The following is a 57,457-nucleotide window of genomic DNA, read 5'->3' on the forward strand; positions in this document are numbered from 1 at the left end:
CCGCATTTCTCACCAGGGGGCATGATCATGGCGCAGGAATTTTCCCTTCAGCGCGTGCTCGCGACCGAAGAGCGTAGCGGTTTCTACGGTCGAGGGAGCCTGTGCGCGCTGAAGGGAAAAGGACAAGCCAGGGCATGCCCAGCGCCGTCTGTTACCCGCAACCCCTTACATGGAGCCAATCAACGTACTGAAGATATACTGCTTTTCATCATGCCACCAGCGACCTGGTGAGATATGCGGGCGATACCCGCCAACCCGGAGGGAGAACGCCTACGGAACCTTGATGGTGGCCTTTCCCAGGCCCAGGTTGCCGGCGGCATCGTAAACGCGCAGAGACACCACGTGCTCGCCCTTCTCGAAGGCCTGGGTGGTGACCCGGAACTCTTCCGTCCTGGAATCGATGATGCCGTCGGTCGAGTAAACGGATTTCCACTCGCCGCCATCGGTGGAGACATCGGCCCTGCGAAGACCGGAAACACCGTCCTCTACCCGGAAACGCACCACCGCCACGCCATCCCGTACCGTCCTGGACAGGATCTCAACCGCCGGAGGCGAGTTGTCGATAATGAAGGGCGCGCTGACCAATTCTCCGGACCTGGCTATGGGGGCAGGGTTGGAGGGTGAGTCGCTGGCCACTATCCTGAGTCGATAGGAGCCGTCGGGAAGCGCTCCCGATTGGAGCGTGTAGTCTCGGCGGGGGTGGTCCCGCACCAGCGGCTTCCAGTTCGACTCGCCGTCGCCCCGATAATGAATGGTGTATGCCAACTTGTCGCCGTTGGGATCCGAGGCATTCCAGGTGAAGGACCGGGCCCCCCTTTGGAAGGCCCGCCGCGGCCGGATGGAAGCGGCGATGGGTTCGGGAATGGCCTTGGCCGCGCCCGAAATGTCGGCAGCCTCCCGGTCGGAGGGAGAGACCGGGCGTGGATTGGATGACAGAGCCTCGCTCTTCAGGAACGCCACTCCTTGAGGCAGAATCCGGATGGACTTGACTTCCGGAGCCAGATTCTGCTGGAGATAGGGAATGACGACTCGACTCAGCTCGGGGGAAGCCTGGTTGGCAGTCTCCAACACCGCCCTGTACTGAATGTAGCGGGCCGGGGGGCTCTCAACCTTCTCCCCGGAAGCTTGCGTATAGGGCCTGGACCAGTCGCTCCAGGTTCGATCGGGTCGCCGGGTATTGCCGCTGCGAGTGAAGAGCTTCAGACCGGCGCCCTTGGGAACCTCGGCCTGCCAACTCACACTACCCCACCGCGAAACCACCGTCGAGTCCTGTACCTCCGACTCGAAACTGCCCTGAGAATTGAGCCGGTTCCTGAGGCGATAGATCTTGGCAAGATTGCTGGTGCAGGCCACCAGGCCGTCTCCGGCGGGGATCAGGCGGGTGGTCTGTTCTTCGGTGGTCTCGATCAAAAGGGTCAGCTCTCTCTTGGGGGACAGGGAGTAAATTTTCCCCTTGTCCCCACTGGAGAAAAGGACGTTCCCTCCCTTGTCGAGATACAACCCGTAAGCCGTCTCGGTGTTGGAAGACCACAGCGTCTCCACCGAACGGTCCTTCCCGATCCGGTGCAATCGACTCTTCAGCTTGCCCCGGCCGGTGGCGGGAGCACTCGCAACCACTGGAGCGGGAGTGGAGGTGGGGACGGTTTCGCCCTTGGATATATCGGAAAGCGACAGTGCCACGGTGACGGTCGGCGCGGCCGTGACGGACTTGGCCGGCACCGCCACAGCCGTCGCCCCGGTCTCGGTACCGCCGTTGACCGCAATCAGAAAGACCTCCCCCTCGGCGTTGACCTGAATGTCGTGCACCTCGTTCATCCCGGTGTCGTACAGCACGAAGGCCTTGCCGTCGGGTGCGATGCGGTAGACATAGCCTCTGGGATCGCTGCCCGCCAGCAGGTGATTCTCAGGGTCGACCGCCAGGCAGATCACGTTGGTCTGGCCGGTGTCGTACAGTTCCCGGGCTTCTCCCTCCGGGCTGACCTTGAACACCCTTCCCTTGCTTCCGGTGGCCACGTAGAGGGCGCCGTCCCGGCCGAAAGCCAGGTCCCAGATAAAACGGTCGTCCGGATCGAAAAAGACCGAGGCTTCCCCTTCGGACGATATCTTGTAGACCTTGCCATTGGGAGAGGTGGCCGCGTAGACGTTTTGCCGGGCGTCCAGCGCCAGCGCCAGAACGTCCAGCTCGGCGGAGTCGAAAAAGAGCGAAGACTTGCCCGATTCGTCAATCCTGAAGACCTTCCCGTCGTGCCCGGTTGCCACGTAGAGATGGCGGCTGCCGTCATAGACAGCCGACCAGATGAGGGCTTGATCCGAATCCAGCACCGAGTCGAATTGGCGGGCCAGCGCCAGCGTTCCGTCCTGGCGCAGCGAGAGTCCTCGCAGAGTGCCCTTGGAAAAGTCGCCGAAGGAAGAGGTCGTCCAGAACCGGGGATCGACGGCCAGGGCCGGCAAGCAGAGCAGCGGCAGAAGGCCAAGGCAGACTGTCCGCAATATCGTTTTCATTCAGACTCCATTTCGAATCTGACGGGCCCCCACCGATTGGCATCAGGCGCGGACCGGAGAGAACGTGTCCTCAATGGACCACCTTGAGCGTCAGGGTGCGACGGCCCTGGACCACGAAGGGCATGGACGGCAACTCGTATTCATACAGGTTCGAGGCACCCATCACCGTCAGGCTGCTGCTGGCGCTTCTGGCCGAGACCAACACCTGTCGAAACGAGGGCGGAAGGCTGGAAAATTCTTCACCATGCAGCAGGACCGCGGGTTCCGGCCGCTGTAATCGGACGTAGACCCGATCGTTCTTGCGCAGATTGTTGATGGCCCGGATCAGGTGGTCCAGGTCACGGGGGACGAACCTCCTGCCCACCATCTGGTTTTCGGCCGTGGTCATGGTTGAGCCGTCGGCAACCGTGACCAGCAGCATTCCCTCCGAAATATCCTCGGGTACCGGAATTGGAAATTTCTCCTCATGTTCTTCGCCGTTGGGCTTGCGAAACACCGCCGACAGCATGGCGGTTTCTCCGGGTTTGACCGATTCCCGGTTGGGCCAGACCCGCTCCAGGCGCCCGGTCCTCTTTTCATCGCTGGAGGTGATGTCGACGGAAATCTCCTCGATGTCGACTCCCTCAAAGCCACTTCCCAGGATATAGCCGAGTGGCCGTCCCACCGCCATGGAGGCAAACAGCTGGGAGTTGGTGTCTCCGGAAAAGAGATTTTCAACCCGCACATCGGGACGGTCCTTGAGACGGATTCTGCCCTGAACCTTCAGCGTTGATTCTCCCAGCGCCCGTTCCTGGGAAACAATGGTGCTGAAAACGGTGAAGTTGGTCAGAAAAGGCGTCAGGAGACGGTCGTTGACCAGCTCGAACCGGAAGGTACGGGAGGAGTTTCGGCTCGAGGTGAGGTTGATGACCAGCGGAATCAGCTTGGGAGTCTGGCCGATGGTCCCAAACAGACCCTGGGACCGGTCCTGGGTGATCGACCCGACCAGATCGGTTGGCACCGCGATCTTGAAGGAGCTGTTCAGGTTGGGAAGGAGCGAAACCACCTGGGCCTTGGAGACCGGAAGATCGACGGGACCCAATGAAAACCAGGGATGCCCGAAGGCATAGATCTTGTCCCCCTCGCGGTGAGTCACCGTCCCGGAGGCGCTGGCTCCGAATCCCATATCTCCTCTCATCAACTGGACGGCGATCGACGAACCCGGGACAACATCGGACCCGTCAGCCAACTCCCCGCCGACCTCTCCTGAAACCGCCCCCCCACCCTGCAACACCCTCATCCCGTAGGGCGCCAGAGCGCCTCCCAGAACAGCGGCCGCTTCGGCCGCCACTCCCGACAGAACCAGGGGCGTGTCGATATAGCGAAACAAGTGGCCGGCCAGAGGCTTCAAGGGAGATGCGCCCGCCAGCGCTTCCGAGACGGCAAAAACGGGAGCGGTCCCGGAATGGGGAGCAGACAGGATCCCGGGGCCTCGTATCCCAAGCGTACGGTGAGGAGCGATCGAGGAGACCTCGATCACAATGGGGTCGCCCCGAACCGGCTCATCCGACTGCTCGAAGGTGTCGACCAGCTGCTCGATGGGAGTGACGCCTGCCACTGCTTCCTTGGAGAAGGGGAAGGAGAAGGACACGGCCCCGATCAGCCGGCCGTCGACGTAGACCGGGCTCCCGCTCATGCCGCCCATCACTCCGGTCTTTTCCAGGGGGCCCCCGGAAAGGCGGGCCAGAATGGCGTGCTGGCGGGGGCTGATGTTCTTGAGAACTCCCAGAACTTCCGCCTCGAATTCTTCAACCTCGGTCCCCCGAAAGACGGTTTTCCCGATACCCTTCATGCCCGGCTTGACCTCATCCAGGGGCATGAAGTTGCGGTCTTGGCCCTCAGGCCCCGCATGCAGGGCGAGGGTGAGCAGGAGCGGCAGGGCCACGCCCGCTACGCAGCGCCTCCAAGTCCATCCGGATCGGACGGCACGCTCGAACCGTTGGAAACGGAAAGATTTCATGGAACCGTTGCGTCTTTCGTTTCGGAGCACAATTGAAACCGTGAGGCCGAAGGGGATGTCTCCGACCCCACCCCAGGCGCGGAATTATAGCAGAACCCTATCGAGCGGGCGGCCGCAACCGGACGGCGAGACCGGTCCTCAGGGCGTTCCCCTACAACAGGTTCCGGCAACCGAACCGGCCCGAGTTCACCTGTGACCCCGATCATTCGGGGTGAAACTTCCTCACGGTTGTGGTAACTAAAGCCAAGCTAATTCAAGCAAAGGCGGGAGGCAATGGGACAGCAGTCGGGCCAATCCGAAACCGTCGCAACCCCGATTCCCTTCACGGGGTATGTCCTGGCAGGTGGCCAAAGCACCCGAATGGGCCGGGACAAGGCTTTGCTTGAATTTGGAGGACGGCCTCTGATCCAGTCCGCAGTGAGTCTCCTGAAGGCATTGACCAAGCGAGTCGTGATCCTCGGTCCTGCAGAGAAATACGGCTTTCTGGGCTTACCCGTTTTCCCCGACCTGGTGCCCTCGCGCGGACCTCTCAGCGCCATCTACACCGGCCTGGAGCGTTCGGGAACGGCCGTCAACCTCTTTCTGGCCTGTGACATGCCCTTGATGGAAGAAACCTTCCTGAAGCTGCTGCTGGAACGGGCTCCCCTGGCCGACGCCGTCCTGATGCGCCTGGACGACGGCAGCCTGGAACCCCTGTGCGCCGTCTACAATCGCTCCAGTCTTCCGACGGTCAAAGCCAACTACGGGAGACAGAGATTCAAGCTTTCCGACCTGTTCCCCGGTTTGAGGACCCACTACCTTGCCGAGGCCGATTTGCGGGATTCGGGATTGGATCGCAGGATCTTCACGAACCTCAACCATCCCGCGGACCTGGTACAGTGGGGGCTGCTTCAGTCAAGTGCAAAAGTGAAACGGTGAACAGCGGTGTCGCGCAGGGAAAGGGGGTTACTTTATCTGATCCAGCAATTCTGCTTTGCTGATTTCGAGATGGCTGGCAATTTCCGTCAGGATGGCATTGGGTGTTCCAATGCGGAGGTTCTTGTGTCGTGGAATCGTAATGTGATGAGTACCCTTAGCTGTAGTTCGCGTCAACCGCTGGTGGCTTCCCGTCTGGCGAGTCTGCTTATAACCGAACCGACTGAGCTTGCGGGCAAGGTAGTCGCCGCTCAGGTCCCTGGACAACTTCATACGGCAATAACTTCATCACGCACGAAATGGAGCACGATGAGCTTGGGACATTCGCCCTTCTCAAAGTGGCACTCGGTCGCATCGCGTACAGCGGAGCGTAGCTCTTCCAGAGTGTCGGCCTCAGTGAAAATAGGGGCAGACAGTGCTCTGGCTTCGTAACCGCCTTCCGGAGATTCCCGAACGGAAAAAATGATTTCCTCAGCCATTTCGCACTCTTCAGTCGATTCGACCTGATGCTACCAAACTTTCCGGTTTGAAGCAGACTTCAGCCTTTGCTCTTATTGTGGGACAACCGCTTACTTCCCCTATGATCCGCAGTTGTACTGGCTGCCACGCCCAATAATTTTCCAACGGAAGAGCGACAAATCCCTCCGGTTGCCCGTCATATTGGGTGATCTCAAGGTACTTTCCGAGTGTGAAAAGCTCGGCTTCGACCACTTGCTCCACCGTCATTCCTGTAGCCCTCACTCCGCCTTATGCCGGATCCTGAGAATGCTGCGGGATTGGTATTCCCTGCGCCCTTCTACCTGGTTTCGGGCGAAGAATCCCTTGGACTCAAAGTCGGGCGAGCTCACAAAGAAAGCTTCCCCTCCCCTCGGATAGTGCACGTCGCCTTCGGAATAGACGATCCGGGCCGGGCTGTTCAGGTAGAAGCCCAGCCCGTAGGCCACATTGCGCGAGATCCCGTAGACGAACAGGGGTTGATCCCGGAATCCCTCCTCTTCCTGAAGGTAGGTCGCCAGTTGGCGGGAGGACTCGGCGGCATCCACCTGAGGGAAGACTCCCCCTGTGACCAGAATCACAGCCAGGGCAACCGCCGCCAGGTAACAGGACACCGAGGCCGTTCGCTGGCGGCGCCAGTAGAACAGCAGGGCAAGCAAGCCCGTGCCCGCCAGCAGCCCGGAGGCGGCGCTCGCCAGCGACTCCACCGGCAGGTTCAGCCGGGTGGCGTAGAAGGGCAATGCCAGGCCCGTCACAACCAGGCACAGGGGCTGATAGAAAAAGAAGTCCTTGAACCAGGGGGGGCGGGCGTCTCCCGGGTCGGGCTTCAGCCAGAGCCGGACCTGGTGGCCGATGAGCAGGGCGATGGCGGGAGCCGCCGGCAACAGGTACCCCGGCAACTTGGATCGGGAGAGGGAAAAGACCACCAGGGGTGTGAGCAGCCACAGCCACAGGAAGAGATCCTGGGCCGCGGCAAGCGAGCGCCAGCGGTCCCCGCGTCGAAAAAGGCCCCGGGCCGACGGAATCAGTTGCAGACTCCAGGGGAAAACCCCGATCAGGGCAACCGCCGGAAAGAACCAGAACGGCTGGGGGTGCTCATAGCGGTCGGTAAAGAAACGTTCCAAATTGTGACGGATCAGGAATTCCTCCACGAATCCCCAGCCATTGGCCAGGGTGCACAATCCGTACCAGGGCAGGACCACCGCCAGCAGGACCAGGACTCCGGTAACCGGCCTGAACCTGGCCGCCAGCTCCATTCGACCGGTGACCCCCAGAAAAACAGCCAGGCTGACCAGGGGCAGAACCAGGCCGGCCGGTCCCTTGGCCAGAGTCGCCAGTCCCAGGAACGCGTAGAAGACCAGCAGCAACCCCCGCTGCGAACCGGAAGCGGACGGTTCCCGCCAGAGCCCCTTTCCGCCAAACAACAGGAAGAACAAGGCAGTCCAGGCTACCGCCATGGCTGCCGAGAACACCATGTCCGTGGAGGCTGCCCGAGCCAGGGAGAAATAGAGAATCGAAGCGGCCAGGATGAGACAGGAGAACAGGCCCTCCAGGGAGCCCTCCCGCTGCCTGCCCACCAGGTAAACGCAAAACACGCCCAGCACGGCAGCCAGCGCCGATGGCAGCCGGGCGCCGAACTCGTTGACTCCGAAGAGCCAATAGGTTGCCGACGTCGCCCAGTAATAGAGAACCGGCTTTTCCAGCCAGGGGTCTCCGAAGTAGCGAGGGGTCACAAAGTCGCCCGAGACCAGCATTTCTCGGGCGACCTGAGCGTAGCGCGGCTCATCCGGACCCACCAGCCCCAGACCGCCCAGACTCAGAAAGAACTGGACCCAGACGAACCCGAGAATCAAAAGCAGGTGGCTGGGTTGAATTCTTCGGAACACGTTTACTGGAAAGAAGTTATGACGGCCAGGTGCCAGGTTAGTAGTAGTCTGAGCAGGACATGTAGTAGCCGCACTTGGGGCACCGCAGCTTGCAGTGGTCGGGCTGCAACTCCAAACCGCACTGAGGACAGAACTGGCTGGGATCCTTTTGCCGGTTGGGTAGCGCCGGCAGACGTTCCCGGGAAGTACCCTTTTGCGGAAGGTGTGGGGGATAGGAATCCAAAGAAGTGATTGCCGGCTTCCGGGATTCTGAGACCGAACGCCAGACCTGCAGCCGGAGGCCTGGCGATTGCTGACCGTCCGCACCCGAGCCTATTGCAGGTGCGGATCGATCATCTTTTCAAATTCCGACTTGGGCATGGCGCCAAGCAAGTTGCCAACCACCTGCCCATCCTTGAGAAGCAGGATCGTGGGGATGCTGCGAATGCCGTACTTGGAGGCGACCACCGGGTTATGGTCGGTATTGACCTTTCCCACCTTCACTTTCCCGGCGTAGGCGCCAGCCAGCTCCTCAATGATGGGACCCACCATCCGGCAGGGGCCACACCAGGGAGCCCAGAAATCCACCAGCACGGGCTGATCGGCCTGCAGGGCCTCCGCGTCAAAATTGGCATCGGTAAATTCCACTACGTTTTCACTCATCGTTTCGCCTGCTCCTTCCTGAGATAGTTGCGTCAACGCACCCTAGTCTTGCCCCCGTCCCCGGCGCTTGTCAAGATTTTAATGGGGCCTGCAGCCCCACCTGACTCCCCCCGCCATTGGGCCGGGCGCGGCGGCGCGATTTCTCCGCCGTCAGGGCCTGAATGACCCGGGAAGCGGCGGCGGTCAGAGGATAGCGACCGGCCTGGCTAAGCCAGATCCAGCGTGCGCCCGGGATCGAAAGAGTCGGTGGCAGCGGAGGGTTCAGCCGGGCCTCAAACACCGTCAGAGTAATTCTCCGATTGGTGACGGCGTGCTTGATGGTGGTCAATGCGGGACCCAACCGAACCTTCAAGTCGAGTTCACCCTGTATCTGTCTCACCAGGGAGCCGGCGAAGTCGGATCGACCGAATTCTCCCCCGGGGAACTCCCATAGATCCTGGAGCAACCGCGAGCCGCATCGCCTGCGTATCAGGAATCGACCCCGATGCCGGATCACCGCCGCGGCCTGACGGCTCAAAATCATTTCCGACCGCCTGCCTTTTTCCGGCAGCCGTTCCTGCATGCCCGATTTCAAGGCTTCGCAATGGGAGGACCACGGGCACAGCAGGCAGCGTGGGTTGCGGGGCAGACAAACCGTCGCCCCCAACTCCATCAGGGCCTGGTTGAAATCCCCTGGCCTGCAGGCGGAAAGCAATTGCTGTCCGGCGGCAGCCAGCACTTTCTGCAGCGGCGACTTTGCGGGGTCACCCCTCAGACAGAACAGTCGGCTCAGCACCCGAACCACGTTGCCATCCAGGGCCGCCAGCGGCTGGTCGAAAGCAATGCTGAGGATGGCGGCAGCCGTGTAGCGCCCGATTCCGGGCAGCCCCAAGGCCTCCCGATAGCTCCCGGGAAACTGCCCTCCATGCTCCCTCACCAGGATCCGGGCGGCCTTTTGAAGATTCCTGGCGCGGGAGTAGTAACCCAGCCCAGCCCAGTTTCGCAGCAGATCCTGGGGGTCGGCGCCGGCCAGATCCTCGAGTGTGGGGAAAGCCTTCATGAACCGCAAGAAATAGGGCACGACGGTTTGAACCTGGGTCTGCTGGAGCATCACTTCAGAGACCCAGACGGGGTAGAAGTCGCGTGATTCACGCCAGGGAAGTTGGCGCCGGTGCTGCTGATACCAAGCGAGCAGCCCGGTCTGCAGGCGATGGATTTCGGCAGGAGGGAGATGGACCGCTTCGGCCGCGGCCGGCTTCGACATACCAGCAGGATCTTCCATCGTTTCCCGGCTGTCAAGGCCTTCAACCACAAACCTGTCGGCCGGGATCGATTCAGGGCCGTGTCGCGCTGTCCCCAACGTAGGGGCGCCTGGCTGTTCCGGTTCCCACGGAAACGAAGTCAGCAAAACCGGCCAGCCCGGCAAGGTTCTTTGGCGGCAGAAGCAAACCTGATGTGGTATAGTGTCTTCTGCTGGCCGTGACTGGTGTTTATCGACTCTGGCTGTCACCGGCGTGGCCGCACCTTTCTCCCTCTTTGGATTGAATCGTTTCCACGGGTTGGGTGAGCCGAATCACCCCATCCGGAAAGGGAGAAAGTGGATGCCAGCCTCGTACAAACCTGAAACCAGCGCAATTCATCGGGCCCTGATCGACAGCGGCGCGGACCCCAAGCTGATTCATCCCGCCATCGAGGAGATACGTCATTTGAGCGGGCAGAATGTCACGACTGCCATCGGAGCTCAACTCACCGAACTTCGGTCCGACGTGCAAGCTCAGATCACCGAACTTCGGTCTGAGTTGCAAGCTCCGATCACCGAACTTCGGTCTGAAATGCAAGCTCAGATCAACGGGCTGCAAGCTCAAATCAACGGGCTCCGGGCGGAGATGAAGGCTCAAATCAACGGGCTCCGGGCGGAGGTGAACACCCTGAACAAGGTGATCTGGCCGCTCATCAGCTTGCTGTTCATTCCCATGCTGGCCCTGGCTTACAAGATACTCACGCAGTGAGCCGAGAGGATTGGGGCCGGGAGAAGAGGTTCCCTTCGATAGCAGCCGGCGTCCACATGCCGGCAGCACCTTCCACGGTTCCCTGACGGTCCAATCCTTCCAACCCTGACACGACATTTCCATGGACAGGCACCTGGAAAGTTGCTAGATAGATAGGCCATGGGTGCCTCCATTGCCGAAATCGCCCGTTATCTCCAATGTCCCTTCCACGGGGACGGCTCCCTGCAAATCCAGCGGATCTCCAACTGGGATGAAGCCGACCGGACCTCACTGATCTACTGCGAGGGCTCGTCCAGGGCTGCCGGCCTGCCCGATCAACTGACGGCCGGCTGCATCATCACCACCGCGGACATCCGGAGGTCGGACTGGAACACTATCGTTTCCGAACGCCCCAAGCTGGACTTTTCCAATGCGGCCCGCCTGCTTCATCCCCGCCCGGCCGGACGGGGATTGCGGGATCCCTCCGCAGTAGTATCCCCCGAGGCCGTCGTTGGACAGCAGGTGGACCTGGGACCTCACGTGGTGGTGGGGGCCGGGGCCCGGGTGGGCGACCGGTGCATACTGCACGCGGGCGTGGTGGTGGGAGAACGTTGCCGAATCGGCAGCGACACCATAATCCATCCCCGGGTGGTTCTCTATCCCGGCACGGAGCTGGGTTGCCGGGTGACACTGCACGCCGGTGTGGTGTTGGGGTCCGACGGATTCGGCTACGTGTTCGACGGAGCCTCCCATATCAAGTTTCCGCAAGCTGGTGGGATTGTGATCGAGGACGACGTGGAAATCGGAGCCAATACCACCGTGGATCGCGGCTCGCTGGGCATGACCCGCATCGGCCGGGGAAGCAAGATCGACAACCTGGTCCAGATCGCCCATAACACCCAGATCGGTTCGGCGGTGATCATTGCCTCTCAGACGGGCATATCCGGCAGCGCCGTCATCGAAGACCAGGTGGTCATCGCCGGCCAAGCCGGGTTCGGTGAGCACATTCGGGTCAAAAAGGGCGCCGTCATCGGCGGACAGGCGGGGGTTCTGCCCGGGAAGATTCTGCCGGGCAACCAGGTCTATTGGGGAACGCCCGCCCGTCCCCTGAGGGAGTTCAAGCGTATTCTGGCTCTCCTTCCCCGTCTTCCCCAGATGCGTTCGGAGCTGGAGCGATTGAAGAAACGCCTCGATCAGCTCCTGCGGGAAAACGAGAATTCCGGCAAGTGACGCCCCTCCGCGCCAGTGAGGAGATCCGTCCACCGGATCGAGGCAAATTCATGGACGCTGTCCGGTTCTCGCAACTCGTGGATGAGGTCCTCGCGAGCTTGCCCCAATTTTTCAAGTCCCGTCTGGACAATCTTGCAGTCATCGTCCAGGACTACCCCGAGCCAGATTTGCAGCGGCAATTCCCCGGACGTCTTCTGGGACTGTTTCGCGGCGTTCCGAAGACCCGCCAATCCATCTTTGCCGGCGCCTCTTTTCCCCAGCAGGTCTATCTCTACCAGAAAAACATCGAAGCGGTCAGCTACGGCGAAGCCGACCTGCGGCGGCAGATCGAGAAGACCCTGAAACACGAAATCGGCCACTATTTCGGGCTTTCCGAGGAAGATCTGAGGGCGCTCGGCTACTGAGCGACACATTCCCGCGGCCGCTGGCAGCGAACGACATGCCATTTCAGTCCTGGTTCCACCTGGAGAGAATCCCTGAGCCGGAAGTCATGGACGACCGGGATGGAGTCGAGGCTTACACGGCTTCGGCCGCTCAAGCCTATCTGGAACGGATTGACCGGACCTTCGTCGACCACGCAATGAGGCTGGGGGTTGCCGCGGGCAGTGCCCTGGATATCGGCACGGGACCGGGGCTCATCCCCATTATGCTGGCCGCGAGAAGCCCCGGGCTGCGCCTCACCGGCGTGGACCTTTCCGAACCCATGCTGCAGAAGGCACGCAATGCCGCCGTGGAAGCCAGAGTGGCCGACCGGCTCGACTTCCGGCTGGGCGACGCCAAGTCATTGCCCTTTTCCGAGGGGAGCTTCGACCTGGTCCTCTGCAATTCCCTGCTTCACCACCTGCCCGACCCCCTGGCGCTATTCAATGAAATCTCCCGGGTGGCCAAACCCGGGTGCGCCATCCTGCTGCGAGATCTGAGAAGACCGTCCCGCCTCGAATTCCTCCTCCATGCCGGTTGGTTCGGGCGCCACTATTCAGGGGTGATGAGGCAGCTCTACCGGGATTCCCTACGCGCCGCCTACACCCGAACCGAACTTGAAGATCTGCTGCACCGCTCAAGGTTGGCCGGCGCAAGGGTGTTCCGGTCGGGCCGAACCCACATCGGTTTCGAGCGAGCCGCCTCGACTTGACCGCCAGCCTTCACCCAATGGACCCCTCACCGGATCAGCCTTCGCCATTCGGCTCGGCTTCTCCGACTCCCCCTCAAAGGGGAAGTGATAATTGAGGCCAGCACACGGCTCCTTGCCCAATTCCCTGGCACGATGTAAACCATGTTTACGGTTTATCGTGCAGACCATGAATGGATTGCACAGGGCCAGGGAAGATCGATTCCATTGGTGTGTGTTGCCTGGAGGCATTCACGAATCCGGCAGCCAACGGCGAAAGTGCCGGAGCCAGTTGGCGTGGAAGATGTTGTCCAGGTCGGCTTCGGAATATCCACGTTCCAGCAGAATGGGCTCCAGCTTTTGCAGATCGGCGATGGTGTGAAAATCGGAAGGCATGTGGTTGAGTCCTCCCACGTCGCTTCCGATGGCGGAGTGGAGACTGTTTCCCGCCAACTGGCAGACATGGTCGATGTGGTCGGCAACAGCCGCCAGGGTGACATTCTCCGGCGAAGACTTGCCGTGAACCCAACCGGGAACCAGCATCCAGGCGTCCAGAACCGAGCCGATCACCGCAGAACGGTCCAACAGCAGGCGGATCTGCCGATCGGAAAGCTGCCGGTCCCCGGGCACCAGAGCCCGGCAATTGTTGTGGCTGGCGATCACCGGTCCGGGGAAATGGTCCAGGGCGTTGTAGAAACTCTCCTCCGCCAGGTGGGAAACGTCCAGGGTCATTCCGACTTCGGCCAGTCGGGACAGTAGTTGCCGGCCTCGCGGGGTGAGGGGCCCCTCGACGCCGGTGCCCGCCGCGTACTGGCCGTAGCCGAAGTGTGTAAGCGAGACGCTGCGCAGGCCCTCCTCCCACCACGCCTCCAACTGATCCGGTCCCAGGATGGGATCGGCACATTCCATGGAGACAATGATCCCCACCGGAAGGTCGGCATTCGGGTCCCGCTCCCATCGCTCCCACTGCCGGTCCAGATCCTTCTCAGTGCGTATCAGTGCGGCCTGTCCCGTCTCTTCCAGCACCCGGTAGTAGGCCAACTGGCCCTGGGCGTTGGCGTAGGCCATGGCCTGGGTGCCGAAGTCCAGATCGAGGCGGCTGACCGGCTGGGTCTTGCGATTTACGCGGGCCGCCAGGGATGACTGGCAAACCGCTATCCTTCCCCGTCTCATATCCGGCAGGCTGACGGCGCCCCGGCCCCGTTCCAACGCATCGTTCATTCCCCGCTCGCGCCGGTTGCTGACCGCCGCGGGCTCGGTCATGTCCCGGTTGTGGGCCAAGGCGAACAGGGCCAGATCCAGGTGCCCGTCAAAGATCGATCTCACTGGGGAACTCCTCTCCAGGATCCGGAGCTCAACCATTGCAATGCGTGTGGATCCGCCGATCGGGCATGCGACCGGTGGGTCCCCGGCTCATGTCGGCAAGGGAGCGGCCGGATATTGGTACGATAGGCTGCGTCGACGGCAGCCCGGGTGATTCAGGGGAATAGTGTGGGATTCGAGTGAGGACAATCCGGCGACCGAGCGCCCGGCCAAGGGGCTACTCGGCCTTTCGCGATTCCTGCTGGAGTTCCTCGGGAAAGCTTTCGCCGAGCGCCTGTCCGGTCGCCTGGGAATCCGAGGCGTTCTCCAGGTATTCCTGAATGTCAGTCCTGGCTTCCTCGTCGCTGACTGCTTTGGCGCTGAGTGAAATCCGGCGGTTGTCGAGGTCCATGCCCAGCATCTTCACCACGATTTCTTCCCCGGGCTGGTAGTTGGACACGGAGGCCCGCCCGGGTGTTTCGGGAAGCTCGGAAACGTGCACCAGGCCTTCAACTCCCTCGGCCACTTCCACAAACAATCCGAAGTCGGCCGTACGGGTCACAATGCCCTGGAGAACAGCATCCACGTCAGTGCTGCGGGCAAAAGCCTCCCAGGGATGCTCGGTTACCTGCTTCAGGCTCATGGACATCTTCCGATTTGAAGGGTCCAGCTTGGTCACCACGGCGTCGATGACGTCGTTGACCTTCAGAACCTGGTCGGCGTGGGACAACCGGCGGGTCCAGGAAATCTCGGAGATCGGCAGCAACCCCTGGATCCCCGTTTCGAGCTCGACGAATGCGCCAAAGTGCTCCAGTTTCTTCACGGTTCCGGTAATGATGGTGCCTTCCGGGAAGAGTGCAGCAGCATCGCGCCAGGGGTCGTCCTCGGGTTTGCGGAAGCCCAGCGAGATCCGGCACCTCTCCTGATCGTATTTGAGAACCGCTACTTCGATGTGGTCTCCGACCTTGAAGAGTTGGGAAGGATGCTTGATTCGCCTCCAGGACATCTCGGAGATATGAAGCAGCCCTTCGACGCCGCCGATGTCCACGAAGGCTCCGTAATCCAGGATTCTTCGAATGATGCCCGGCAGACGCTGGCCGACGGCCAGGGTAGCCAGGGTCTCCTTCCGCTTCTTGGCCCTGGCTTCGTTGAGCAGTGCCCGCCGCGACAGGATCAGCTTGCCGTTGGGCAGGTCATGCTGCATGACCTTGAGGGTCAGCGTCTGTCCCAGGTAGGGCTTGAGATCCTCGACATAGGACTCGTCGACCTGGGATGCCGGAATAAAGCCGCGCATCCCCACGTCCGCCAACAATCCACCCTTGACGACCTCCACAACCCTGCCTTCCAGGTTCTTGCCGCTGTCGATGGATTCCTGCAAGGCCGCCAGTTGCTTGGCCCTCAGCGCCTTTCTGTAGGAAACCCTGAGCTGGATGTCGGAATCGGCCGAACCCTCCAGCATGACGGATATGGAATCGCCCATTCCGAACAGCAATTTCCCATCGGGTCCCTTGATCTCATCCTTCATCAGGGTGGCTTCGGACCGGCCGCCCGCGTCCACCAGTAGTTCGTTGTCGTAGATCCCTACGATCTTGCCTTCGACCACCTGTCCCGGTTTCAGCGGCGGGCGGGATTGTTCGTATTTGGCAAGCAGCGTGGCGAAATCTTCCTCTTCTTCCTCGTCCACGACTTCGCTACCGGCATCCACTTGATCTTTGTCTTCCATTAATCAAACTCCGACAGATTGAAAATTTGGATGGGGATTATAGCAAATGCGCGGTGCATTACCAGCGCAATCGGATCAGGAACATCCCCTACGGCGAGGGCTTACCGGATTCCCCAATCAGAACCCTTGCATTGAGATCGCTGATAGCGGCGAGGGATACAGGAACGAGGTGGGACCAGGGTGAGGATTGGGGGAGCAGGTCTTGACAGGCTTTTCGGACACACCCCCCCGGAAGGATTCAACGACTACCCCGCCACATGCTTCTTGTATCGGCTCTCGATCCTTTCCCAATTGAGGTTGGCGATGAAATTGTCGATGTACTTGACACGACCGGGTCCGTCCTTGTGGTAGTAGGCGTGCTCGAACACGTCACAGGAAATCAAGGGGATTCCTCCCCAGATGGCCCCGTATTGATGCTCGTCGACCAGGACGTTGATCAGCCGCTGCGAATAGAGGGCATCGTAGACCAGCAATCCCCAACCGCTGAGCTTTGCGGCAAAGGCCGCCGCTTTGAAATCGGCCTTCCAGTTGTCTACCGAACCGAACTCGGCGGTCAGCGCCTTGGAGAGTTCGGGAGCCTTGGAGGCGTCGCCGTCGCCACCCATGACTTCCCAGTACACATCATGGAGCAGGGCTCCCGCGTGGTTCCAGGTAAAACGGCGCTTCAACTCTCCAACCTGGCTGTAGTTGCCGTTTGCCTTGGCCCGGTCCGCCGTCTCCAACTCCTTCTCGATGTTGTTCAGGAAAGTGACATAGCCCTTGTGATGGGTGTTGTAGTGCCAGTCGCTCGTTTCGGCTGAGACCACATCCTTCAACAGATCTTTGGCTTCCTCATCGGAATAAGGCCTCGGATTGAACTTCCATTCGTAAACCATACGGATCTCCTCCTTGGGATAGGCAACCAGGGTGATGCGCAGACGGTCCCTTTCAAGAGCCGGGCAATGGGCGCCGGCGATTCTGCTCGAAATCGTCCGGTAATCATAATGAGATCGGAATCGTGCGTCAACCGTAGCCAGGTCGGTTACCGACCTTCAGTAAGACCAGCGAAGCAGCGCCGTGCCGACCGTGAATCCCGCACCCACCGAGGCCAGCAGGACCACATCCCCCTTGACCAGCCGGTTGTCGGAAAGGGCGTCCCTGATAGCCAGGGGAATGGTGGCCGCGGTGGTGTTTCCGTACTTGTGGAGGTTCAGAATCACCTGATCCTCACGCAATCCGAGCCGCTCCGCCGTTCCCCGAATAATCCGGGCGTTGGCTTGATGCGGAATGAGAAGTCGGAGATCGTCGGGCGAAAGATGGTTTCGTTCCAGCACGATCCTGCTGGCTTCCTCCATCTTTCGAGTGGCGAACTTGAAGACCGGCTGGCCCTCCTGCTTGACGAAGTGCAAGCGCTGCTTAACGGTCTCGCAACTGGGGGGCATCAAGCTCCCTCCGGCCGGCATGCACAGACTGGGTCCGCCCGATCCGTCGATCTCATGGTGGGCATCGATGAAGGAATTCTCCTCCTGGACCGCCGGCTCCAGCAGGACCGCGCCGGCTCCATCGCCGAAGAGCACACAGGTGTTGCGATCCTGGTAGTCAATGATGCGGGACATGGAATCGGCGCCGACCACCACCACCCGGCGGTGCATTCCGGAAGCGACAAAGGCCACCCCGGCAGAGACCGCATAGACGAAACCACAGCAAGCCGCCGAGAGATCGAACCCCCAGGTCCGTGAAATCCCGAGCTTGTCCTGCACCAGGCAGGCAGTAGCCGGAAAGTACATGTCCGGAGTCACGGTGGCGACGATCAACACTTCGATCTCCTGGGGCTCCATCCCCGTGGAACGGCAAAGGTCCTTGATTGCCTCCACGGCCATGTCGGAAGTGGCCTTGCCGGGGTCAAGAATGTGGCGGGTGGCAATGCCGGTCCTTTGGAGAATCCACTCGTCCGAGGTGTCCACCATCTTTTCTAGATCCTGGTTGGTGAGGAGCCGCTCGGGCACATGACAGCCGACACCGCTGATCTGGACGGGACAGGCAGATCTCATCGACAGGAACTCCTGTGGGCACGGAGAAGGGTGCATCCGGCAACGGGGCCTTCCAACGCTACCGGGGACGGACGTGGCCGCCTATCTTAGGGCAAGCCACTCCAAATGTAAATGATGCGGAGGGTTGGGGTGTCCCCTGTGGACGCCCAGCAACAGGAAGGTTGGGACGACCGTGCACCACCTGACAACCACAAGGATTGCCCCTGAGGCAGGGAACGCGGAGCGGAATGGACCTGAATCGATTCCGGCCGGCATTGACAGAGGCCGAAGGGGTGTGTTACCTCTGGCAGGCTGGTTGATTCTTGAAATCCGAAGGCGGTCGAGACCGGGAATGGAAAAACTCTTCTCAGTTGCCGAGGCCAACGCCCTGCTTCCTCGGCTCAGACAATTGTTGAGTCGGGTACAAACCGATAAACGGCGATTGGTTGCCATGAAGGCTGCTGTGGAAGGGGCTCGGGAAGGCCATGTGCGCGACTGGGGCACCCCTCAGGGTCCCGCTTATATCCAGATCCTGGAGAGCTTCCAGGAGAGCGTCCACAATATCGAGGTACTGGGGGTTCTGGTCAAGGACTTCGATGCAGGCCTCTGCGATTTTCCCCACAAACGCGATGGCCGTGTGGTTTACCTCTGCTGGAAACTCGACGAAAAGGAAGTTGCCTGGTGGCACGATCTCAATTCCGGCTTCGCCGGCCGGCAGCCCTTGTGAGCTAACTCTTACCTGAGGCACTCCTGTTTCAGGGACCCCTCCCATGAAACGGCGGAGCGGCTAGGTGAAAAGTGAATAGTGGAGAGTGAAGAGTGGATAGTTATCTGATCCCCACGTTAAGCATCTTGTCTGTCTCGGCGCATTCGTTCAATAAGTGCAACCAAGCCATCTGGCGCTTGCCTGTTCCCGAAATCCCCCGTTAACCGCTCTTCTCTCTCCACTCTCCGCGCTCCACTCTCCACTCTAATCCAGCTCCGCCCCCTCGAATCCAATTAATTCCTGCTCCAGTTCCAGTTCGATCCGGAATCGTCCCAGCACCTCCTCCCGGGCCAGCCGAATCAGTCCCAGCACGTCGGAAGCCCTGGCGCCTCCCAGGTTGATCACGATTCCAGCATGCTTGGGCGAGATCTGCGCCCGACCGAGCACTTTTCCCTTGAGACCCGCATCCTCGATGAGCTTTCCGGCATAGTGCCCCGGAGGTCGCTTGAACACGCTGCCGGCAGTGGCATACTGCCAGGGCTGGCGCTGTCTCCTCCGAGCCAGGATATCCTCGCGAATGAGAAAGAGCGATTCCTTGCAACCCGGGGGAAAGCGGAAGGTGGCGCCGGTAATGTAGGTTTCCCGAATACGAAGAGCTTCGCGGTAGGAAAATTTCACTTCATCCTTTTTCAGCACCTTGAACCGGCCCTGTCCATCCACGCACTCAACCTCGACCAAGTGGTCGGAAATTTCGGCACCGAAGGCCCCCGCGTTCATTCTCAGGGCGCCGCCCAGAGACCCCGGAATTCCCGAAAGACACTCCAGACCCGCCAAACCCCTTCTCAGGCACGTCTTGATGAACTCGTCCAAGACCAGACCGGCGCCGGCACTTACACTTCCCTGCTGAAAGGAGAGCCGGTTGAAACGGCCGAGATGCACGGCCACCCCCGAAAAGCCCCGATCGCTGACCAGCAGGTTGGCGCCGCCGCCCAGGACAAAACTGGGCAGGTCCCTTTCCACCAGGTAGGCGTTCAGACGGCGCAGGTCCTCCAGGTCGGCGGGACAGGCCAGCAGCCGGGCTTCCCCGCCGATGCGATAGGTGGTGCGATCCCGCAAAGGCACGCCGGCCGACACCTCTCCCCGCAGGAGCCTGCCTAGTTCCTCCTGAGTCCCGGCGTCCACTTCGTGACCTCCGATTGGGGATGCCCTCAAGCTATTCGGACCAAATGGCCCTGTCAAGTGTCCCGCCGGTCGAACCGGTGGGGGCCCAATCGCCAAGGTTCGTAAGAGGGCCTGGTCGAACCTGGATCAACCCGCCCGGGTAAACGGCTCCGCCGGTTCGACCGGCGGCCGGCGACCCTTGTGGAAGGCGTTCGGCGACTTCATTCCTGCAAGATGGCCAGCCGCTCCCTCCCAAAATCACACCTTGCCCGGGGTGCTATAATGCCCCGGCGGCCGCGGTTATTCAGCCCGCTGCCAACTGAGAGGAGACGATCCCATGGCAGAACGATTGGTGCAGTGTGTGAAGCTGAAGCGCGAACTACCCGGCCTGGACCACCCACCCTTCAGCGGAGAACTGGGAGAACGGATCTACCAGAACGTTTCCCAGGAAGCCTGGGCCATGTACCGCGAGCATCTCAAGATGGTCATCAACGAGTACCGCCTCACCCTGGGAACCCAGGAGGCCAACGAGATGGTCGAGAGGCACACCGAAGACTATTTCTTTGGGCCGGGGGCATCTCTCCCCCCAGGCTATATTCCTCCCAAGACCGTGTAGCACCCTTTCAGGGCCGAATGCCGACGCGATGGGCCCGACTGTCCACGGCGTACCGAAAAGCCTGGCTGACCTCGCAAAGCGGGTATGTCCGGGTGAGAAGCTCGGAAAAGGGAAACCGGGTGTGGTGCTGCTCGAGGAAGGCCACCGCGGCCGACAGATCTTCCGGGGCGTAATTGTGAACGCCCCGGATCTGCAGCCATCCGCGCACCACCCGCTCCGGATCCAGGGAAAGAGGACTGCTGGGAAACACGGCCCCGACCAGCACATAGCGCCCGCCGGTCCTCAGAAGAGGCACGGCCGCCGCCATGGCGCTGGCAGCCCCCGACAGTTCCAATGCCAGGTCCACTCCGCGTCCCCGGCTGATCTCCTTTACCGTTCGGGCCAGCACTTCGGGCCCCTCTCCGACAGCTACGCAGTGGCTGGCGCCAAAGCGTTCGGCCTGCTTCAGTCTGGCTTTGTCGACGTCACAGACAATAATCCGACTGGCGCCTCGGGACCGGGCCAGAGCGCAGGCGGTCAGACCCAGCATGCCGGCACCCTGGATGAGCACGATCTCGCCCCGACAGCCTCCGCCGGCCCGCATGGCAGCCATGACCGTGGCCGTGGCGCAATTGGCCGGACAAGCCACCTCGTCGGGCAGACCCTCCGGAACCGAAACCACCGGGGTACCGGCAATCAGATGGCACACCTCCGCCAGTCCCCCGTTGAAGAGATGTTCGGGCCGAAGGCTCTCGTGTCCATACTTGAAAAGCCGTTCGCACTTCTGCGGAAGGGTATGCCGGCAGAAGAAACATTGTCCGCAACTGGCCGCAATCGACCAGGAGATGCGATCGCCCACTGTCACCGCCCTGCCGTCCAGAGTTCGCACCGGCGGCCCCGGGCCTGCTTCGATAACTCTACCCAGGATTTCGTGACCCAGGATGGTGGGTGTGGGGGTCTGGCGGCGACCCTGATAGGTGTGGAGGTCACTGCCGCAGATTGAACTGCAGCTTACCCGGACCAGCAGTTGAGAAGATTCGGGCCGGGGCAATGGAAAACTCTCCAGGCGGAGGGGCTCTCCCGGTCCCGTGAACACTGCCGCACGCGCCTTTTCCATCGTCGCCCCCCTGCAACTACCAGGGCAGTGAGAAGGTCTTGACCGTGGACATGAACTTCATGGCCTCGATCACGCCTTCCTTGACTCCAAGCCCCGAATCCTTGACGCCGCCGAATGGGGTGGACTCGATTCGATAGCCCGGCACCTGGTTGATGTTGACCGTCCCGGTGCGGATTCCCTTGACAGCCCGTATAGCTGCCTGGATATCCCGGGTCACCACCCCGGAGGAAAGCCCGTAAGCGGTGGCGTTGGCCAAGGCGATCCCGTCCTCCAGATCGCGGATGGCCAGGATGGGCGCCAGCGGCCCGAAGGACTCGTTGACCACCATCTCGCAGGTTCTGGGGACGTCCGCCACTACCGTGGGTTCCAGGAGAGCTCCTTTCCGCCGCCCGCCGCGGAGGATTCTGGCACCTGCCGCCACCGCTTCCTTCACCCGCCGCTCGAGCCCGGCCGCGGCTGCCTCGTCGATAACGGTGCCGACACGGGTGGTCCACTGTTCGGGGTCGCCCGAGGTGTATTCGCCGGTTTTCTCGACAAACAGCCGGGTGAAGGGCTCCAGCACCCTTTCGTGAACCAGTAGCCGCTTGACGGCGGTGCAGCGTTGACCGGAATTGCGATAGCACCCCTCGGCCGCCAGGCCGGCGGCCAGCTCCAGATCGGCGTCCTCCAGGATCAACAGGGGCGAGTTGCCTCCGAGCTCCAGGCACAACTTCTTGTAGCCGGCGATGGCGGCCAGGCGGTGGCCGACTGCTCCACTCCCGGTAAAGGTGACCGCCTCGATGCGGTCATGCTTGACCAGAGGCTCGGCGAATTCCTCGACGGAACCCAGCAGCACACTCAGCATCGGCCCGGGAAGGCCGGCCTGGTAGAGCAATTCCGCAAATCGGATGGCCGCCAGAGGGGTCTTCTCCGACGGTTTCAGAATCAGGGGGGCTCCGGCAGCCACGGCCGGAGCGATCTTGTGCACCACCTGGTTCAGGGGATGATTGAAAGGCGCGATAGCCCCCACCAGGGGAACCGGCTCCCGCAGTGTGAAGATTTTCCGGGACTTGCCGTGAGTCGAGACATCTCCCGAAAACACCTGGCCTTCGTCCTTGAGAGCCTCGACCGCAGCGCATTGCAGCACGTCCAGCGCCCGTCCCACCTCGTAGGTGGTGTCTCGCAGGCACAACCCGGACTCTCGCGTCACCAGCAGGGCGAATTCCTCGGACCGCTGCTGCAGGGCGGAACGGGCTTTCAGCAGAATTTCATGGCGCTGGTAGCGGGTCAGAGACCCTTTCCAGCCCAGCGCCTCCTCGCAGGCCCGGTCGAGGTGATCCCGGCCGGCCGTGGCGACAGCGCCCACCAACTCGCCCGAATAGGGATTGAAGACCTCCAGGGCGTTGTGGGTCCGTAGCGGCTGTCCGGCCAGATAGCCGGGCAGATCCAGAGTTTCCTCGCGGGGCCGGCTGGGCGTCATTGGGATCCTCCCTCGCAAAGATAGGCAAACAGGTCGAAATTTCTCGGGTCCCTGGCTGCTCCCGCCCGCGTTCCGGACTCGGAGAGCAGCAGGGGCACCGTTTCCTCGAAGCGGCCGCCATGGGACCTCAAGTCGCCCCTCAGAGGGCTCAGGTCGTGATACTCGGGCGTGCGGCCCATCACGACATCCCGATCCGAAAACACCATCAGGTCCCCAATGCGGTCCGGCGGGAGCTCCAGACGGGTGGCCGCCTCCGGTCGCCTGCACACCTCGGTCACACCCTGACGTCGAGACAGCCATTGGACCACGTCCTTCTCGGAAACTCCATCAGCCAAGTGAATCGTCACTGCCGACCCCAAGGCACCGTGGTGCACCACGTAGGGATCGGTGATGGGGCAGATCACCGTCACACCCCCGCCAAACTGCTCCCGGAGCTCGCTCTCCAGGTAGATCACGTTGGGCCGGCCGTCGGGTTTGGTCTTGGCATTCATTCCATGATCCGCCGTGGCTCCGACGACGGCGCCCAACCCCAGCAGGCGGCCCAACTGGTGGTCGATGGCTTCATAGAAGTCCAGCGCCTCGGGAGCCGACGGTGCATGGCGGTGTTGCACGTAGTCGGTCAGCGACAGATAGAGGAAGTCCGACTGGCGGCTCTCCAACAGGGACACGCCGGCGCGCAAGACGAACAGGCTGGCCTCGGCGCTGTAGATGTCGGGACTGCCCTCCCGGACGGTCTCCGCCAGACTCTCCAGACCCGGAAGATCCAGCATCTGCTCGCCGGCCCGCTCCGACGAAAAAGCAATTCCCTGAAGTCCGCGGGTCAACAGGTCGCGCAGTTTTTCCTTGGCCGTCACCATGGCCACCTTCCTTCCCGAACGGGCGGCGGCCGCCAGGATGGTGTCGCACCGCAGGTAGCGGGCCGAGTTCATCATGACCTCGGCGCCGCTTCGGGGATCGAGAAAGAAGTTGCCGGAAATACCTGTGACGGAAGGAGGAACACCGGTGACGATACAGGCGTTGTTGACGTTGGTGTAGGTGGGCAGAGCTGCCCGGGCCAGCCCCCGGTAGCCGCCGGCAGCCATTCGGGCCAGGTGGGGCATGCAGCCCCGGGAGAGCGCCACCGTCAGGTAGTCGTCCTCGCAGCCGTCCATGCAGATCGCTACCACCGGCTTGGCCGGCGGCTCGTACCGGCGGCCGTTAACGGAGAAGGGTGAAGTGGAGAAGGTTGCATTCATGGTTGTTGGGTGCAGCAGCTACCTCCGGACAAAGAGTGCAATCGCCCCGCTGAGCAGGCAGGCGCCGGCCACCAGCGGAAACACCAGACCGGTGTCGTCACCGCTCCGTTGGATCATCCATCCGATGAAGGGCTCTCCCAGTCCCGCCAGCAGGTAGGCATGCATGTTCATGATTCCGGTGCCGGTGCCCGCGTAACGGGTCCCCAGCAGATCGGGGCACAGAGCCCAGAACGCCGACTGGGGGCCGTAGGTGAAGAACCCGCAAAGTGCCAGCAATGTCATGGACCAAAAGAAATGGTACGGCAACAGGTACATGGCGGTGCAGGCCAGGGAGGCAGCCGTCATGAACAGGAAGATGACCCGCGACCGATTGGAATGAAAGACCCGGTCGGACAGCCAGCCGCTGCTTACGGCACCCAGGGCCATGCCTGCCGGCAGCGCCACGGTGATCCAGGTCCGACCGGCAAAGCCTCGCCAGCCCGCCCCCAGAAAGTGGACCGGCACCCAGGTCAACAGGCCGTAGCGGGCCAGGCTCTGGAAACCGATGGCCAGGCTGGCGATCATGAAGCGCCAATTGGAACACACCTGCCGGTAACGATGCCAGGTGGTTTCTTCGTTGTCTTCCTTTCCTTGGGGCGCGGACCTGCCTTCAGCCGGATTGTCTTCCAGGTGATTCGACTCGGAGAAACCGAGTTCCTCGGGGCGGTCACGAGCTACCCGGAAGTAGAACGCTCCGCCCAGCAGAAGCAGCAGCACCGGGAGACGAAAGATCCAGCGCCAGTTCAAATCCAGGGCCAGAATGAGATTGGAGGTGGTGAATGCCAGAACGGAGGACAGACCGGCCGCGCCAACGTAAAGACCGTAGACCTTCCCTCGCTCCCGGCGGCTCCACCAATTGGACAGCACCCGACTCCCCGGGGCCCAGCCCATGGACTGCGCGTAGCCGTTGATGGCCCAGGGAACCAACAGGCTCACCAAGCCGCCGGCGAAACTGACCCCCCAATTGAACATACAGGAGAGCAGCGCCCCCAGGCTCATCATCCGGCGACCACCGAAACGATCCCCCAGGTTCCCGTTGACGGCCTGCCCGGCGGCATAGCTCCACAACATGGCGCTGCTGACCCACCCCAGACCGGCTTTGCCGATGCCCAGTTCCTGCTCTATGCCCGGAATGGCGAAACCGAAGGTCTGCCGGCCGGTGTAGTAGAACAGGTAGCAGAGCATGGTGGCACAAAGAATACGCCACTGAGCCCGCCGAAACCGACGGTTCTCTTCCGCCATGTCCGGCCCGCGCCTGACGCCGGGTCGTTGGTGCATGATGGCTACTTACGGGTCTTCAGCAACTTCTCGGGAATTTTGGGGGATCCTGCGGAAACAGTGAATGTCGAGCGCGCCTACGAGGGCTTCATGGCGCAATCACCCACCCAGGCTGATCATCTCTATCTTCTTGTGATCTTCGGCGCGATAACCCTGGTGCGAATGGAGGGCCTCCAGCCGGGATTCCGAGTAACGGTCGCTCCTCCCATTCCAGATGGAAACCAGCCGTTCGCGAAGCTCCCGATCGGAGGCTCCTACCCGCATTGGCGTCTTGAGGTCGTGTCCGACCTCTGAAAAGAGGCAGGTGACGAACTTTCCATCCGCGGTCAGCCTGGCCCGGCTGCATCCGCTGCAAAAGGGTTCGGTGACCGAAGCGATCACACCGAAATCGCCCCCACCGTCAGCAAACCGGTAGTCGACTGCCGGCGCCCTGCCCTGCTCCCGGCCCACCTCGGTCATGGGAAAGACGGAACGGATTTGCTCCAGAATTTCCTCCTTGGAAACCATCTTTTCCGATTTCCAACTGTTGGAATTCCCCACGTCCATGTATTCGATGAACCGAATACCGAACCCGTGGGAGCGGGAGAACTCCACCAGCGGGATGATCTCGTCGTCATTGACCCCTCGTTCCACAACCGTGTTGATCTTGATGGGATGGAAGCCCTGGCTCCGGGCGGCAAACAGTCCCTCCAACACTTTGTCCAGGTTGCCCCGCTTGACGATCCGCTTGAACTTTTCCGGATCCAGGGTGTCCAGGCTGACGTTGATTCGTTTCAGCCCGGCCGCCTTGAGGAGGGGGGATTGCTCGACCAGCAGGGCCCCATTGGTGGTCAGACACAAGTCCTGCAGCCCCCTGAGGGAAGCCAGCCTCTCCACCAGCCGGTGCAGGTCCTTGCGCAGCAGAGGCTCGCCTCCGGTCAGTCGAATTCTCTCCACGCCCAGCCCAATGAGAATGCGGGCCAGGCGTTCGATTTCCTCGAAGGTCAGGATCTCCTGCTTGGCGATCCAGACATACTCGTCAAAGGGCATGCAATAGGTGCAGCGGAAGTTGCACCTATCCGTCACCGATATCCTCAGGTCCTTCAGAGGACGTTGAAAGGCATCGACCAGCATGATGGAAACCACCGCTTCCGGAATGTTGGAAGCCATCTATGAAAAAAGGCCATTCCTCCTCTCGGAAAAATGGCCTTCGGATCTCTGCAACCCGTATCCGCAAACGGATCTCAGACGGCTGCCGAACTACACGTGGAAGGACTCGCCGCACCCGCAGGTGCTCTTGACGTTGGGGTTGTGGAACTTGAAGCCGGCGCCGGTGAGGCTTTCGATGTAGTCGATCTCGGTTCCGTCCAGATAGATCATGCTCCCCTTGTCGACGAAGACCTTGAAGCCCTGCAACTCCAGAATCTCATCCCCACCGTTGGCTTTCTTTTCGAAGCCCATCTGATACTGAAAGCCCGAACACCCGCCGCCGACGATCTGCACTCGCAGGCCGGCGTATTGCTCCTGCTGGCTGTCCAGTATTTCCTTGACCTTACCCTGCGCTTTCTCGGTGATGTTCAGCATTGCGTTTGCGGCTCCTTTCAGCCCGCCAGCGATGACGACTGCTTGATGGGATTATTGTAGCGATTCCGGCAGAAAAATCAATCCCCCGCGTCGGGGGAAACTTCAGGGGCGGGTTCCTGAAGCACGCCGTTCCAGGGAGGAACGACGACGGAAACGTCCCCGTAGCACTTGGATTGGCAGGCCAAGCGGACTGCCGGGTGTTTCCGGGCGATTTCCGTCGGGGGAGCGTAGCCGAAATACTCCAGGCGGCGCTCTTCGAATGCGGTCATTTCCGAGAGATTCTCCTGTCCGGACAGAACCCCGATCCAACAGTAACCGCAAGCACCGCTACGGCACTGCACCGGCACGGGTCCGGCAACGCGCCGCGGATCCAACTCCCGAAAATCCCTGGCGTCGCTCCCGCTGGCCATCGACAGGTCCTGCCCCTCCAGGGCCTCGTAGAAGGAATCCGGAGCGCTCTCGTCGAAGGTCACCCGGTACTTCTTGGACTTCCAGATCAGGGACTTCCAGCCCCGCCCTTTTCGCAATTTCAACACCTCGGCCGCCGACTTCGGCTGCCCGTTGGGAGAAGGTTCCCGGGCGCACGCAGCCAGGGAGGACAGTCCCACCTGCCGCAGCACCATCACACCCACCGCAACGATGCCCGTCAGCAGGGGCTGCTCCACCTGAAGCCTGACAGCCAACTGGCCGGCCAACTTCAGAATGTGGGCATCAAGACCTGCTTCCCGAGGATCCGAGGACTCCTCGGCATAGGCTACCACCGCCTGCTTGACCTCCGGCCAATAGTTCGACCCGAACAGAAAGGCCACCGAGGCATTGATCTGCTCTTCCAAACGCGGGTTCCCGTCCAACTGCAATTCCTTGAGCACCTGGGCCGGGTCGGGGGCGCGGTCCAGAGCCAGCCGGAGCTTCAGGGGCCAGAAGGCAAACCAGATGCGGGTGGCCCGGCTGTCGGCCGGGTGAATTCGGGGAAGGATACGATCCAGCGCCTCGGCCCAATCGCCCTCGTCCAACCGATGTAAATAGGTTTCGAAAACCGTCTTGTCCGCAGCCATGTTTTTGCTGTTCCGCCCTTCCCGCCCAACCAAAAAATGGGCTATCCATTGCGGATAGCCCATTAATCGCCTCTGCTGGCCGCAATCCCTCAGTCCACTCTTACTTGGAAGGAACCGAGATCTGGACCAGTTCGTCCGGCTTCTTGTTGAGCACCATTTCCTCGTAGACCTTGCGCATCTTGGCCTCCTCCCGGGCCGCCTTCCTGCGCATCCGCGCCTCGTCGGACGCCGTCTGCGGAGCATCTTCCAGGACTCTCACTCTGGCGGCATCCTCGGAGTCCACCTTGAGAAGGTGCTCGTAGCTCTCCAGGTTCACATTCTTGCCCTTGGCGAACACCTCGTGTTTCCCACGCTCCCTGTACCACTCGGCCACGGTCGCGTTCTTGTGCATGTTCTCGATGATCTTGCGCCATCCCACCCCGGTGTTGTAGGCGCAGAAGGAGATCTCTCCTTCCTGGGTGGCATAGGGAATGATGCACATCTCGGTACGCCGGAAGTCGTAGTTGAAGAGATCCTGGAACCACATTCCCGCGATAAAGAGGAAATTCCAGGGATCCTCGCGGCGCTTCTTAATGTCGTCCAGGGTTCGGCTGGGGTCCGACCTGCCGTATTTTTCGTCGGCCTTGCCGGAGGTGTTCCAGGTCTTGTCGAACTTCTTGAGGATATCGGAGAGGGTCAGACTTGGCGGCGCCTTGAAGGGCGAATAGTTCTTCAGCAGCGCCATGGCCATCAGGAAGTTGGAGAAGGTCTTGCCACGAGCCGCGTCGGTAATCATGCTCATGTCGCGCATCAATCCGGGAACATTGATGAACTGGGGAACGGCCGCTACCTCTTTGTTCTCCTTGTTGATCATCACGGCCGTGCCCACACCGCAGTTGGGGTGGCAGCCGCAACTGAAGGTTCCCCATTCCCGGTCGGGGCCGTGGACCAGGTCGGCGTAGTCGGCAAAGCCGCCCATGATCGAGATCGGGAACCAGTCCCGGGTCGGCTCCGCAATCCCGGTCTGTTCCTTCACGTCGCTGGCCATGTGTGACAGGGTGTAACGCTGCCGGTGCCGGCGATCGGGGGTGATCTCCTCGTCCCGGCCGGTGAAGGAGACCGGCTGGAAGGAGATGAAGGAGATCTTCTTGGGGTTGTCCATGGCGAACCGGATTATGGGGCCAACCTGGTCGTTGTTGACGCCGTTGATCAGAGTGGTCACCAGAACAATCTCGATGCCGGCTTCGTGCATGTTGTTGATCGCTCTCAGCTTGACGTCGAAGAGATTGCCGATCTGACGGTGGCTGTTGGCGTCGTTGCCGATCCCGTCGAACTGCAGGTAGGCATAGCGAAGGCCGGCCTCGGCGGCCTTGCGCGAAAACTCCTTGCTCTTGGCGAATTCAATGCCGTTGGTGGCCGCCTGCACGCTGTTGTATCCCAGGTCGCGCGCCAACTTGACCGCCTTCAGAAAGTAGGGGGACATGGTCGGCTCTCCGCCGGAGAACTGAATGGACATCTGCCTCCTGGGCTTGATTTCCAGGGCGTTGGTCATGATCTCATGGATGTCTTCCCAACTGAGCTCGTGAACATAGCCCACTTGGTTGGCATCCATGAAACAGGGGTCGCACATCATGTTGCAGCGGTTGGTAAGGTCCACGGTCAGGACCGATCCCCTGCCGTACTTGATGGTGCTGGTGCCGTGCTTGTGCAACCGCTCGTCGTTGTGAGCCCGGATATCGCGGCCGGGGAAGTTGCCCTCGATCCAGCGCAGAAAGGATACGTCCTTGGCTATCATGTCCTCGAACTTGCCGCACTTCGGACATTCCTTGACCATCCAGACCTCGCCGTTCCGTTCGACGATCTCGGCCTTGATTTCACCCACGTGCTCGGTCACCAGCGATTGCCAGTCCTGCTCTCCGTTGATGATCCGCTCTCTGGCCTCCATCACGCAGACCGGGCACAGAGAGTCGGTGGTTCTGGGGAACCCCAGGGTGGGCTTGGACTTCTCCCAGGACTTCTGCAGGGGCTTGTCCGACCATTTGGGCGTAAAAGATGCATTGGGGAAATACTTGTTGAAGAACTGGACGGAGTTGAAGACAACGCCGGCCGCCGAACATGCGGCGGAGTCCACGTACTTCATGAGGCGCTTGCTTGTTGCGCTAGACATGTTCTCATTCTCCAGAAAGGTTTTTTCGCCCCTGCCTGCAGAAAGCGAAAGGCAGATGGCCCGTCGAATCGCGGCCCTTCCGAATAGGCGCGAATTGCGAGAGGTTGGCGCTCAAGACCCCGAACTCACCGATAAGGTCTGCCGGAAGCAGGACTGATTCCGAATGAGGTTCGGGGATGTGCCGGTTGGCGAATACTAACTCAAAATCGAAAATATTGGTAGCCCCTTGGATGATGGGCGGTGAGAGTCTTGGAGCCGGCCGTCGGGGCTGACGCCAACACACCAGATAATGCAGCCTAACTATAGGAATCTGTTGGTGCGGTCGAGAAGAACATTGCAGGGAGTGGTGCCATTTGGAGGGCGAGCGGTCCGAAATCGGGCTCCTCGCGGTTTCGCAAGCGGCTCGGTGACAACCCGGAGTCCCGCGGAGAGAATAGCAACAGATTCTCGCGATCGAGCCCGACCACGCCCTTGTGCGTGACGTCCTCCTGCCGGGCCTTGGTCGATAAAGGGCACGGTCCCTGCGTCCCGGTCTGTTCCTGAAGACATTCGACTCGACGGCCACAGTGGTCGCTATCCACCCCGTGAGCCGGCTTTCGACCTCTGCCCCGAAACCCATGCTTGGCCGGTCGAGGACGCCGCGGTTGAACCACCCTTGACCGCGGAACAAACCTGAGGCTACCATGCCCCATGACCCGCCTCCTGCCGCTGTTCCCTCTGGACATCGTCCTGTTTCCCAAGATGGTTCTTCCTCTGCATATCTTCGAGGAGAGGTACAAGGAGATGATCGGGGAATGCCTCCGCTCCAAGTCACCCTTCGGGGTGCTGTACACCCACGAGGGGACCACGGCGAGGGTAGGCTGCCTGGCCGGAATCCTCAGGGTTCTCAAGAAGTACGACGACGGCAGAATGGACCTGTTGGCCCAGGGCGGCGACCGCTTCGAGATTCTCCATTTCGACACTTCGGCCTCCTATCTGCAGGGCTGGTCCGAGTCCTTTGCCGACCGGGAGGAGGCCCAACCACCCGACCGGAAGGCAGTCCAGCAACTGCTGGATCTATTTCAGGAGACCGCGCGCATCCTGAAGAGGAGCGAGGCCGAAAAAGTGGTGGTCTCCCCAGGCTACCAGGGGTTGAGTTTTCAGATCGCCGCGGGATTTGCACTGCCGAAGACAGTCAAGCAAAGGGTTCTGGAGGGGCGCAGCGAAACCGAGAGGGTGGCCGTCCTCATCGCCTACTTCAACGAAAATCTTCCTCGCCTTCGCCGAACCGGTGTCGCCGTCAAGAGGGCCGGTTCCAACGGCCACGTTCGCTGACGCGATATTTGTGTTATGGTGTCGCCTGTTTGTCGGACCGGGGTCTAAACGGGGCGGCGTTCGGTTCCGCCCGACATCCGACAACCGTAGCGGAATAAGACCGATAGGTTACCTATGGAAGCATCCTTGAACAAGCGAAGCCATTGGGGATCCAAGATCGGCTTCATCCTGGCGGCCGCCGGATCGGCGGTGGGGCTGGGCAACATCTGGAAGTTCCCCTACGTCACCGGCGAAAACGGTGGAGGGATCTTCGTCGTCATCTACCTGGCCTGCGTGGTTCTGGTCGGCCTGCCGGTCATGATCGCCGAGATCCTTATGGGGCGCGCCGCCCAAAGCTCCCCCGTGGGAGCCTTCAAAACTCTGGCGGGTGGCCGGAGTCCCTGGGTAGGGGTGGGTTGGCTGGGAGTCTTCGCCTCTTTCGTTCTCCTTTCCTACTACAGCGTGGTGGCGGGATGGTCTCTCCATTACACCTGGCTCTCCATCAGCGGACAGTTGGCGGGACTGGGGCCGGAAAAAGTGGCGCCCGTTTTTGGAAGCCTCTACGGGTCGGCCGAGACGAACCTCTTGTGGCACCTGGTCTTCATGGGACTGGCCATCGCGGTGGTCTTTGGAGGGGTCGCAAAAGGAGTCGAACGCTGGTCGCGGATCCTGATGCCGGCCCTGCTGATCATGATGCTGGTGCTGCTGGGCAAGTCCCTGACGCTGGATGGATTCGGCAAGGCGTTCCACTTCCTGTTCGGCTTTCACCAGGACAAGTTCACGGCCGCGGGAGCCTTGGAAGCCCTGGGACACTCCTTTTTCAGCCTAAGCCTGGGGATGGGAGCGATGATTACCTACGGCAGCTACCTGCGCCGCCAGGACGACGTCGTGGGAGCCTCGGTCACCATCTCCGCCCTGGACACCTGTATCGCTCTAGGCGCCTCGCTGATGCTCTTCCCCATCATCTTCAGCTACGGCATGGAGCCGGCGGCAGGACCCGGCCTGGTGTTCGTCAGCGTGCCTATCGCCCTGAGCCAGATGCCGGGAACCACTTTCCTGGCAACCGTCTTCTTTGGCCTGCTGGTCTTTGCCGCCCTGACCAGCGCCATCTCCATGCTGGAGGTCGCCACCTCCTATTTCATCGACCAGCGGGGCTGGCAGCGCCGTCGGGCAGTGGTGACAGCGGGATTGACCATTGCCGCGGTGGGGCTGCCGTCAGCACTCAGTGGCGGGACCCGGCTGTTCGGCGCCGGCATGGAGGCGCTGGTGGGCAAGAACTGGTTCGACAGCCTGGACTACCTGGTTTCCAACTGGATGCTTCCGCTGGGGGGACTGGGGATCGCCCTTTTTACCGCCTGGCGCATGAACCGGCAGTTGCGCCGGGAGGAATTCCTCTCGGGCAGCCGGCTACGCGTGTTCTACAAGGGATGGGTATTCCTGCTGAAGTATCCGGTTCCCGTGGCCATCCTGCTGGTCTTCCTGAAAGCCGTGGGCGTACTCTAGAAGAAGGATGGGGATAGCAACTCATCCAGCATAATTCCGCGCGCTGCCGGCGCCGGAATTGGTTCGGCAAACGGTGATTCCGAGGCAAGACGGCGGTCTGTTCGCCCATTTTCACCACGTCTCCGGGAGTTTCGCGGCGGAACAGCCCACAACCCTCCTTTAAGAGAGCACGCCGTGGTTTCCGTTGCGCTCATCCTGCTGGCCGCTGTCGGTCTGACGATTTCCAGCTACTTTACGGCCGTTGCATACGGCTGGATCGACCCCACGGAAGAGTGGATCCCATCCTTCTGCCGCATGGGAGAGCAGACCTGCAGCCGGGTGATTTATTCCCCCAGGGCCCGCGTCTTCGGGCTCCCTAATTCACTGCTGGGCCAGATCTTTTACCTCGCCATCCTGGCAGCGGTCTTCGCCGATCTGATCTTTCTGAAACCTTATATCTGGCTGTTTCTCTCGGCCGGCTTCCTCACCGTACTTCTGGGAATATACCTCAGTTACTCTCTGCTCTACCTGACCCGGATACGCTGTGTGCTTTGCTTTACCTCTCACGCCATCAACGGGATCATCTTCCTGCTCCTGCTGCTGGCTGAACCGTGATCATGGACGCAGGAAACTGTCGCGAGAGCCTGTAACCCTGGAGTTGGAATTGATGGGGGTTGAGTGGACAGTCCACCGTCGTCGCCATCGCCCACCGCCCGGATGCTGATTGGCCGACGACAGGACATCGTACCCGCGAGAAACGCACTTGGAGGCTGACCGGAAATGAATATGCGCGCGGCTCTGGATCAGATGGGCGTTGGGGATGCCCTGCTCTCGGCCGAGGAAAAATCCTTTCTGGACGAGAACGGATACCTGGTCTTTCCGGACATCCTGACCCGGAGCCAGGTCCGGATCTTCAATGATCACCTGGCGGCGCTGGCCGAGCAGGAGGAAAACAGCGGGCTGGTGGAAGAGGGCTTTCAGCACGGCACCGTGGTGGTGCTGGACCTGGTCAACAAGGACCCCGTCTTCGACATCTGTATCAGCCATCCGAGGATTCTGGCAGCCGTGGACCGCGTCTTGCCCAAGGGGTTTCGGCTCTCTTCTCTCTGTTCCCGGTCAGTGCTCCCCGAGGGCGGACACCAGGACCTTCACCCCGACTGGCACCCCGCCTGGTGGCGGGACCGCAAGCAGCCCAGCGACCACTTTTCCTGCAATACTCTCTGGATGCTGGACGACTTCACGCCCGACAACGGCGCTACCCGGCTTGTTCCGGGATCACACCTGGGACTGACGTTCCCCGAGGATGAGATGCAAGACATGCAGCAGCCGCATCCCCGGGAAATCTGCGTCACCGGATCCGCAGGCACGGTGGTGGTTTTCACCGGACACACCTGGCACAGCGGGGTCAAAAACCGAACCGATGCGCCGCGGCGGTCCCTCACGGCCTATTTCTGCCGAAGGGATCAGCCCCAGCAGACCGATCAGCGCGAGGTTCTTCGACCGGCCACCTCCCAACGACTCAGCCAGGCGACCCTGTACCTGCTGGATGTTTAGCCCGCGTTTCGAACGACGGGTCCGTCACGCTTCCCATTCAACGAGATCGCCAACCACGGCAGGAGCGCGCAGTTGAACCGCCGTAGATTTCTAAAACAGCTCACCGGACTCACCGGCGGCCTGGCGCTGGCTCGGCTGGCGGCGCCTGCCTCATCCCCTCCGTTGACGTCCTCAGGCCAGCCTCGTCCCCAGGAGAGCGCCGGCCATGAAACTCTCTACAACGGCATCCGGCTCCCGGATCCCTGGCCTCCCCGCTATCCGCCGGAAGACTTCCGCACGCCTGTCGCGCCTCCCTACCTGGCGGATATTCCCGAGGTCATCCCCATTGACCGGGGACGTCAACTGTTCGTGGACGACTTCCTCATTTCCGAAAGCACCCTCAAGCGCTCTTTTCATAGGGCTCGCCTGCACCCGGAGAACCCGGTCCTGAAGCCGGAGACCCCTCTGGAGATGAACCGGGGCCTTCAGCCGGTGGCCTGTCCCTTCAACGACGGCGTCTTCTACGACCCCGAGGACCGTTTGTTCAAGATGTGGTACCACGCCGGCTGGTTCGACGGCATCGCCTACGCCACCAGCCGGGATGGAATTCACTGGACCCGACCGCGCCTGGACGTGGAACCGGGCACCAACAGGGTCCTGGTTCGGGGAAAGGGATACGAAAGGGACGGAGTGGGAATCTGGCTGGACCAGGAGACTTCCGACCGGCAGCAGCGATTCAAGATGTTTGCCTTCTTCAGGGGGCCGGACAACTTCCGCAGGGGAGAGGTCTATACCTCGGCGGACGGCATTCATTGGGGCGAGCCCACGCCCACCGGCCCCTGCGGCGACAACACCACCTTCTTCTACAACCCCTTCCGCAAGGTCTGGGTTTACAGCATTCGCACCTTCCAATTCCAGCCCAGGCTGAGCCGGTTGCGAGGCTATCGGGAACATCCCGACTTTGCGGAGGGAGCCGCCTGGGAAGAGAGCGACGTCCACCACTGGGCCGGGGCCGATGAGCTGGATCCGCCGGCGCCCGACCTGGGCCATCCCACCCAGCTCTACAACGTGGACGCGGCCGGCTACGAGAGCCTGATGATCGGCCTGCTGGCCATCCACCGGGGACCTCCCAACCAGATCTGCCTGGAGGGCGGGTTCCCGAAGCTCACCGAGTTATGCCTGGGATTCAGTCGAGACGGATTCCACTGGCACCGTCCCGACCGGCGTTCCTTCATCGCCCCCTCCCGGCGCAAGGGCACCTGGAACCGTGCCTACCTCCATTCGGCCGGGGGCTGCTGCCTGGTGGTAGGAGACCAGCTCTACTTCTACTTCGGGGCCTGGTCCGGGGAGTCCCCCAAGCTGGGAGGCCACATGTATGCGGGCGGCAGCACCGGCCTGGCCGTCCTGCGCCGGGACGGCTTCGCCTCGCTGGACGCCCCGGCTTCGGGGGGAGCGGTCACCACCCGACCGCTACGTTTCCAGGGTCGTCACCTGTTCGTCAACCTGCAGGCCCCGCGGGGACGGCTCCAAGCCGAGGTCCTTGACGCACAAGGCGTCCCGATTGCCCCCTTTTCCAGGCAAAATTGCCTGCCGGTGAGCGGAGACAGCACGCTCAGCCAAGTCGCTTGGAGGGATGCCGCCGATCTTTCGCGGCTGGCCGGCCGGCCCGTCCGCTTTCGCTTTCACCTGACCAACGGCAAGCTCTATTCCTTCTGGGTCAGCCCATCGCAGACCGGTGCCAGCAACGGCTACCTGGCCGGCGGCGGTCCCGGTTTCACCGGTCCCAGCGATACGGTAGGAGAGCCGCGGGATGAGGGACAGTGGCGGGATCAACCTACGGCAACCCGATGGTCAACACATCGAATCTCGTCCCGTTTGACATCTTGATGTCTATCTGATACATGTTGATGTATGCCACGGACGACACTTGCCATTGAAGACCGTCTTCTCCGCCGTCTCAAGGAGAAGGCAGTTCGCGAGGGACGTACTCTTCAGGATACTGCCAACGATCTGTTGAGGCAGGGTCTGGACATGCGACCGCAACGGTTGGACTACCAGCTCAAGCTCGAAGGCTGGGATGCTGCGGAACTGCCGGGTGTCGACCTGCTCGACCGGGAAAAGCTGTTGGATATCCTGGGAAAGAGATGATCCGTGCGCGCCTTCGACACCAACGTCCTGGTCTTCGCTGAAATCAGGACCAACCCTTTTAACGAAACTGCACGCCAACTCCTAGGTGAGGCAGCCGAAGGGGCCAACCCCTGGGCTCTACCGTGGCCATGCGCTTACGAATTCCTTCGTGTCGTTACCCACCCACGGATCTATTACCCGCCGGTTCCTGTGCCAAGGGCTCTTCAAGACCTCGGTCGCATCCTCGCCTCTCCGACCCTCATCCTGCTATCGGAAACCGAACGTCATATCGAAATTTTTCAGCAGGTCATCAGAACATCCGGAGTGGCGGGCAACCTGATTCACGATGCCCACATAGCGGCGCTTTGTCTGGAGCATGGCGTTTCCGAACTGGTCACCGGGGATCGGGATTTCCTGAGGTTCCCGGATCTCCGAGTCACCAATCCGTTCATGTAGTCACAAACCCTGAGGTTCTCGGCCAGCCTGGGGCTTTCGAGCAAAGCTTCACACCCCGTTTGCCGAATCTACAGCGATTCTAGCCCGCATTTCTCACCAGGTCGCTGGTGGCGTGATGAAAAGGAGTTGATTTTCAGTACCTTGATAGGCTCCATGGTAAGGGCTTGGGGGTAACAGACGGCGCTGGGCATGCCCTGGCTGGTCTTTTTCCCTTCAGCGCGCACAGGCTCCCTCGACCGTAGTGACCGCTACGCTCTTCGGTCGCGAGCACGCGCTGAAGGAAAAAATCCTGCGCCATGATCAAACCCCCTGTTGAGAAATGCGGGCTCGGAGTCAATCCCCAAAGCGGAAGGAGAACAGGTCGGCGTCCTTCATTACGAAACGGAGGCGCACCGGCTCACCTGCCAACCGGCTCACATCCCGGCTGCCCTCCCAGGCCACGATCGGGGTCTGGTAGCTGAGATTGCTCTCGGCTCTGGTGCTTTCTGGATCTCGGCCGGTGCTCAGCGGGGGCGGCACCTTTCCCCAAGCCACGATACGCGAGATCTCGTCTCCGATGATCTCCGGACACTCCGCCAGCGAAAAGCCCGGAATGGGTCTCCCATCCGCGGTCTGGACCTCAACCCGAATGCTGCCGGCGGCGCTGGTGGAATAGTTGATCTCGAGCCGGCTCCCCTCGAAGGTAATGGGCTTGGTCACCATCTCTCCCCCGTGATAGGGAGCATGCAGCGCGGCAAAACCGTCCAGGCGTAGCGACATCCGTTGCAGGTGGGCGGTGGACTGGCCGTAGTCCCGCTGCACGTAGAGAGACATCTCCGCCGGGCCGGTCTGCACGACCCCCAGGCCCGGGTAGTTGGTGCGAGTGGACCAGTTGCTCTGACCGAGGCCGGGCCTGAGGAAACTCTCCTTGAAAGTGAAGTCGTAGCGGGTTGACCCTGGCCGCGACGACAGCAACACGGAGTCGGAAACATCCCGCATGCCCCCGCTGATGCGGTTGTGGCGAAGCTCCAGGAACTGCAGTTCTTCCGGCGTGAGGAGGCGCCGGCCGAAATGGATGCGGGCCGGGAGAGCGATATAGATCTGCGGGGCTCGGAAATAGGGTTGGGTCTGGTTGGTGTAGAGGTGCTGAGAGGGCCTGGTGGTGCCCGTGTCGCTGTAGGTCATGAGCGTCTGCGGGCTCCATTGGAGGAAGTCCCTGGAGGTGGCCCGGGCCGTGGCTCGGCGGCCTTCCACCATGTGGCGGGCGTAGAGCACGTACCGCTGTTCCGCCTCCGACCAGAATATGACGTTCTGCGAATCGAAGTTGTTTTCCATGGCATAGTCGACGAGGGGAGCTTCCCGGATCTTTCGCCAGCGAACGCCGTCTTCCGAAACGTAGCCCACCAGGCTGTACGGGGTCCCGACGTCTCGCGCATTGGCCTTGAGGCGTTCCGACCGGGGCACGCCGGGACGACCATCCAGGAAGGCGCAGAACTGACCTGCAACGGGCAGGATAACGTTGTTGGCGGTGGAGCCGTCCACTTCCACCAACCCCAGCTGGGGCTTGGTCCAGTGGATCCCGTCCCGGCTCTCGGCATAGCAGGTCAACCGGGGCCTGGTGAGTCGGCAACGGTAGTACATCCGGTAGGTGTCGCCATCCTTGAGAACGGTGGTGTAGAAGGCCAGCCTATCCTCCCAGGGCTGGTCATACTTGATGGCGATGTTTTCCGGTCTGGGTTGCTGGAGTCTCAGCTCCAGTCCTTCCAGACGGTCGATCAGATACCGATCCACAAAGAGCTGCCGCTCCGAGCCCAGCGGCAGCGCCTGGGGAATCCCCACGACCGGGAAGGCCAGGACCAGGACTGCCACTCCCGCCACCAAACTGTTCAATCGATTGAATTTCATTGGACCCTCCCTGGCCGCTGGACATCAATCGCTTCACGGCCAATGGTTGCACACTGTTTGCACGGGTTGAAACAGAGCAGGCATGAGGATATCATCCCTGCCCCGCATTTCTCAGCGGGCTCCCAGGCATCGATGGATCCCGGTCAGCGGCCTCCAAAGCATTCCCGGCAAAACCTTGGCGATCATCCAACCCGAAGACCGCGATTTCTTTGAACGGGAACTGGCTTCCTTCCTGCCCGACCGGGTCTTCGACGCCCACGCCCACGTCTGGGGCCACCACAACATGCACCCCGGCCGCAGGATCGCCTCCCTGCCCAGGGACGGAGACTACCGGGAATTCTCCGGAATGCTGCAGGCCCTGCATCCGGGGAGAGCCTGCGCCGCCAACGTATTCCACCGCATCTGCCCGCGCGAACATTTCGAGGGAGCCAATCGCTGGACCAGCCGGCAGGTCGCCTGCAATCCCCGATACCGGGGTCTCTTCCTGACCGGTCCGGAGGCTGACCCCGAGTGGCTGCGGCAGGAGGTGCGGCGGCTGGGACTGGCCGGGCTCAAGTGCTACCACGTCTACGCCGGCGTCAGACCGACCTGGGAGGCTCAGATTCCCGACTTTCTCCCGGAATCCCACGTCGAAATGGCTCACCAGGAAGGATGGGCCATCATGCTGCACATGGTGAGGTCCAGGGCCTGCGCCGACCCCGGCAATATTCGCTGGATCCGCCACTACTGCACCACCTACCCCGACATGAAGCTGATCCTGGCCCATTCGGCCCGGGGATTCCAGCCGGCCCATAACCTGGAGGGATTGCCCCACCTGAGGGGGCTGGACAATCTCTGGTTCGACACCAGCGCCAACTGCGAAGCCATGGCCCACCAGGCCATCATCCGCATCATCGGGCACCGGCGACTCATGTACGGCACCGACATCCCCGTCAGCCACTTGCGCGGGAGGTCGGCCGCCGCGGCCGACACCTTTTTCTGGGCTTACCAGGACTCGCCGGTCTGGGGTGAAAAGCACTCCGAGATCAAGCCGGTGCTGATCGGACTGGAGCACTTGCGCTCGCTCAAGTGGGCCTGCTGGTCGGAACGACTCAGCGACGCCCAGGTCGAAGACATCTTCTGGAACAACGCGGCCGAACTCTTCGCAGTTGAATAACTTCAAGGCCACAGGAGGCACCTATGGCATCCGACAATCCCGACTATATCCCTCGCGAGGAAGACCGGGAGTTCTACCAGCGCGAACTGGCCTCGTTCATTCCCGACAAGGTGTTCGACGCCCACACCCATGTCTGGCACCCGGGCCACAACGTCTTTGCGGGGAGTTTCCCTCCCGTTGTGGACTACGAGAACTACATCCGATTGATGGGGGACCTCTATCCCGGAAGCGTCGCCAAGGGCTTGTTCATCCCCACCTTTCGCGACCCCGTGAATATCCCCGCGGCCAACCAATGGACGGGAGAGCAGACCGCCAAGGATTCGAACTGCCGGGGGCATTTCTTCATCACTCCCGAGGACGATCCCGAGTGGGTGCGCCAGGAGGTCAAGCGCCTGAAGCTCCACGGCCTGAAGTGCTACCACACCCTGGCCCGCAACGCGGACCCGACCTGGGAGGCCGAGATCCCCGACTACCTGCCCGAGGCACACATCCGGGTGGCTCACGAAGAGGGCTGGACCATCACCCTGCACATGGTCAAGGCCCGCGCCGCCGCCGATCCCGGCAACATCCACTGGATCCGGCACTACTGCGAGAACTATCCCGACATGCAGTTGATCCTGGCCCATTCGGCCCGGGGCTTCCAGCCGGCCCACAACCTGGAGGGACTGCCCCACCTGACCGGATTGGACAACCTCTGGTTCGACACCAGCGCCAACTGCGAAGCCATGGCCCACCAGGCCATCATCCGCATCATCGGACACGACAAGCTGCTCTATGGAGGCGACCTGCCGGTCACCCACGCCCGGGGCCGCTCGGTTTCAGTAGAGGATTCTTTTCTCTGGCTGGGCAACGACTCACCGCACTGGCGGGAAAAACATCTACAGCTCAAGCCGGTGCTCACCGGCCTGGAGCACCTGCGCTCGCTCAAGTGGGCCTGCTGGTCCGAGCGTCTCACCGACACCCAGGTGGAAGACATCTTCTGGAACAACGCGGCCCGGCTGTTGGGATTGGAGTGAAGGGAGAGCGGTCCGGGGGTCGGAGCTTACCTAAAACAAACGAAAAAAGAGTGATCCACGAAGTGACACGAAGGGGCCTCCAAGCGTGACGGCCCTGCCGCATCGGCAGGGTTGCAGCCCGGCAAACCGGCGCGCGCGCCCTCGAGGAGCAAGAGCGATGGGAGGAGGCGCCCCCCGGGAGCGCGGGCGTCCCGCCCGCATGCACTCCCGTTGCGTGCCGCTCAGATTCCCTGTAATGCGGCACCCGGCCACCCCGCCGGCAGGAAATGAGAACCCGAATTATTTCGTCCCGACCTCCGGCACCGAAAGGTTACGACAGATCTTGCGGGCCAGGCGGTTGGGAATTTCCGTATGGCGTGGAACGGTCTCGACGGCGCCAGTATTTGAATTGCCCCACAGCGAATGAGAACGCCCTTCGCGTTTGAGGGAACAACCGTGCCGCCGAAGATGTCGGAGCAAACTGACCCGTTTCACGGGATGATGACCGTTTCTCGGATGGCCTCTGGCGGCACACCGCGCAACCCCTCCTCCCGGCGGTCCGTGAGAATAAGCACTATGGCCTCAGCTAAATTCTCGCGTGCTTCCTCCCTGGTCTTGCCTTGACCGTTGGCCCCGGGAATTTCAGGGCAGTAGGCAATATACCATTCCCCATCCTGCTCAATAATCGCCGTGAACTCGTTTCTCATCGATCACCCTTCGTGAAGACCATTACGCTCCAAGACGAAATTTTACTCGTTACATGAAGAAACATCGAGGCATTCCAATGGGTCGATGAAGTTGAGAGCTTCTCTCCCATACGGCGCTTCGTTAGTCTGCAAAAAGTATCGCCTCGTTTTCCGCCCGACGGTCGGCGTGCGGATCTTCTTCAGACTTGAATACTCGAAGCCACTCCACATAGCTACTGGGAAGGTCGTGCTCGACAGCACCAGACACCACCAGTGCCTTGTACCAATGATACGGTCGCAACCCCCGCTCCTTTCTGGTGGCGATGTAGGTTTGCGCCAAAGCTGTTCCTTGTTTCGTAATTACCTCGACAGTCTCGAGCTCGTATCCTTTCCCACGACCCTCTGCCCTGTTTAAATCACATTTGTCCGAGAAGCTGATTTCAAAGATGACGCCGTAGACACGGTCTGTGGCGTTTCCAGTCTCCTCGGCATCGCATTTTCCAGAGCCATCCCGGCTTCGTTTGTCAAAAGTCAGCCTGCGACCAGCAATGTATCCGGTTCCTATGGACACGGCGGAGGGTGCTCGCTTGGGCTTGGGCGAAGTGAGCCGACGTGTGAGCATGTTTGAGCCATATGCAAAATAGTGAAACGTCTCATGTGCCATGGCGATAATCAATTCCAGTTTACGTACTGTTACGCGGCTCCTCTATGCGGCAACCGCATAGATGAAGTGCGGTGTGGCCTCACGCGGAGACAGGCGTGAGAGTGTACACGCGGGAGAATTTTGCGGCGGTCCTAGTATCACCTCTACGGAGGGCCTGCCTTACATCGTCGAGGCGATACGCATCTTCAATGGATAGGTAGGGAGACCATCCTTCAGGCTCCTCGAGTAGTTCCACGTCAACTTCCGCAACGTAGCATCCTTCGTGAACAAGCTTCGTCCGTTTTTTCTTGCTCATTGGCGACTCCGCTTAAACCCGGGTCCCCATATTTTCGGATCAGGCAAGTAAGCTGTGACCAGCACTGCTGGACTTGTCTGGCCAGCGGCAATTCCCCAGGCGACATGGACCGAGCGCCCATCATTCGTTCGCTGGAGCACTAAAACGCACGGTCCCTTGGGGTAGTCAGCGTAATGCTCAATGACTTCCGCGGCCTCAACACCTTCGATGAGTTCTCTCGCAAACAGTCCATCAGCAGCAATTTCGTCATAGCCGTGCTCCGAAATTCAGACACTACCATTCGAAATCAGTGCCCGAATGACCCAGGCTTACTCCTTCCCCGCCGCCTCGGTGGCCGATTGGGGCCGGCCGGAGACGTCGCCTCCCAACCAGCGATAGGGCCGCGGATAGAGGGCCAAGGAGCGGTCCTCCAGCGGCAGCTTGACGGGCACGCTGCCCCGCTGGGCCGAGATCTTGCTGGCGATGGCCACTTCCAGGGCGTGGCGCTGGGTCTCTCCGGTGATACGGGGCGGAATCCCCTTGGCCACGGCGTCGATCAGGCAACTGATGGGGGCCAGCACGTAATGCCGCTCCGACCCGTGGTGGCCGATTCGGTCCAATAGTGGGTCCAGCTGCTTGGATACCGGCGCCCAGGACCAAGGCCGATAGCCGTGGCCCACTTCCTTGCGCCCCCCCTTGGCGTCAAAGCCCTGGAAGATCTGGGTCAGGGGCTCTCCGTGGCGGTCCCATCTCACCAGAGCATCCTCCGTCCACACTTCCACTCCCCGGTGGGGGGCCTCCTCCTCGCTGCCAAAGACCTGGCACTCCAGCCCGGAGGTCAGCCGGAAACGGCCGTTGATGTTGAGGCCATAGTCGGTGGCGGCATCGTCCAGAGCCTCAGGCGGGCTTCCCCAGGTGATCAGTTCCTCCACCCGGGCCTGGGCGAAGTGCTCCAGAACCAGGATGCGTGCCGATCCTCCAGCCAGGATTTCGCCTCGGTAGCTGTGGACGGCTGCCCCCTGGCGCTTCCCCAGTTCTCCCGAGGCCAGTCGCCTTCCGGCCTCCTCCACCTCCCAGTTGGCCCTCTCCAGGGCGCCCCCTGCCAGCACCGTCCCCCGCTGCTTGCAGGTCTCGATCATCCGGTCGGCGTCGGACAGCTTGGCGGCGAAGGGCCGGTCGGTCTGGACTCCCTTGACTCCCGCCTCGGCGCAGGCCACCACGCCGGGCGTCATATATTTGGTGGGGGTGATGATGGCCGCCAGGTCGGGGACCACCTCCTTCAGCAGGGCGTCGGCGTCCCGGAAGAGAGCCTTCACCCCGAAGCGTTCTCCCACGACCTTGCGCCGCTCGGGGTTCCACTCCGCGATGGCCACCAGGTCGGTCTGGGGGAGAGCCCGGTAGATCTCGGCGTATTGCTGCCCCAGGCGGCCGCAGCCGATGATGGCCACGCTCAGCCTGTCCTTTGCAGTAGCCCCCGCGGCCTTGCGAGGATAGAGCCCTCCGGCCGCTACCGCTGCCGATACGGATTGAATGAGGAAGTCCCTTCTGTTCACCGTGTTCATGCTTTCCGCTCCTCCGGAGTTTCTGCCGGTTGCCCGGGCTTGGATGGGTTCGGCCCCGGCCCGTCAGTTCTCTTCGGGCCGAGGCCAGTCGTCAAAATATCTCCTCGAATCCTGATCTTGTGTCGCAGGCTGCCGATCAGGTCGGCATGCTGCCGGTCATCATGCTGCCGGTCATAAGGAACAACGCGCGCGACCGGCTTGCCATGCTTGGTGATGATCAAGCCGTCAGCGTCAAGCCGGTCCAACAAGGCCAGGCACTGCTCCCCGAACTTTGCAACTCCAATCGTTCGCATCTCACTTCTCCTTCCAGAATGGACATAAGTATACGACTTGATTTCTTGAGTCGAAACGACATTGACGGATGGGTCAAGGATTGCGAATTGGAATTGGAGATTGTTCGCAGAAAGAGCACCGAAACCGGGAGGCAAAAGTCTCGCGGCAACAGGGGTTCATGATATCCTGCACATCCTTCAAAACCTCTGTGGACCGGGAAGCCGCGGCGACAGCCTCCACCGTGGATCGCTTCGCGCAAACTGGTGGCTTCAGGTCCGCTCCGTGCAAGGAGATTTGCCATGATCAGACGCCAATTCATGAAAACAGCCCTGGCCGCCGGTCTGACCTCGGCCGCCGTTCCGGCGGCATCGGGGGCGGCGCGGCCGGCCTCCGCAGCCGGCGGTCACGGGGGCAGGAAGAAACCCCGGATCATGTTTTATAACGACGCTCGCCATCCGGCCATCTACATGTACGAACCTCCCATGGAGAAAGAGCAGTTCGAGGCCGCGGTAGATGAAGTGCTGGGAACTCCGGTCGATGCCATGGTGTTCGGTCTGGGGGACGGGCGCACGGTCTTTCACAAGACCGAGGTCGGGGAGCTGTGGGGAGATCCGGTCGAGAAGTGGCCCCACCTGATCTTCCGCCGGGCCCACCAGAACGCCAAGATGATGCTGGAATCGGGACGGGACCCCTTGCGCATCGTGTGCGACCACGCCCGGGCAAACGGACTGATGCTCTATCCGTCTCTGTTGCTCAATAGGGGGCGGGGAGCCGACCGCCATCGGGACGTTCGCGCGGCCAATTTCACCTGGGAAAACCGGCACCTGGAAATTGGAGCCAGTGGCAACCTGGACGAGAGCTTCAACGGGGCAAGGCAACTGGACTTCAAACACCAGGAGGTGCAGGACGAGCGTTTCGCGCTCATCGAGGAAGTGCTCAAGAATTACCCCATCGACGGGTTCGAGTTGTGGTTCGGCCACCACTACTTCTTCCACCCCAAGGAGGTGGAAGCCGGCCTGGAAATCATGACCAAATGGGTCAAGCGGGTCCACAAGGCCGTCAAGGCCAGCGGCAAGGACCGCGAACTGGCGGTTCTGGTCCCCGCCAACATCGCGTGGGCGCGCTCGCTGGGGCTGGATGTGCCGGAGTGGATCCGGCAGGGCATCGTGGACGTGATCAACGGCCAGAACTACTATCAGAAGATCGACAACCTGGCGGACTTCCGGCCGCTGCTCGAGATTGCCAAGGGCACCTCCTGCCGCATTCACGCCGGCACCAACGCCGTTCTGAACTCGGACCGCGTGAGCGGCGGCACCATCGAAATGATTCGTGGCGTGGCCTGCAACTACTGGGCCCAGGGAGTCGACGGCCTCTACCTCGGCCAGTGGTTCGCCGGCACCAACTGGCCCTACCAGGCTCCCTTCTACGAGCGGTTGAGAGAGGTCGCCTATCCCAAGCTCATGGCCCCCAAGGACAAGTTCTACATGGTCCCCACGGCCGATCAGACTCGAAGCAGGCCTCCGACCCAAACGGCTCCGCTCCCTGTCGAGCTGAAGGAGAACCGGCCCGTCAAGTTCGAGCTGCCCATTGCCGACGATCTGCCTTACTGGGACAGGCAGAAACGGGTTCACGAAGTCCTGCTGCGAATCCGTCTGGCCGACAGCACCGAACTCGATCGAGTGACGTTCAGGTTCAACGGCAAGGAGCTGCCCCAATCCCAGGCGCGCAAGATCAATCACCTCTACCGCATGCATGCGCCTCGTTTCCGGGTCAACAACGCCTACTGGTACATCTACCGGCTGGACCGGGACCACTGGCCCAGGCAAGGCAAAAACACCATCGAGGTCACCCTCAACAAGCGGGACCCCGACATCACTCCTTCGCTGAAACTTCGCGACATCGAGATCGAGACACGATACTTGATGGGGAAAAACTACTATCGAAGCAACGAGGATACCGACCTCGGTCCCGCGGCCATCGCGAGGCCCCGAGCCTAGAGCAATCGTTGGAGGAACTGACGGCATGCGTCCCTTCACCAGACTGGGGACAATCCTTTTCCTGCTGCTATGCTGGTGCGGCAGCTCGGCGTTTTGGGGACAACCGCCCCCGGAAGTCCCCATGACCCAGATTTCCCACATCGCCCCGTTCGCCCGGGACCGGGAGATCGCCGACCGCTTTACCGGCCTGGCCGAGTTTTCCATCCGACTTCTGCAGTGGAAGGGCACGAAACGTCCGTCAGTGATCAAGGCGCAACGGTGGCTCAAGTCGGAAATCTACAAGCAGACAGCGCTGGGCGGCGGCGCCGGGACTCCGACCCGGGCCGAGGCCGACCGCATGGCCAGCGACGGCTACTGGTCGCTGGAGAGTCCCCATCTGGTTAGAATCGAGGTTGGGGAAGACATCGAAGTGATCGCGAAGCCGCGTGCACTGCGCCTCCTGAGGGGCAAGCCCTATCCGCTTCCGGTGGTCCTGCGAAACGGCGCCTCCGCCCCGCAGACAGTCACCCTCAAAACGACCAGCGGAAAAGGATCGGCGACCCACAGTTTTCGTCTGATGCCCGGCCAGGCGGCGGGCACCTACATGACGCTGCACACCGAGGCGGACTCGGAGGCCATGCCCAGCCTGGAAGTACTGGCCCAAGGCCGGACCAGGCCCATTCCTCTGGAGGGTGCGGTGGTCCAGGCGGGCCGCATGAAAGTGCGTGTGCTGGATGAGGAGGGCTCGGTGACGCCGGCCCGGATCTACCTCACCGGCTCCGACGGGCGGGACTACCGGCCGGCGGGGACGCAGGCCCGGGTGTCCAATGCCGACTACGGGCAGCCCTTCGGCGGGGACTATTACTTTTACAGCGGCGGCGAGTTCCAGGTGGATCTGCCTCCCGGGGAAGCTACCCTGGAGATAGTGAAGGGCTTCGAATACCAACCGGTCTCCCGGGAAGTTTCCATCCTGGCCGGCGGTTCGGGCACCGTCGAAGTCCGGCTGCAAAAGCCGTTCGACCTGCGCCGGCAGGGTTGGTTCTCCGGAGACACCCACATTCACCCCAACGTCTATAACGATCATCTCATCCGGCCCGCCGAGGTTCGACTCATCTCCAGGGCCGAAGACCTCAACCTTCCCCACTTGCTGGTTTGTAATGACGTTGACTCGCACATCAACGACCGGCAGTACTTTCAGGGGCGGCCCCATCATCTCTCCGGGGAGCACACCATCCTCTATTGGAACCAGGAGATGAGGGCCGGGGACGTCAACAACCACGTGGGCTACCTGGGCTTGAAGACTCTGGTTCAGCCGGCCTACGTGGGCTGGCCGGGGACCCCCCTTCCCTACGACTATCCACCCAACTACCACATGGGACTGGCAGCCAAGGCCCAGGGAGCCGTGGTCACCTACGTGCATCCCGGCCTGCCTTCCCAATACCCGGCAGATATTGCGCTGGGAGCCGCAGACACCATCGACGTAATTTGCCAGCGCAACGAGGATGTCAACACCGAACACTGGTACCAACTGCTCAACTGCGGCTTTCAGTGCCCCATCTCGGCGGGAACCGATGCCTTCCTGAACGTCCCCTATCACCTCATCCCGGGCGCCGGACGGCTCTATGCCCGGATCGACTCCCCCCTCACCTACGACGCTTGGCTCGAGGCCTACCGGAAAGGCCGCAGCTTTGCCACCAACGGGCCCCTGCTGAAGTTCCGAGTCAATGGCAAGGAAGCCGGAGAGGAAATCCGCTGGAAGACCGGGAGCCTGCCGTTGGAGATCGAGGCCGAGGCCGTCTCCCACGTGCCCATGACCCGCATGGACCTGATCGTCAACGGCAAGGTTGCCGCCAGCCAGGAGGCCGAGGAAGGCGGGAAACTCATTCGACTGATCCGCGAACTGGAGATCTCCGACAGCTCCTGGGTTGCCGTGCGGGTCCACGGCGAAGCCCACAAGCTGATCCCCAACGATGTGGCTCTTTACGCTCATAGCAGTCCCGTGTATTGTTACCGGGGCAACAGGAGGATCGCCGTCAGGGAGTCGGCCGCCTTCCTCATTCAACAACTCGATCAGCTCATCCACAGGGTGGAAACCCGAGGGGTATTCAGGGAAGCGGCCGACAAAGAGGCCATGTTGGAATGGTTCAGAAAGGGACAGCAGGTATACCGCAAGATCGAGGCCGAGGCGGCGTGGTGACCTCCCGCGGAGCCTGTTACCGCCTGGCAGCCGGGCTTTCGCGGCAGAGCCCTGGCCGGAATTTCGAAACTCTCCGGCACGGACTCGGAATCGCTATCTCACAGGGAGGATTCTTGTGATCAGACGTCAATTCATCAGTTCGGCCGCGGCTCTGGGTGCGGTATCGGCCGGCGGACTCTCGTTGGGTGCGGCGCCCGCCGCCTTGCCCAAGAAGAAGGGAAAAGCCAAGTACCGGGGCGGCGTGGTGGGCCTGGGCTGGATGGGCGTGCTCTACGACATGGGCACGCGCGACTACGAAAACATCGGCGGGTCCTACAAGACCCCCAAGTACGACCTGGAGAGCGCCAAACGTCCCACTCCCGACTGGCTGGACGTTCACCGCAAGTTCCACCACCACGACCATCCGGGCAAGGAAGGGCTGGTGGCCACCTACGCCGAGGCCATCTGGGACCGTCCCGAGGTGGAGCTGGTGGCCGGCGCCGACCGGGACAAGAAGCGGTTGTCCATGTTCGGGGAGCGCTATGGCATCACCGCCCTCTACACCGACGCCCTGGAGATGTACGAGAAGGAGAACCTGGACATCCTGGCCATCGCCACCAACACCAGGGGTCGCTCCTTCCTGACGGTCAAGGCGGTGGAGGCCGGAGTGAAGGGGATCTTCGTGGACAAGCCCATGACCTTCACCCTGAAGGAGGCCGACGACATGGTCAACGCCTGCGCCAAGGCCGGCGTCCCGCTGGTGGGCGGCGCCACCACCGTCTCGCACCCCTCCTTCCAAAAAGCCAAGGAGCTGATCAAGGGCGGGGCCATCGGAGAGGTAACCTCGATCGAGGCCCAGGTGCCGCTCACCTCTCAACATCAGGACTGGAGCTATTTCGTGGACAGCGAGCTTGCCTGGGTCAGCGGCACAGGGGACAAGCCCCGGCGCGAGCGCGGCAGCAGCGAATTCATGGGACAGGGGATCATCGTAGCCAGGGACGGCACGGTCGTCCATATCCGGGACGGCGCGCCCATGGTGCGGATCTCCGGCAGCAAGGGCGAGATGAGTTTCGACAGGAGTCAACACTACTGGCGGCTGTGGCAGGACAGCGACACACCCGCCGGCAAGCGGAGAGTCCGGATGCCCTGGCCGAACCCGCAGTTCGGTCTGGGAATGCGCACGGTCTACTGCCTGGACGACCTGATCGCCTGCATGGAGGGCCGCATGGACGAGCCCAAGAACTCGGGCCGCCTGGTGGCCGTGGCCCTGGAGGCGGAATTGGCCATGAAGCAGTCCTCTGCACGAGGGGGCGAGCGGGTGGAGCTGCCTCTCAAGGACCGCAGCCTGGGTTTGACTTACGACTGGTTTCGTTAGCGAGACCGCCAGCCGTAGCCTGAAATCGGTTTGTCGGGACCCAGGCGCCGACCCCGCCTGCACTCCCGCGGTCGGCGCGATCTGCAATCAATAACAAATAAGGAGAACCAAGATGATTCGACGTGACTTCATGAAGTCGGCCGTGACCCTGGGGGCGGTTTCGGCCAGCGGACTTTCGCTGGGTGCGGCTCCCGCCGCCTTGCCCAAGAAGAAGGGAAAAGCCAAATATCGAGGCGGCGTGGTGGGCCTGGGCTGGATGGGCGTGCTCTACGACATGGGCACGCGCGACTACGAAAACATCGGCGGGTCCTACAAGACCCCCAAGTACGACCTGGAGAGCGCCAAACGTCCCACTCCCGACTGGCTGGACGTTCACCGCAAGTTCCACCACCACGACCATCCGGGCAAGGAAGGGCTGGTGGCCACCTACGCCGAGGCCATCTGGGACCGTCCCGAGGTGGAGCTGGTGGCCGGCGCCGACCGGGACAAGAAGCGGTTGTCCATGTTCGGGGAGCGCTATGGCATCACCGCCCTCTACACCGACGCCCTGGAGATGTACGAGAAGGAGAACCTGGACATCCTGGCCATCGCCACCAACACCAGGGGTCGCTCCTTCCTGACGGTCAAGGCGGTGGAGGCCGGAGTGAAGGGGATCTTCGTGGACAAGCCCATGACCTTCACCCTGAAGGAGGCCGACGACATGGTCAACGCCTGCGCCAAGGCCGGCGTCCCGCTGGTGGGCGGGGCCACCACGACTTCGCATCCGTCGTTCGCCAAGGCCAAGGAGCTGGTCACCGGCGGCGCCATCGGAGATGTCACCTCCATCGAGGCCCGAGTCCCCCTCTTGTCCCAACACCAGTGCTGGGTCTACTTCGTGGACAGCGAGCTGGCCTGGGTCAGCGGCATCGGCGACAAGCCCCGGCGCGACCGCGGCAGCAGCGAGTTCATGGGACAGGGGATCATCGTGGCCAAGGACGGCACGGTGGTCCATATCCGGGACGGAGCCCCTCAAGTCAAGATCTCGGGAAGCACGGGGGAGATCGTCTTCGACGGCAAGCGCTGGATCCTGCGGCAGGACGTGGACACCCCCTCGGGACGCAAGGGGCGGGTGGAGATTCCCTGGCCCGATCCCCAGTTCGGGGGCATGCGCACCCCTTGGTGCCTGGACGACCTGATCGCCACCATGGAGGGCCGCATGAAGGAGCCCAAGAACTCGGGACGCATCGTGGCCATGGCCCTGGAGGCGGAATTGGCGATGAAGCAGTCCTCTGCACGAGGGGGCGAGCGGGTGGAGCTGCCTCTGAGGGACCGCAGCCTGGGGCTGACCTACGACTGGTTCCGTTAATCCTTCGAGGCGGGATCGAGCCGGCGGTCACCAAGGCGACAATCAGTCGAACTGCCAACCCCCGGGGGGACTATCGCCTCCCGCACAGTTGCAAAGATTCCCGTCACGCCCCTACCGGCGTTCGACCGGGAACCAAGGAGGACAATCATGATTCGACGCGACTTCATGAGGTCTGCCCTGACCCTTGGGGCTGCCTCCGGGACCGGTCTCTCTCTGGGGACGGCAACCCTGTCGGCGGCCAAGAAGACCTCCAAGCCAAAGTATCGGGCCGGCGTGGTTGGCCTGGGATGGACGGGGGTCCTCTATGACGTCGCCAAACGGGACGGTTCACACCGCCAGGGCCCCTGGTGGGATCCGGCCTACAAAGTGGAGGACACCCGGCGCATTACCCCCGAGGTGGATGTCCACCGCAAGTTCCACCACCACGACCATCCGGGCTTCGAGGGATTGCCCTCCTCCTATGCCGAGGCTCTGTGGGATCGTCCCGAAGTCGAGCTGGTGGCCGGGGCCGAGCGGGATGTGGACCGCCTGAAGATTTTCGGGGATCGCTACGGCATCAAGGCCCTCTACACCGACGCCCTGGAAATGTACGAAAAGGAGGCGCTGGACATCGTGGCCGTCTGCACCAACACCAAGGGTCGGGCCTTCCTGACGGTCAAGGCTGCCGAGGCCGGAGCCAAGGCCATCTTCACCGAGAAGCCCATGGCCTTCACCCTGGAAGAGGCCGACCGCATGGTGAAGGTCTGCGCCGACCGGGGGATCCCCCTTTCCTGCGGAGCCATCACCACCACCCACCCCTCTTTCGCCAAGGCCAAGGAACTGGTGACCGGCGGCGCCATCGGTGAGGTGACCTCCATTGAAGCCAGAGGCGCCAGCGCCCAGCACCAGAACTGGTCCTACTTTCTGGACAGCCCGCCGGCCTGGGTGAGCGCCACGGGAGACCCGCCCCGCCGTCCCGGCGGCAGCACCGAGTTTGGCGGCCAGGGCATGCTGGTGGCGGAGAACGGACAGGTGGTCCACTTCAGAAAAGGGGCCCCGGGTGTGAGGATCAGCGGGACCAAGGGCGAAATCCAGTTCAGTTTCCGCCCCGGCTGGCAGTTGTTTCAGGAAGTGACTCCGCCCGGAGGCAGAAAGCAGATGGTGGAAATGCCCTGGCCGGCGCCTCGGTTCATTCCCCCTTATGGAGCGGTTTACAGCCTGGACGACCTGATGAGGTGCCTGGCCGGAGAGATGGATGAACCCAAGAACTCCGGCCGGCGGGTGGCCACCGCCATCGAGGTCGAAGTCGCCCTCAAGCAGTCCTCGGCCCAGGGCGGCGCCCGGGTCTCCCTGCCGCTCGAGGATCGGTCCCTGGGCCTGCTCTACGACTGGTTCCGTTAGAACTCAAAAGGAAACATTCTTCCATGACCGAGTCCATCCTGGATTTTGACAAGCTGAGAGTCGTTGACCTTTCCAAGCCGCTGGACCCCGCCACCGAGAAGAGGCGATGCAAGCTCCATCGCCACCACACCTTTATCGGCGGGGTGGACGGATACCATGCCCACATCGACATCACCTCCCACCTGGGGACTCACCTGGAGTTTCCCTACCACTTCAGGCACGAGTGGAAGGACGGCATGCAGCTCCCGATCGAGAACTTCCTGGGACGGGGCATCCTGCTGAACCTGGAGACCGCCCGCCCGCGGGAGCTGATCCGGACCGAGGACCTGGAACAGGCGGACCGGGGCCGGATACGGCCGGGGGACACGGTCCTGCTGGATTCTCCCTTTCACAGCACGCCCTTCGTACACTCGCCCGACGACCAGCGCCCTGACATGTCCGAGGAAGTCGGACGCTGGTTTCTGGAAAAGAAGGTCAAGTGCGTCGGCTGGGGCGACGGCATCGCGATCGAAAACCACGTCCAGGGGTGCATCGCCTGTCACGAGTTGCTCCTGGGCAATGACATTCTCCTGCTGGAGGTGGTTTGCAACATCGATCAGCTTCGGGCGGAGACCTTCATGATCACCTTCACCCCCCTGCCCATTCATGGCCTGGACTCCTGTCCGGTACGGGTGGTGGCAGTGGAGGGGATTCCGGGAGTCTAGCTCGCACACCTAAACCGGGCGCGACCGCATGGTGAGGGGCTTCTATTCCTGTCCCTTCCGGCGCCCAATCATCCAAAGTTCGGATCGACCGTACCATCCGGGCCATGCCGGCAATCGAAGACCGCAACCCGGCCCCACCGCAACCGAGTCGTCGAATCCACCTGACGGAGGCAAATAGCGATGCTGGGACTGCAGGCCCTGGACTGGGCCATCCTGATCCTCTACATCTGTATCGTGGCCTACCTGGGACTCTTCCTGGGCGCCAGGAAGACCCGATCCCTGGGCGATTTCTTTATTGCCGGCGGATCCTGGGGCAAGCTGCCGGCCTTTCTCTTCAACTTCAGCTCGGCCTTGGCCGGGGCCGAAGCGGTGGTGGTCAGCGCCGCCGCCTACCGCAGCGGGCTGTCGGGCATCTGGCTCTGGTGGTCCCAGTTGTTCGCCACGCCCATGTACTACCTCTTCTCGGTGGTCTACAAGCGGGCCCGAGTCTTCAACATGGCCGAATTCTTCGAGCTGCGCTTCGGTCCCGGCGTAGCCACCCTCTATTCGGTCCTGGGACTGCTCATCTCGGTCAACTTCATCGGCATCTTCATCACCGGAGGGGGAAAAGTCCTGGCGGCCATCACCACCCTCTCGGTGGACTCGGCCGTGCTGATCTGCTGCACCCTGGTGGCCCTCTACGTGGCCACCGGCGGCGCCATGTCGTCCCTGCTGACCGATCTCTTTCAGGGCATCCTCTGCCTGGTGGTGCTGAGCTTCGGCCTCCTGCCCTTCCTCTGGAAAGCGGCCGGCGGGCTGGACGCCCTGGCGGCCCTGCCCGACGCGACCTGGTCGCTGCAGTCTGTGGAGATCCCCTGGACCTATGTGATCGCGCTGCTCTTTTCCGGCGCGGTGGGCTCGGTGGTGGCACCCAACATCCTGACCTGGATCGCCATTGCCCGCGACGAGAGGACAGGCACCCAGTGCGGCTGGGCCCACGTCTGGAAGCGGCTCATCACCATCCTCTTCGCCCTTTACGGCATTCTCTTCGCCATCTACTATCCCGGCCTGGAAGACCCGGAACTGGCCTGGGGGACGCTGATGAAGTCGCTGCTGCCCGCCGGAGTGCTGGGACTGCTGGTGGCCAGCTTTGCCGCCGCCCTGATGTCCTCGGTGGACACCTTCGCCACCACCACCTCGGGGCTGGTGGTCGACTACCTCTACCGGAAGCGGCTCTTCCGCGCTCGCTCGCCGCGCTTCTACATCACCCATGCCCGGATCTGGGGGTTCATCGCCGTCTTCCTGGGATACGTCACCACCCGCTTTCTGGAGAACATCATTCAATACATCGAGTTGGGCTGGTCGCTGATTTCCTTCATCTCGGTTCCCCTCTACTTCGGCCTGGTATGGAGACGCGCCAATCGCCAGGCGCTCTGGGCCGGGGTGACGACCGGCGCCCTGCTGTTCCTGTGGCTCAAGGTGTGGCTGCAGGCCTCCTTCGAGTACACCGTCTTCATCCCCACGCTGGCTTGCACCCTGGTCACCTGGCTGGTCAGCCTTCGCACGCCCCCGGAAGACGAGACCTTGCTCAACCGCTTCTACGCCATCCTGAGCACCCCGGTGGGCCAGGACGAGAAACTGCGCCAGGCCGGCATTCAACTGCCGGCCATGGCCGGTACGGATGCCGCTCAACCTCCGGCGCCGGACCCGGAGAAGATCGGTGAGCTCTACCGGTTCTACGCCCGGGACAAGATCTACGGATCCTCCAGCACCATCGAGCTGCGGCGGGAAGCAGGGCTGCAGTGGTTCTACAGGGGGTTCGTGTCGATCACCCTCTGGTGCCTGGGCCTGATCGGGGCGGCTTTGGCCTTCTCCTGGTGGATGCAGTCCTGACATGGCGACAATCGACTGGTTGATCCTGGCGGCTTACCTGGTGCTGATCGTCTTCATGGGGGGATGGTTTGCGCGCCGCCAGAACAGCACCGAGGACTTTTTCCTGGGCGGGCGCTCCGTGCCCTGGTGGGCGGTGGGCTTCTCCTTCTTCGGCTCCTCCATCAGCACCGGGACCTTTCTGGCCTTTCCGGGTCAGGGGTACGGGGGCGACTGGATCCCCCACCTCTCCCACCTGATCTTTCCCGTCATCGCCGTTCTGGCCGCCTGCTGGGTGATTCCCTACTACCGGCAGCGGGTCCGCATGAGCGCCTATGAATTCCTGGAGCAGCGCTTCGGGTACGGCACCCGCTGCTACGCCTCGTTGATCTACGTCCTTTACCACCTCTTCCGCAACGGAATGATCCTGTTCCTGATGGCCAAGGCCCTCAACGCCATGACGGGATGGGACCCGGTGACCATTCTGGTCGTGTGCGGCATCCTGGCTCTCCTCTACACCATGTTCGGAGGACTGGAGGCCGTGATCTGGACCGACGTCCTGCAATCGGTCACCCTGTTCGGCGGGGGGTTGTTCTGCCTCTGGTTTCTGACCCTCGGCTCGGACGAGGGCGCCTTTCACCTGTTCCAGGTCGCCGGGGACGCCGGCAAGTTCAAGCTGGTGGACTGGTCCCTGGACCTGTCTCATCCGACCATCGTGGTGATCATTCTCTACGGACTTGTCCACCACGGCACCTACTACACGACCAGTCAGGACGTGGCTCAGCGCTACCTGGCCGCCTCCAGCACCCGTTCCTCTCAAAAGGCTCTCTTGTGCGGCGGGTTCAGCATCGTGACCACCTGGACCCTCTTTCTGCTGATTGGCTCCCTTCTCTATGCCTATTACCAGATTCACCCCGGCCAACTGCCGGCTGAAATCGCCGCCAAGGAGACCCAGATCTTCCCCTTCTTCGTGATGAACTCCATTCCCCCGGGAATCTCCGGACTCATCCTGGCCGGAATGTGCGCGGCCGCCATGTCCAGCCTGGACACCACCATCAACAGCCTGGCCATGATCACGGTTCGGGACTTCTACCTGCACTTCCGTCCGGAAGCCAGCGACCACCGCCAGCTTGTGCTGGGGCGGATCGCTTCCGGTTTTTGGGGTGTTCTGGGAATAGGCTCGGGGTTGTTGATGCTGGCTGGCGTAGAGAGGGCCTACTATTTCGGCGCCACCGTGAGCTCCTTCATCGGCGGCGGTATTCTGGGACTCTTCCTGCTGGGAATGTTCGTCCCGAGAGCCCATACCCGCGGCGTCTGGGTGGGCGTGATCACCGGAATAGCCATCTCGGTCTGGGGGGGAGCAGACACGATTCTGGAGATGCTGGGCGCCTCGTCAGCCCTCATCGACAGCGTGCGCTTCCCCTGGCACCCCTGGATGATCATGGGCCTGGGAAACATCGCCTCCTTCACCGTGGGCTGGCTGGCCAGTGTGGTGCTGCCCGACGGGAGGAACACTGCTCCCGCGGCCGCCCCGTAGAGAGGTGAGGGCCGCCGATTACGGGAGCCTTGTGCAAATTTCGCAACGGCGCAGGTATCTTGCCGATAATCTCGATGTTCTGCCTCTTTCAATATCGGCTGCGACCCGGTGAAAAACGCTGTGTAACCACAAAAAGCACAAAAGTCATAAATTATGATTTTGTGCCCTTTGTGGCCACTCCCGGCAAACGTCCGGCTGCCGAAATTTGCAAGAGGCTCTCAAGGATTAGTCGGCGCGGTGCAGACCAGGATCTCCATGGTTTCCTCGCCGGTGTTGTCCACGGCGTGCTCGCACCAGGCGGGAAGGTGGACGAACACTCCCGGCTTTACGGGCACCCTGCGGCCCGCCAGAATCATGTCGCCGCTGCCCCGCAGAACCAGATAACACTCCTCGGTGTAGTGACTTGCCGTCTCCGAGGTCACGTGGGGCGGCAGATAGTACATGGTCAACCCGAAGTTCTTGGAAGGAGCCTTGGGGTTGGTGGGATGCAGCACCCGTACCCCGACCCCTTCGCTGCCCGGAAACTGGAGCGGCAATCCGTCCTGGACGGTCACCACGTTGGGCTGAACCGGTTCCGCCGGCTTGGGGACCGGCGGCTC

54 protein-coding genes (1 of these 54 cut by a window edge) are annotated in these 57,457 nt (G+C 61.8%); 26 read left to right on the plus strand and 28 right to left on the minus strand.

What is annotated here, in order from left to right; genetic code table 11:
• Positions 1-231 (plus strand): hypothetical protein (locus OXI69_15750; GenBank protein ID MDE2667595.1); only part of this gene is annotated, 231 nt, incomplete at its 5' end.
• A 39-nt stretch (positions 232-270) separates the two neighbouring features.
• On the opposite strand, the gene OXI69_15755 is transcribed toward OXI69_15750, so the two are convergent.
• On the minus strand, positions 271-2,502 hold the full coding sequence (locus tag OXI69_15755; GenBank protein ID MDE2667596.1) for a hypothetical protein: 2,232 nt from the start codon (positions 2,500-2,502) through the stop codon (positions 271-273).
• 70 nt (positions 2,503-2,572) lie between these two features.
• On the minus strand, positions 2,573-4,501 hold the full coding sequence (locus tag OXI69_15760; protein MDE2667597.1) for a hypothetical protein: 1,929 nt from the start codon (positions 4,499-4,501) through the stop codon (positions 2,573-2,575).
• A 273-nt stretch (positions 4,502-4,774) separates the two neighbouring features.
• Here OXI69_15760 and OXI69_15765 point away from each other — a divergent pair, with 273 nt between their 5' ends.
• Positions 4,775-5,419, plus strand: a complete 645-nt coding sequence (locus tag OXI69_15765) for a molybdenum cofactor guanylyltransferase (protein MDE2667598.1) — start codon at positions 4,775-4,777, stop codon at positions 5,417-5,419.
• A 27-nt stretch (positions 5,420-5,446) separates the two neighbouring features.
• Here the strand turns inward: OXI69_15765 and OXI69_15770 are convergent, their stop codons facing one another.
• The 5 genes from OXI69_15770 to mutY form a co-directional block, all read right to left on the minus strand.
• Positions 5,447-5,689 (minus strand): type II toxin-antitoxin system HicA family toxin, encoded by a 243-nt coding sequence (locus OXI69_15770; protein ID MDE2667599.1) that lies wholly within the window; start codon positions 5,687-5,689, stop codon positions 5,447-5,449.
• Entirely contained in the window at positions 5,686-5,895 is a 210-nt protein-coding gene (locus tag OXI69_15775; GenBank protein MDE2667600.1) for a 2-oxoisovalerate dehydrogenase, read from the minus strand. Before OXI69_15775 ends, OXI69_15770 begins: the two co-directional genes overlap by 4 nt.
• A gap of 258 nt (positions 5,896-6,153) precedes the next feature.
• Positions 6,154-7,797, minus strand: a complete 1,644-nt coding sequence (locus OXI69_15780; GenBank protein MDE2667601.1) for a glycosyltransferase family 39 protein — start codon at positions 7,795-7,797, stop codon at positions 6,154-6,156.
• Between the two features lie 312 nt (positions 7,798-8,109).
• Positions 8,110-8,439: a thioredoxin gene (gene trxA, locus OXI69_15785; protein MDE2667602.1), complete on the minus strand. Its 330-nt coding sequence runs from the start codon at positions 8,437-8,439 to the stop codon at positions 8,110-8,112.
• 70 nt (positions 8,440-8,509) lie between these two features.
• Positions 8,510-9,682 carry an A/G-specific adenine glycosylase gene (gene mutY / locus OXI69_15790; protein ID MDE2667603.1) on the minus strand — a complete coding sequence of 391 codons (1,173 nt, stop codon included), beginning with the start codon at positions 9,680-9,682 and terminating at the stop codon, positions 8,510-8,512.
• A gap of 337 nt (positions 9,683-10,019) precedes the next feature.
• Between mutY and OXI69_15795 the strand changes: the two genes are divergently transcribed.
• From OXI69_15795 to OXI69_15810, 4 genes are all read left to right on the plus strand, one after another.
• The gene (locus OXI69_15795; GenBank protein ID MDE2667604.1) at positions 10,020-10,427 is read left to right on the plus strand and encodes a hypothetical protein; all 408 of its coding nucleotides are present in this window, start codon (positions 10,020-10,022) and stop codon (positions 10,425-10,427) included.
• Between the two features lie 159 nt (positions 10,428-10,586).
• Positions 10,587-11,636: a UDP-3-O-(3-hydroxymyristoyl)glucosamine N-acyltransferase gene (lpxD, locus tag OXI69_15800; protein ID MDE2667605.1), complete on the plus strand. Its 1,050-nt coding sequence runs from the start codon at positions 10,587-10,589 to the stop codon at positions 11,634-11,636.
• A 50-nt stretch (positions 11,637-11,686) separates the two neighbouring features.
• Complete coding sequence (locus OXI69_15805; protein MDE2667606.1) at positions 11,687-12,040, plus strand: metallopeptidase family protein; 354 nt, start codon at positions 11,687-11,689, stop codon at positions 12,038-12,040.
• Positions 12,041-12,075: 35 nt separating this feature from the next.
• Entirely contained in the window at positions 12,076-12,768 is a 693-nt protein-coding gene (locus OXI69_15810; protein ID MDE2667607.1) for a class I SAM-dependent methyltransferase, read from the plus strand.
• A 228-nt stretch (positions 12,769-12,996) separates the two neighbouring features.
• Here the strand turns inward: OXI69_15810 and OXI69_15815 are convergent, their stop codons facing one another.
• The 4 genes from OXI69_15815 to OXI69_15830 all read right to left on the minus strand — a co-directional run bounded on the left by OXI69_15815 (position 12,997) and on the right by OXI69_15830 (position 17,799).
• Positions 12,997-14,070, minus strand: coding sequence for a membrane dipeptidase (locus OXI69_15815; GenBank protein MDE2667608.1), 1,074 nt, complete (start codon positions 14,068-14,070; stop codon positions 12,997-12,999).
• Positions 14,071-14,284: 214 nt separating this feature from the next.
• Positions 14,285-15,769, minus strand: coding sequence for a S1 RNA-binding domain-containing protein (locus OXI69_15820; protein ID MDE2667609.1), 1,485 nt, complete (start codon positions 15,767-15,769; stop codon positions 14,285-14,287).
• A gap of 245 nt (positions 15,770-16,014) precedes the next feature.
• Complete coding sequence (locus OXI69_15825) at positions 16,015-16,644, minus strand: superoxide dismutase (protein MDE2667610.1); 630 nt, start codon at positions 16,642-16,644, stop codon at positions 16,015-16,017.
• Between the two features lie 156 nt (positions 16,645-16,800).
• Complete coding sequence (locus tag OXI69_15830) at positions 16,801-17,799, minus strand: ketoacyl-ACP synthase III (protein ID MDE2667611.1); 999 nt, start codon at positions 17,797-17,799, stop codon at positions 16,801-16,803.
• A gap of 331 nt (positions 17,800-18,130) precedes the next feature.
• On the opposite strand from OXI69_15830, the gene OXI69_15835 reads away from it, so the two are divergent.
• Positions 18,131-18,505, plus strand: a complete 375-nt coding sequence (locus OXI69_15835) for a DUF2203 domain-containing protein (protein ID MDE2667612.1) — start codon at positions 18,131-18,133, stop codon at positions 18,503-18,505.
• Between the two features lie 243 nt (positions 18,506-18,748).
• Here the strand turns inward: OXI69_15835 and murB are convergent, their stop codons facing one another.
• Positions 18,749-19,666, minus strand: a complete 918-nt coding sequence (gene murB / locus OXI69_15840) for a UDP-N-acetylmuramate dehydrogenase (protein MDE2667613.1) — start codon at positions 19,664-19,666, stop codon at positions 18,749-18,751.
• A 316-nt stretch (positions 19,667-19,982) separates the two neighbouring features.
• Between murB and OXI69_15845 the strand changes: the two genes are divergently transcribed.
• On the plus strand, positions 19,983-20,261 hold the full coding sequence (locus tag OXI69_15845; protein ID MDE2667614.1) for an oxidative damage protection protein: 279 nt from the start codon (positions 19,983-19,985) through the stop codon (positions 20,259-20,261).
• Between the two features lie 7 nt (positions 20,262-20,268).
• Here the strand turns inward: OXI69_15845 and OXI69_15850 are convergent, their stop codons facing one another.
• From OXI69_15850 to OXI69_15885, 8 genes are all read right to left on the minus strand, one after another.
• The gene (locus OXI69_15850; protein MDE2667615.1) at positions 20,269-21,357 is read right to left on the minus strand and encodes a zinc-binding dehydrogenase; all 1,089 of its coding nucleotides are present in this window, start codon (positions 21,355-21,357) and stop codon (positions 20,269-20,271) included.
• A gap of 16 nt (positions 21,358-21,373) precedes the next feature.
• Entirely contained in the window at positions 21,374-22,816 is a 1,443-nt protein-coding gene (locus OXI69_15855; GenBank protein ID MDE2667616.1) for an aldehyde dehydrogenase family protein, read from the minus strand.
• A complete protein-coding gene (phnA, locus tag OXI69_15860; GenBank protein ID MDE2667617.1) occupies positions 22,813-24,051 on the minus strand; it encodes a phosphonoacetate hydrolase in 1,239 nt (412 codons plus the stop codon). The genes OXI69_15855 and phnA overlap by 4 nt, the downstream gene beginning before the upstream one ends.
• Positions 24,052-24,069: 18 nt before the next feature.
• Positions 24,070-25,368 carry an MFS transporter gene (locus OXI69_15865; GenBank protein ID MDE2667618.1) on the minus strand — a complete coding sequence of 433 codons (1,299 nt, stop codon included), beginning with the start codon at positions 25,366-25,368 and terminating at the stop codon, positions 24,070-24,072.
• 99 nt (positions 25,369-25,467) lie between these two features.
• Positions 25,468-26,517 (minus strand): GTP 3',8-cyclase MoaA, encoded by a 1,050-nt coding sequence (gene moaA, locus OXI69_15870; protein MDE2667619.1) that lies wholly within the window; start codon positions 26,515-26,517, stop codon positions 25,468-25,470.
• Between the two features lie 90 nt (positions 26,518-26,607).
• On the minus strand, positions 26,608-26,931 hold the full coding sequence (gene erpA / locus OXI69_15875) for an iron-sulfur cluster insertion protein ErpA (GenBank protein MDE2667620.1): 324 nt from the start codon (positions 26,929-26,931) through the stop codon (positions 26,608-26,610).
• A gap of 77 nt (positions 26,932-27,008) precedes the next feature.
• The gene (locus OXI69_15880) at positions 27,009-27,986 is read right to left on the minus strand and encodes a 2Fe-2S iron-sulfur cluster-binding protein (protein ID MDE2667621.1); all 978 of its coding nucleotides are present in this window, start codon (positions 27,984-27,986) and stop codon (positions 27,009-27,011) included.
• A 100-nt stretch (positions 27,987-28,086) separates the two neighbouring features.
• Positions 28,087-30,132 carry a radical SAM protein gene (locus OXI69_15885; protein MDE2667622.1) on the minus strand — a complete coding sequence of 682 codons (2,046 nt, stop codon included), beginning with the start codon at positions 30,130-30,132 and terminating at the stop codon, positions 28,087-28,089.
• A gap of 690 nt (positions 30,133-30,822) precedes the next feature.
• Between OXI69_15885 and OXI69_15890 the strand changes: the two genes are divergently transcribed.
• The 7 genes from OXI69_15890 (at position 30,823) to OXI69_15920 (ending at position 37,023) form a co-directional block, all read left to right on the plus strand.
• Entirely contained in the window at positions 30,823-31,446 is a 624-nt protein-coding gene (locus tag OXI69_15890; protein MDE2667623.1) for an LON peptidase substrate-binding domain-containing protein, read from the plus strand.
• A gap of 126 nt (positions 31,447-31,572) precedes the next feature.
• Positions 31,573-32,928, plus strand: a complete 1,356-nt coding sequence (locus OXI69_15895) for a sodium-dependent transporter (protein ID MDE2667624.1) — start codon at positions 31,573-31,575, stop codon at positions 32,926-32,928.
• Positions 32,929-33,102: 174 nt separating this feature from the next.
• A complete protein-coding gene (locus OXI69_15900; GenBank protein ID MDE2667625.1) occupies positions 33,103-33,522 on the plus strand; it encodes a vitamin K epoxide reductase family protein in 420 nt (139 codons plus the stop codon).
• A gap of 165 nt (positions 33,523-33,687) precedes the next feature.
• Positions 33,688-34,461 carry a phytanoyl-CoA dioxygenase family protein gene (locus OXI69_15905; protein ID MDE2667626.1) on the plus strand — a complete coding sequence of 258 codons (774 nt, stop codon included), beginning with the start codon at positions 33,688-33,690 and terminating at the stop codon, positions 34,459-34,461.
• Positions 34,462-34,533: 72 nt separating this feature from the next.
• Positions 34,534-36,327, plus strand: a complete 1,794-nt coding sequence (locus OXI69_15910; GenBank protein MDE2667627.1) for a glycosyl hydrolase family 32 — start codon at positions 34,534-34,536, stop codon at positions 36,325-36,327.
• A gap of 24 nt (positions 36,328-36,351) precedes the next feature.
• The gene (locus OXI69_15915; GenBank protein MDE2667628.1) at positions 36,352-36,588 is read left to right on the plus strand and encodes a hypothetical protein; all 237 of its coding nucleotides are present in this window, start codon (positions 36,352-36,354) and stop codon (positions 36,586-36,588) included.
• A gap of 3 nt (positions 36,589-36,591) precedes the next feature.
• Positions 36,592-37,023 (plus strand): PIN domain-containing protein, encoded by a 432-nt coding sequence (locus OXI69_15920; GenBank protein ID MDE2667629.1) that lies wholly within the window; start codon positions 36,592-36,594, stop codon positions 37,021-37,023.
• A gap of 333 nt (positions 37,024-37,356) precedes the next feature.
• Here the strand turns inward: OXI69_15920 and OXI69_15925 are convergent, their stop codons facing one another.
• Positions 37,357-38,907: a hypothetical protein gene (locus tag OXI69_15925; GenBank protein MDE2667630.1), complete on the minus strand. Its 1,551-nt coding sequence runs from the start codon at positions 38,905-38,907 to the stop codon at positions 37,357-37,359.
• 82 nt (positions 38,908-38,989) lie between these two features.
• Here OXI69_15925 and OXI69_15930 point away from each other — a divergent pair, with 82 nt between their 5' ends.
• Both OXI69_15930 and OXI69_15935 read left to right on the plus strand, forming a co-directional pair.
• Positions 38,990-40,063: an amidohydrolase family protein gene (locus OXI69_15930; GenBank protein MDE2667631.1), complete on the plus strand. Its 1,074-nt coding sequence runs from the start codon at positions 38,990-38,992 to the stop codon at positions 40,061-40,063.
• Positions 40,064-40,086: 23 nt separating this feature from the next.
• Positions 40,087-41,079 carry an amidohydrolase family protein gene (locus tag OXI69_15935; GenBank protein MDE2667632.1) on the plus strand — a complete coding sequence of 331 codons (993 nt, stop codon included), beginning with the start codon at positions 40,087-40,089 and terminating at the stop codon, positions 41,077-41,079.
• A 279-nt stretch (positions 41,080-41,358) separates the two neighbouring features.
• Here the strand turns inward: OXI69_15935 and OXI69_15940 are convergent, their stop codons facing one another.
• From OXI69_15940 to OXI69_15965, 6 genes are all read right to left on the minus strand, one after another.
• The gene (locus OXI69_15940; protein ID MDE2667633.1) at positions 41,359-41,553 is read right to left on the minus strand and encodes a type II toxin-antitoxin system HicA family toxin; all 195 of its coding nucleotides are present in this window, start codon (positions 41,551-41,553) and stop codon (positions 41,359-41,361) included.
• On the minus strand, positions 41,550-41,765 hold the full coding sequence (locus OXI69_15945) for a type II toxin-antitoxin system HicB family antitoxin (GenBank protein ID MDE2667634.1): 216 nt from the start codon (positions 41,763-41,765) through the stop codon (positions 41,550-41,552). The genes OXI69_15940 and OXI69_15945 overlap by 4 nt, the downstream gene beginning before the upstream one ends.
• Positions 41,766-41,886: 121 nt before the next feature.
• Positions 41,887-42,408, minus strand: a complete 522-nt coding sequence (locus OXI69_15950; GenBank protein MDE2667635.1) for a gamma-glutamylcyclotransferase — start codon at positions 42,406-42,408, stop codon at positions 41,887-41,889.
• A 79-nt stretch (positions 42,409-42,487) separates the two neighbouring features.
• Positions 42,488-42,703, minus strand: coding sequence for a hypothetical protein (locus tag OXI69_15955; protein MDE2667636.1), 216 nt, complete (start codon positions 42,701-42,703; stop codon positions 42,488-42,490).
• A complete protein-coding gene (locus tag OXI69_15960) occupies positions 42,700-42,969 on the minus strand; it encodes a DUF4258 domain-containing protein (GenBank protein MDE2667637.1) in 270 nt (89 codons plus the stop codon). The genes OXI69_15955 and OXI69_15960 overlap by 4 nt, the downstream gene beginning before the upstream one ends.
• A 42-nt stretch (positions 42,970-43,011) precedes the next feature.
• Positions 43,012-44,244, minus strand: coding sequence for a Gfo/Idh/MocA family oxidoreductase (locus tag OXI69_15965; protein MDE2667638.1), 1,233 nt, complete (start codon positions 44,242-44,244; stop codon positions 43,012-43,014).
• Positions 44,245-44,273: 29 nt separating this feature from the next.
• On the opposite strand from OXI69_15965, the gene OXI69_15970 reads away from it, so the two are divergent.
• The 9 genes from OXI69_15970 to OXI69_16010 all read left to right on the plus strand — a co-directional run bounded on the left by OXI69_15970 (position 44,274) and on the right by OXI69_16010 (position 56,858).
• Complete coding sequence (locus OXI69_15970; GenBank protein MDE2667639.1) at positions 44,274-44,699, plus strand: hypothetical protein; 426 nt, start codon at positions 44,274-44,276, stop codon at positions 44,697-44,699.
• Between the two features lie 117 nt (positions 44,700-44,816).
• Complete coding sequence (locus OXI69_15975) at positions 44,817-46,514, plus strand: hypothetical protein (GenBank protein ID MDE2667640.1); 1,698 nt, start codon at positions 44,817-44,819, stop codon at positions 46,512-46,514.
• Positions 46,515-46,635: 121 nt separating this feature from the next.
• The gene (locus OXI69_15980; protein MDE2667641.1) at positions 46,636-48,690 is read left to right on the plus strand and encodes a CehA/McbA family metallohydrolase; all 2,055 of its coding nucleotides are present in this window, start codon (positions 46,636-46,638) and stop codon (positions 48,688-48,690) included.
• A gap of 115 nt (positions 48,691-48,805) precedes the next feature.
• Positions 48,806-50,044: a Gfo/Idh/MocA family oxidoreductase gene (locus OXI69_15985; protein ID MDE2667642.1), complete on the plus strand. Its 1,239-nt coding sequence runs from the start codon at positions 48,806-48,808 to the stop codon at positions 50,042-50,044.
• Between the two features lie 112 nt (positions 50,045-50,156).
• The gene (locus OXI69_15990; protein ID MDE2667643.1) at positions 50,157-51,389 is read left to right on the plus strand and encodes a Gfo/Idh/MocA family oxidoreductase; all 1,233 of its coding nucleotides are present in this window, start codon (positions 50,157-50,159) and stop codon (positions 51,387-51,389) included.
• 147 nt (positions 51,390-51,536) lie between these two features.
• Positions 51,537-52,769 (plus strand): Gfo/Idh/MocA family oxidoreductase, encoded by a 1,233-nt coding sequence (locus OXI69_15995; GenBank protein ID MDE2667644.1) that lies wholly within the window; start codon positions 51,537-51,539, stop codon positions 52,767-52,769.
• 23 nt (positions 52,770-52,792) lie between these two features.
• Complete coding sequence (locus OXI69_16000; GenBank protein MDE2667645.1) at positions 52,793-53,473, plus strand: cyclase family protein; 681 nt, start codon at positions 52,793-52,795, stop codon at positions 53,471-53,473.
• Between the two features lie 180 nt (positions 53,474-53,653).
• Complete coding sequence (locus tag OXI69_16005) at positions 53,654-55,345, plus strand: sodium:solute symporter family protein (protein ID MDE2667646.1); 1,692 nt, start codon at positions 53,654-53,656, stop codon at positions 55,343-55,345.
• Between the two features lies 1 nt (position 55,346).
• Positions 55,347-56,858, plus strand: coding sequence for a sodium:solute symporter (locus tag OXI69_16010; protein MDE2667647.1), 1,512 nt, complete (start codon positions 55,347-55,349; stop codon positions 56,856-56,858).
• Positions 56,859-57,076: 218 nt separating this feature from the next.
• Here the strand turns inward: OXI69_16010 and OXI69_16015 are convergent, their stop codons facing one another.
• Positions 57,077-57,457, minus strand: partial view of a cupin domain-containing protein gene (locus OXI69_16015; GenBank protein MDE2667648.1) — the 3' portion only. The gene runs 42 nt beyond the window's last position; 381 of the gene's 423 nt are visible here — the last part of the coding sequence; the start codon falls outside the window, past its right edge; its stop codon occupies positions 57,077-57,079.

This window comes from Acidobacteriota bacterium, assembly GCA_028875575.1.
Lineage (GTDB): Bacteria > Acidobacteriota > Terriglobia > Versatilivoradales > Versatilivoraceae > Versatilivorator.

What these genes read in the sequence shown, in the direction of transcription:
- OXI69_15935 (MDE2667632.1), top strand. Translation starts at nt 40,087, where the DNA reads ATGGCATCCGACAATCCCGACTATATCCCTCGCGAGGAAGACCGGGAG.
- OXI69_15825 (MDE2667610.1), bottom strand. Translation starts at nt 16,644, where the DNA reads ATGGTTTACGAATGGAAGTTCAATCCGAGGCCTTATTCCGATGAGGAA.
- OXI69_15850 (MDE2667615.1), bottom strand. Translation starts at nt 21,357, where the DNA reads ATGGAAAAGGCGCGTGCGGCAGTGTTCACGGGACCGGGAGAGCCCCTC.
- OXI69_15925 (MDE2667630.1), bottom strand. Translation starts at nt 38,907, where the DNA reads ATGAAATTCAATCGATTGAACAGTTTGGTGGCGGGAGTGGCAGTCCTG.
- OXI69_15990 (MDE2667643.1), top strand. Translation starts at nt 50,157, where the DNA reads ATGATTCGACGTGACTTCATGAAGTCGGCCGTGACCCTGGGGGCGGTT.
- OXI69_15820 (MDE2667609.1), bottom strand. Translation starts at nt 15,769, where the DNA reads ATGGAAGACAAAGATCAAGTGGATGCCGGTAGCGAAGTCGTGGACGAG.
- OXI69_15845 (MDE2667614.1), top strand. Translation starts at nt 19,983, where the DNA reads ATGGCAGAACGATTGGTGCAGTGTGTGAAGCTGAAGCGCGAACTACCC.
- OXI69_15810 (MDE2667607.1), top strand. Translation starts at nt 12,076, where the DNA reads ATGCCATTTCAGTCCTGGTTCCACCTGGAGAGAATCCCTGAGCCGGAA.
- OXI69_16000 (MDE2667645.1), top strand. Translation starts at nt 52,793, where the DNA reads ATGACCGAGTCCATCCTGGATTTTGACAAGCTGAGAGTCGTTGACCTT.
- OXI69_15880 (MDE2667621.1), bottom strand. Translation starts at nt 27,986, where the DNA reads ATGGCTGCGGACAAGACGGTTTTCGAAACCTATTTACATCGGTTGGAC.
- OXI69_15890 (MDE2667623.1), top strand. Translation starts at nt 30,823, where the DNA reads ATGACCCGCCTCCTGCCGCTGTTCCCTCTGGACATCGTCCTGTTTCCC.
- OXI69_15770 (MDE2667599.1), bottom strand. Translation starts at nt 5,689, where the DNA reads ATGAAGTTGTCCAGGGACCTGAGCGGCGACTACCTTGCCCGCAAGCTC.
- OXI69_15830 (MDE2667611.1), bottom strand. Translation starts at nt 17,799, where the DNA reads ATGAGATCTGCCTGTCCCGTCCAGATCAGCGGTGTCGGCTGTCATGTG.
- OXI69_15980 (MDE2667641.1), top strand. Translation starts at nt 46,636, where the DNA reads ATGACCCAGATTTCCCACATCGCCCCGTTCGCCCGGGACCGGGAGATC.
- OXI69_15775 (MDE2667600.1), bottom strand. Translation starts at nt 5,895, where the DNA reads ATGGCTGAGGAAATCATTTTTTCCGTTCGGGAATCTCCGGAAGGCGGT.
- OXI69_15835 (MDE2667612.1), top strand. Translation starts at nt 18,131, where the DNA reads ATGGAAAAACTCTTCTCAGTTGCCGAGGCCAACGCCCTGCTTCCTCGG.
- OXI69_15965 (MDE2667638.1), bottom strand. Translation starts at nt 44,244, where the DNA reads ATGAACACGGTGAACAGAAGGGACTTCCTCATTCAATCCGTATCGGCA.
- OXI69_15765 (MDE2667598.1), top strand. Translation starts at nt 4,775, where the DNA reads ATGGGACAGCAGTCGGGCCAATCCGAAACCGTCGCAACCCCGATTCCC.
- erpA (MDE2667620.1), bottom strand. Translation starts at nt 26,931, where the DNA reads ATGCTGAACATCACCGAGAAAGCGCAGGGTAAGGTCAAGGAAATACTG.
- OXI69_15755 (MDE2667596.1), bottom strand. Translation starts at nt 2,502, where the DNA reads ATGAAAACGATATTGCGGACAGTCTGCCTTGGCCTTCTGCCGCTGCTC.
- OXI69_15760 (MDE2667597.1), bottom strand. Translation starts at nt 4,501, where the DNA reads ATGAAATCTTTCCGTTTCCAACGGTTCGAGCGTGCCGTCCGATCCGGA.
- phnA (MDE2667617.1), bottom strand. Translation starts at nt 24,051, where the DNA reads ATGAATGCAACCTTCTCCACTTCACCCTTCTCCGTTAACGGCCGCCGG.
- OXI69_15855 (MDE2667616.1), bottom strand. Translation starts at nt 22,816, where the DNA reads ATGACGCCCAGCCGGCCCCGCGAGGAAACTCTGGATCTGCCCGGCTAT.
- OXI69_15955 (MDE2667636.1), bottom strand. Translation starts at nt 42,703, where the DNA reads ATGAGCAAGAAAAAACGGACGAAGCTTGTTCACGAAGGATGCTACGTT.
- moaA (MDE2667619.1), bottom strand. Translation starts at nt 26,517, where the DNA reads ATGGCTTCCAACATTCCGGAAGCGGTGGTTTCCATCATGCTGGTCGAT.
- OXI69_15995 (MDE2667644.1), top strand. Translation starts at nt 51,537, where the DNA reads ATGATTCGACGCGACTTCATGAGGTCTGCCCTGACCCTTGGGGCTGCC.
- lpxD (MDE2667605.1), top strand. Translation starts at nt 10,587, where the DNA reads ATGGGTGCCTCCATTGCCGAAATCGCCCGTTATCTCCAATGTCCCTTC.
- OXI69_15795 (MDE2667604.1), top strand. Translation starts at nt 10,020, where the DNA reads ATGCCAGCCTCGTACAAACCTGAAACCAGCGCAATTCATCGGGCCCTG.
- OXI69_15905 (MDE2667626.1), top strand. Translation starts at nt 33,688, where the DNA reads ATGAATATGCGCGCGGCTCTGGATCAGATGGGCGTTGGGGATGCCCTG.
- OXI69_15885 (MDE2667622.1), bottom strand. Translation starts at nt 30,132, where the DNA reads ATGTCTAGCGCAACAAGCAAGCGCCTCATGAAGTACGTGGACTCCGCC.
- OXI69_16005 (MDE2667646.1), top strand. Translation starts at nt 53,654, where the DNA reads ATGCTGGGACTGCAGGCCCTGGACTGGGCCATCCTGATCCTCTACATC.
- OXI69_15865 (MDE2667618.1), bottom strand. Translation starts at nt 25,368, where the DNA reads ATGCACCAACGACCCGGCGTCAGGCGCGGGCCGGACATGGCGGAAGAG.
- trxA (MDE2667602.1), bottom strand. Translation starts at nt 8,439, where the DNA reads ATGAGTGAAAACGTAGTGGAATTTACCGATGCCAATTTTGACGCGGAG.
- OXI69_15950 (MDE2667635.1), bottom strand. Translation starts at nt 42,408, where the DNA reads ATGGCACATGAGACGTTTCACTATTTTGCATATGGCTCAAACATGCTC.
- OXI69_15930 (MDE2667631.1), top strand. Translation starts at nt 38,990, where the DNA reads ATGAGGATATCATCCCTGCCCCGCATTTCTCAGCGGGCTCCCAGGCAT.
- OXI69_15915 (MDE2667628.1), top strand. Translation starts at nt 36,352, where the DNA reads ATGCCACGGACGACACTTGCCATTGAAGACCGTCTTCTCCGCCGTCTC.
- OXI69_15805 (MDE2667606.1), top strand. Translation starts at nt 11,687, where the DNA reads ATGGACGCTGTCCGGTTCTCGCAACTCGTGGATGAGGTCCTCGCGAGC.
- OXI69_16010 (MDE2667647.1), top strand. Translation starts at nt 55,347, where the DNA reads ATGGCGACAATCGACTGGTTGATCCTGGCGGCTTACCTGGTGCTGATC.
- OXI69_15945 (MDE2667634.1), bottom strand. Translation starts at nt 41,765, where the DNA reads ATGAGAAACGAGTTCACGGCGATTATTGAGCAGGATGGGGAATGGTAT.
- OXI69_15975 (MDE2667640.1), top strand. Translation starts at nt 44,817, where the DNA reads ATGATCAGACGCCAATTCATGAAAACAGCCCTGGCCGCCGGTCTGACC.
- mutY (MDE2667603.1), bottom strand. Translation starts at nt 9,682, where the DNA reads ATGTCGAAGCCGGCCGCGGCCGAAGCGGTCCATCTCCCTCCTGCCGAA.